Annotated in this window: 64 protein-coding genes, 2 tRNA genes and 2 pseudogenes (2 of these 68 only partly in view); 36 read left to right on the top strand and 32 right to left on the bottom strand. The window is 50.8% G+C overall.

Features of this window, described 5'->3' with window-relative positions; translation table 11 throughout:
* The 20 genes from sscB to ssaU all read left to right on the top strand — a co-directional run.
* Positions 1-295 carry the 3' portion of a SycD/LcrH family type III secretion system chaperone SscB gene (sscB, locus tag J4728_RS02825; RefSeq protein WP_000979963.1) on the top strand. It extends 140 nt beyond the left edge of the window, so the window shows 295 of its 435 coding nt (coding positions 141-435); its start codon lies off the left edge, out of view; the stop codon is at positions 293-295.
* Positions 296-310: 15 nt separating this feature from the next.
* Positions 311-1093, top strand: a complete 783-nt coding sequence (gene sseF, locus J4728_RS02830) for a type III secretion systems effector SseF (protein ID WP_000690717.1) — start codon at positions 311-313, stop codon at positions 1091-1093.
* Positions 1090-1779 carry a pathogenicity island 2 effector protein SseG gene (gene sseG / locus J4728_RS02835; RefSeq protein WP_208211098.1) on the top strand — a complete coding sequence of 230 codons (690 nt, stop codon included), beginning with the start codon at positions 1090-1092 and terminating at the stop codon, positions 1777-1779. Before sseF ends, sseG begins: the two co-directional genes overlap by 4 nt.
* Positions 1780-1872: 93 nt before the next feature.
* Positions 1873-2088: a type III secretion system needle filament protein SsaG gene (ssaG, locus tag J4728_RS02840; protein WP_000350226.1), complete on the top strand. Its 216-nt coding sequence runs from the start codon at positions 1873-1875 to the stop codon at positions 2086-2088.
* The gene (locus tag J4728_RS02845; protein ID WP_000444713.1) at positions 2066-2356 is read left to right on the top strand and encodes an EscG/YscG/SsaH family type III secretion system needle protein co-chaperone; all 291 of its coding nucleotides are present in this window, start codon (positions 2066-2068) and stop codon (positions 2354-2356) included. Before ssaG ends, J4728_RS02845 begins: the two co-directional genes overlap by 23 nt.
* An 11-nt stretch (positions 2357-2367) precedes the next feature.
* Positions 2368-2616 (top strand): SctI family type III secretion system inner rod subunit SsaI, encoded by a 249-nt coding sequence (gene ssaI / locus J4728_RS02850; RefSeq protein ID WP_001574409.1) that lies wholly within the window; start codon positions 2368-2370, stop codon positions 2614-2616.
* Positions 2613-3362, top strand: a complete 750-nt coding sequence (gene ssaJ / locus J4728_RS02855; RefSeq protein ID WP_000862878.1) for an SPI-2 type III secretion system apparatus lipoprotein SsaJ — start codon at positions 2613-2615, stop codon at positions 3360-3362. Before ssaI ends, ssaJ begins: the two co-directional genes overlap by 4 nt.
* Before the next feature lie 17 nt (positions 3363-3379).
* The gene (locus J4728_RS02860; RefSeq protein WP_208211201.1) at positions 3380-3928 is read left to right on the top strand and encodes a type III secretion system domain-containing protein; all 549 of its coding nucleotides are present in this window, start codon (positions 3380-3382) and stop codon (positions 3926-3928) included.
* Positions 3925-4599, top strand: coding sequence for an SPI-2 type III secretion system apparatus protein SsaK (gene ssaK, locus J4728_RS02865; RefSeq protein WP_208211101.1), 675 nt, complete (start codon positions 3925-3927; stop codon positions 4597-4599). Before J4728_RS02860 ends, ssaK begins: the two co-directional genes overlap by 4 nt.
* Positions 4565-5581, top strand: a complete 1017-nt coding sequence (gene ssaL / locus J4728_RS02870; protein ID WP_000238885.1) for an SPI-2 type III secretion system apparatus protein SsaL — start codon at positions 4565-4567, stop codon at positions 5579-5581. Before ssaK ends, ssaL begins: the two co-directional genes overlap by 35 nt.
* Positions 5582-5638: 57 nt before the next feature.
* Positions 5639-6007 carry an SPI-2 type III secretion system apparatus protein SsaM gene (gene ssaM / locus J4728_RS02875; protein WP_000383700.1) on the top strand — a complete coding sequence of 123 codons (369 nt, stop codon included), beginning with the start codon at positions 5639-5641 and terminating at the stop codon, positions 6005-6007.
* Positions 5992-8037 carry an SPI-2 type III secretion system apparatus protein SsaV gene (gene ssaV / locus J4728_RS02880; protein WP_001258216.1) on the top strand — a complete coding sequence of 682 codons (2046 nt, stop codon included), beginning with the start codon at positions 5992-5994 and terminating at the stop codon, positions 8035-8037. Before ssaM ends, ssaV begins: the two co-directional genes overlap by 16 nt.
* Entirely contained in the window at positions 8027-9328 is a 1302-nt protein-coding gene (ssaN, locus tag J4728_RS02885) for a SctN family type III secretion system ATPase SsaN (RefSeq protein ID WP_208211104.1), read from the top strand. The genes ssaV and ssaN overlap by 11 nt, the downstream gene beginning before the upstream one ends.
* Before the next feature lie 2 nt (positions 9329-9330).
* Positions 9331-9708 (top strand): SPI-2 type III secretion system apparatus protein SsaO, encoded by a 378-nt coding sequence (gene ssaO, locus J4728_RS02890; RefSeq protein WP_000449089.1) that lies wholly within the window; start codon positions 9331-9333, stop codon positions 9706-9708.
* Entirely contained in the window at positions 9689-10063 is a 375-nt protein-coding gene (gene ssaP, locus J4728_RS02895) for an SPI-2 type III secretion system apparatus protein SsaP (RefSeq protein ID WP_001223304.1), read from the top strand. Before ssaO ends, ssaP begins: the two co-directional genes overlap by 20 nt.
* Complete coding sequence (ssaQ, locus tag J4728_RS02900; RefSeq protein WP_000944190.1) at positions 10044-11012, top strand: SPI-2 type III secretion system cytoplasmic ring protein SsaQ; 969 nt, start codon at positions 10044-10046, stop codon at positions 11010-11012. The genes ssaP and ssaQ overlap by 20 nt, the downstream gene beginning before the upstream one ends.
* A 67-nt stretch (positions 11013-11079) precedes the next feature.
* Positions 11080-11727, top strand: a complete 648-nt coding sequence (gene ssaR / locus J4728_RS02905) for an SPI-2 type III secretion system export apparatus protein SsaR (RefSeq protein WP_000056367.1) — start codon at positions 11080-11082, stop codon at positions 11725-11727.
* Positions 11724-11990 (top strand): SPI-2 type III secretion system apparatus protein SsaS, encoded by a 267-nt coding sequence (gene ssas / locus J4728_RS02910; protein ID WP_000999982.1) that lies wholly within the window; start codon positions 11724-11726, stop codon positions 11988-11990. The genes ssaR and ssas overlap by 4 nt, the downstream gene beginning before the upstream one ends.
* Complete coding sequence (ssaT, locus tag J4728_RS02915) at positions 11991-12770, top strand: SPI-2 type III secretion system apparatus protein SsaT (protein WP_000068768.1); 780 nt, start codon at positions 11991-11993, stop codon at positions 12768-12770. It begins immediately after the preceding gene.
* Positions 12767-13825, top strand: coding sequence for an SPI-2 type III secretion system apparatus protein SsaU (gene ssaU, locus J4728_RS02920; RefSeq protein ID WP_001291721.1), 1059 nt, complete (start codon positions 12767-12769; stop codon positions 13823-13825). The genes ssaT and ssaU overlap by 4 nt, the downstream gene beginning before the upstream one ends.
* 157 nt (positions 13826-13982) lie before the next feature.
* Here the strand turns inward: ssaU and J4728_RS02925 are convergent.
* The 3 genes from J4728_RS02925 to mdtK all read right to left on the bottom strand — a co-directional run bounded on the left by J4728_RS02925 (position 13983) and on the right by mdtK (position 15671).
* A tRNA-Val gene (locus tag J4728_RS02925) sits at positions 13983-14059 on the bottom strand.
* Positions 14060-14069: 10 nt separating this feature from the next.
* Positions 14070-14146 (bottom strand) — tRNA-Val (locus tag J4728_RS02930).
* Positions 14147-14297: 151 nt separating this feature from the next.
* Entirely contained in the window at positions 14298-15671 is a 1374-nt protein-coding gene (gene mdtK / locus J4728_RS02935; protein ID WP_001175077.1) for a multidrug efflux MATE transporter MdtK, read from the bottom strand.
* Positions 15672-15887: 216 nt separating this feature from the next.
* Between mdtK and J4728_RS02940 the strand changes: the two genes are divergently transcribed.
* Positions 15888-16529, top strand: coding sequence for a riboflavin synthase (locus tag J4728_RS02940; RefSeq protein WP_000493972.1), 642 nt, complete (start codon positions 15888-15890; stop codon positions 16527-16529).
* 41 nt (positions 16530-16570) lie between these two features.
* Here J4728_RS02940 and cfa read toward each other — a convergent pair whose 3' ends face one another.
* Together cfa and punC are read right to left on the bottom strand one after the other, a co-directional pair.
* On the bottom strand, positions 16571-17719 hold the full coding sequence (gene cfa / locus J4728_RS02945; RefSeq protein ID WP_000098878.1) for a cyclopropane fatty acyl phospholipid synthase: 1149 nt from the start codon (positions 17717-17719) through the stop codon (positions 16571-16573).
* 289 nt (positions 17720-18008) lie between these two features.
* On the bottom strand, positions 18009-19214 hold the full coding sequence (punC, locus tag J4728_RS02950) for a purine nucleoside transporter PunC (RefSeq protein ID WP_001182315.1): 1206 nt from the start codon (positions 19212-19214) through the stop codon (positions 18009-18011).
* 112 nt (positions 19215-19326) lie between these two features.
* Here punC and punR point away from each other — a divergent pair, with 112 nt between their 5' ends.
* Positions 19327-20259 (top strand): DNA-binding transcriptional activator PunR, encoded by a 933-nt coding sequence (gene punR, locus J4728_RS02955; RefSeq protein ID WP_208211106.1) that lies wholly within the window; start codon positions 19327-19329, stop codon positions 20257-20259.
* On the opposite strand, the gene purR is transcribed toward punR, so the two are convergent.
* On the bottom strand, positions 20256-21281 hold the full coding sequence (purR, locus tag J4728_RS02960; protein WP_000190993.1) for an HTH-type transcriptional repressor PurR: 1026 nt from the start codon (positions 21279-21281) through the stop codon (positions 20256-20258). The two genes, punR and purR, sit on opposite strands and share 4 nt — an antisense overlap.
* Positions 21282-21576: 295 nt before the next feature.
* Between purR and J4728_RS02965 the strand changes: the two genes are divergently transcribed.
* Positions 21577-21666 (top strand): YnhF family membrane protein, encoded by a 90-nt coding sequence (locus J4728_RS02965; RefSeq protein WP_000102277.1) that lies wholly within the window; start codon positions 21577-21579, stop codon positions 21664-21666.
* An 82-nt stretch (positions 21667-21748) separates the two neighbouring features.
* Here the strand turns inward: J4728_RS02965 and sodB are convergent, their stop codons facing one another.
* On the bottom strand, positions 21749-22330 hold the full coding sequence (gene sodB / locus J4728_RS02970) for a superoxide dismutase [Fe] (RefSeq protein ID WP_000007294.1): 582 nt from the start codon (positions 22328-22330) through the stop codon (positions 21749-21751).
* Between the two features lie 126 nt (positions 22331-22456).
* Entirely contained in the window at positions 22457-23278 is an 822-nt protein-coding gene (locus J4728_RS02975; RefSeq protein WP_001520344.1) for a C40 family peptidase, read from the bottom strand.
* A 334-nt stretch (positions 23279-23612) separates the two neighbouring features.
* Here J4728_RS02975 and grxD point away from each other — a divergent pair, with 334 nt between their 5' ends.
* Positions 23613-23960, top strand: a complete 348-nt coding sequence (gene grxD / locus J4728_RS02980) for a monothiol glutaredoxin 4 (RefSeq protein WP_000108176.1) — start codon at positions 23613-23615, stop codon at positions 23958-23960.
* Positions 23961-24037: 77 nt separating this feature from the next.
* Here grxD and rnt read toward each other — a convergent pair whose 3' ends face one another.
* The 4 genes from rnt to J4728_RS03000 all read right to left on the bottom strand — a co-directional run bounded on the left by rnt (position 24038) and on the right by J4728_RS03000 (position 27017).
* Complete coding sequence (gene rnt, locus J4728_RS02985; protein WP_208211109.1) at positions 24038-24685, bottom strand: ribonuclease T; 648 nt, start codon at positions 24683-24685, stop codon at positions 24038-24040.
* Positions 24686-24785: 100 nt separating this feature from the next.
* Complete coding sequence (gene gloA / locus J4728_RS02990; RefSeq protein WP_001237787.1) at positions 24786-25193, bottom strand: lactoylglutathione lyase; 408 nt, start codon at positions 25191-25193, stop codon at positions 24786-24788.
* Positions 25194-25261: 68 nt separating this feature from the next.
* On the bottom strand, positions 25262-26359 hold the full coding sequence (locus J4728_RS02995) for an alkene reductase (protein WP_000092933.1): 1098 nt from the start codon (positions 26357-26359) through the stop codon (positions 25262-25264).
* 58 nt (positions 26360-26417) lie between these two features.
* Positions 26418-27017 carry a TetR/AcrR family transcriptional regulator gene (locus tag J4728_RS03000; protein WP_001660120.1) on the bottom strand — a complete coding sequence of 200 codons (600 nt, stop codon included), beginning with the start codon at positions 27015-27017 and terminating at the stop codon, positions 26418-26420.
* A gap of 102 nt (positions 27018-27119) precedes the next feature.
* Between J4728_RS03000 and J4728_RS03005 the strand changes: the two genes are divergently transcribed.
* The 3 genes from J4728_RS03005 (at position 27120) to sodC2 (ending at position 28907) form a co-directional block, all read left to right on the top strand.
* Positions 27120-27359, top strand: a complete 240-nt coding sequence (locus tag J4728_RS03005; RefSeq protein ID WP_001638075.1) for a DUF1289 domain-containing protein — start codon at positions 27120-27122, stop codon at positions 27357-27359.
* 50 nt (positions 27360-27409) lie between these two features.
* Positions 27410-28306: an aldo/keto reductase family oxidoreductase gene (locus J4728_RS03010; protein ID WP_000250721.1), complete on the top strand. Its 897-nt coding sequence runs from the start codon at positions 27410-27412 to the stop codon at positions 28304-28306.
* Between the two features lie 79 nt (positions 28307-28385).
* Positions 28386-28907, top strand: a complete 522-nt coding sequence (sodC2, locus tag J4728_RS03015; protein ID WP_000826818.1) for a superoxide dismutase [Cu-Zn] SodC2 — start codon at positions 28386-28388, stop codon at positions 28905-28907.
* Here sodC2 and J4728_RS03020 read toward each other — a convergent pair.
* From J4728_RS03020 to J4728_RS03030, 3 genes are read right to left on the bottom strand one after another with little or no spacing between them, the layout of a single operon-like run.
* Positions 28883-30922 (bottom strand): FUSC family protein, encoded by a 2040-nt coding sequence (locus J4728_RS03020; RefSeq protein WP_208211112.1) that lies wholly within the window; start codon positions 30920-30922, stop codon positions 28883-28885. The two genes, sodC2 and J4728_RS03020, sit on opposite strands and share 25 nt — an antisense overlap.
* Positions 30922-31782: an HlyD family secretion protein gene (locus tag J4728_RS03025; RefSeq protein ID WP_001520441.1), complete on the bottom strand. Its 861-nt coding sequence runs from the start codon at positions 31780-31782 to the stop codon at positions 30922-30924. Before J4728_RS03025 ends, J4728_RS03020 begins: the two co-directional genes overlap by 1 nt.
* A gap of 2 nt (positions 31783-31784) precedes the next feature.
* Positions 31785-32021 (bottom strand): DUF1656 domain-containing protein, encoded by a 237-nt coding sequence (locus J4728_RS03030; RefSeq protein ID WP_000649755.1) that lies wholly within the window; start codon positions 32019-32021, stop codon positions 31785-31787.
* Positions 32022-32215: 194 nt separating this feature from the next.
* On the opposite strand from J4728_RS03030, the gene slyA reads away from it, so the two are divergent.
* Complete coding sequence (slyA, locus tag J4728_RS03035) at positions 32216-32656, top strand: transcriptional regulator SlyA (protein ID WP_000764551.1); 441 nt, start codon at positions 32216-32218, stop codon at positions 32654-32656.
* A gap of 47 nt (positions 32657-32703) precedes the next feature.
* Here the strand turns inward: slyA and slyB are convergent, their stop codons facing one another.
* Positions 32704-33171: an outer membrane lipoprotein SlyB gene (gene slyB / locus J4728_RS03040; protein ID WP_000597179.1), complete on the bottom strand. Its 468-nt coding sequence runs from the start codon at positions 33169-33171 to the stop codon at positions 32704-32706.
* A 271-nt stretch (positions 33172-33442) separates the two neighbouring features.
* Here slyB and anmK point away from each other — a divergent pair, with 271 nt between their 5' ends.
* The 5 genes from anmK to pdxY all read left to right on the top strand — a co-directional run bounded on the left by anmK (position 33443) and on the right by pdxY (position 38017).
* Complete coding sequence (gene anmK / locus J4728_RS03045; protein ID WP_208211114.1) at positions 33443-34564, top strand: anhydro-N-acetylmuramic acid kinase; 1122 nt, start codon at positions 33443-33445, stop codon at positions 34562-34564.
* A gap of 87 nt (positions 34565-34651) precedes the next feature.
* The gene (mliC, locus tag J4728_RS03050; protein ID WP_001132086.1) at positions 34652-34981 is read left to right on the top strand and encodes a C-type lysozyme inhibitor; all 330 of its coding nucleotides are present in this window, start codon (positions 34652-34654) and stop codon (positions 34979-34981) included.
* A 58-nt stretch (positions 34982-35039) separates the two neighbouring features.
* Positions 35040-35696 carry a pyridoxamine 5'-phosphate oxidase gene (gene pdxH, locus J4728_RS03055; protein WP_001282334.1) on the top strand — a complete coding sequence of 219 codons (657 nt, stop codon included), beginning with the start codon at positions 35040-35042 and terminating at the stop codon, positions 35694-35696.
* 126 nt (positions 35697-35822) lie between these two features.
* The gene (tyrS, locus tag J4728_RS03060; protein WP_000168626.1) at positions 35823-37097 is read left to right on the top strand and encodes a tyrosine--tRNA ligase; all 1275 of its coding nucleotides are present in this window, start codon (positions 35823-35825) and stop codon (positions 37095-37097) included.
* A gap of 59 nt (positions 37098-37156) precedes the next feature.
* Complete coding sequence (gene pdxY / locus J4728_RS03065; protein ID WP_000789736.1) at positions 37157-38017, top strand: pyridoxal kinase PdxY; 861 nt, start codon at positions 37157-37159, stop codon at positions 38015-38017.
* Positions 38018-38075: 58 nt separating this feature from the next.
* On the opposite strand, the gene gstA is transcribed toward pdxY, so the two are convergent.
* From gstA to blr, 12 genes are all read right to left on the bottom strand, one after another.
* Positions 38076-38681, bottom strand: a complete 606-nt coding sequence (gene gstA / locus J4728_RS03070; protein WP_000765727.1) for a glutathione transferase GstA — start codon at positions 38679-38681, stop codon at positions 38076-38078.
* A gap of 104 nt (positions 38682-38785) precedes the next feature.
* On the bottom strand, positions 38786-40291 hold the full coding sequence (dtpA, locus tag J4728_RS03075) for a dipeptide/tripeptide permease DtpA (protein WP_208211117.1): 1506 nt from the start codon (positions 40289-40291) through the stop codon (positions 38786-38788).
* 600 nt (positions 40292-40891) lie between these two features.
* Entirely contained in the window at positions 40892-41527 is a 636-nt protein-coding gene (gene nth, locus J4728_RS03080) for an endonuclease III (protein ID WP_001030325.1), read from the bottom strand.
* Positions 41527-42219, bottom strand: coding sequence for an electron transport complex subunit E (locus J4728_RS03085; RefSeq protein ID WP_001289628.1), 693 nt, complete (start codon positions 42217-42219; stop codon positions 41527-41529). Before J4728_RS03085 ends, nth begins: the two co-directional genes overlap by 1 nt.
* Positions 42220-42221: 2 nt before the next feature.
* The gene (gene rsxG / locus J4728_RS03090; protein ID WP_208211120.1) at positions 42222-42842 is read right to left on the bottom strand and encodes an electron transport complex subunit RsxG; all 621 of its coding nucleotides are present in this window, start codon (positions 42840-42842) and stop codon (positions 42222-42224) included.
* 3 nt (positions 42843-42845) lie between these two features.
* A complete protein-coding gene (gene rsxD, locus J4728_RS03095) occupies positions 42846-43904 on the bottom strand; it encodes an electron transport complex subunit RsxD (RefSeq protein WP_023258494.1) in 1059 nt (352 codons plus the stop codon).
* On the bottom strand, positions 43905-46112 hold the full coding sequence (gene rsxC / locus J4728_RS03100) for an electron transport complex subunit RsxC (RefSeq protein ID WP_208211123.1): 2208 nt from the start codon (positions 46110-46112) through the stop codon (positions 43905-43907).
* Positions 46105-46683 (bottom strand): electron transport complex subunit RsxB, encoded by a 579-nt coding sequence (rsxB, locus tag J4728_RS03105; protein WP_001092600.1) that lies wholly within the window; start codon positions 46681-46683, stop codon positions 46105-46107. Before rsxB ends, rsxC begins: the two co-directional genes overlap by 8 nt.
* Positions 46683-47264: an electron transport complex subunit RsxA gene (gene rsxA / locus J4728_RS03110; protein ID WP_000133179.1), complete on the bottom strand. Its 582-nt coding sequence runs from the start codon at positions 47262-47264 to the stop codon at positions 46683-46685. Before rsxA ends, rsxB begins: the two co-directional genes overlap by 1 nt.
* A 76-nt stretch (positions 47265-47340) precedes the next feature.
* Positions 47341-47781, bottom strand: a complete 441-nt coding sequence (locus tag J4728_RS03115; protein WP_000214061.1) for a DUF2569 domain-containing protein — start codon at positions 47779-47781, stop codon at positions 47341-47343.
* Positions 47782-47869: 88 nt separating this feature from the next.
* Positions 47870-48085: a transcription modulator YdgT gene (gene ydgT, locus J4728_RS03120; protein ID WP_000217946.1), complete on the bottom strand. Its 216-nt coding sequence runs from the start codon at positions 48083-48085 to the stop codon at positions 47870-47872.
* Positions 48086-48381: 296 nt separating this feature from the next.
* Complete coding sequence (blr, locus tag J4728_RS03125) at positions 48382-48507, bottom strand: division septum protein Blr (RefSeq protein ID WP_001708800.1); 126 nt, start codon at positions 48505-48507, stop codon at positions 48382-48384.
* Positions 48508-48714: 207 nt separating this feature from the next.
* Between blr and J4728_RS03130 the strand changes: the two genes are divergently transcribed.
* Positions 48715-49755, top strand: coding sequence for an oxidoreductase (locus J4728_RS03130; RefSeq protein WP_000998242.1), 1041 nt, complete (start codon positions 48715-48717; stop codon positions 49753-49755).
* Between the two features lie 74 nt (positions 49756-49829).
* Here the strand turns inward: J4728_RS03130 and add are convergent, their stop codons facing one another.
* Together add and J4728_RS03140 are read right to left on the bottom strand one after the other, a co-directional pair.
* Positions 49830-50831: an adenosine deaminase gene (add, locus tag J4728_RS03135; protein WP_208211126.1), complete on the bottom strand. Its 1002-nt coding sequence runs from the start codon at positions 50829-50831 to the stop codon at positions 49830-49832.
* Between the two features lie 217 nt (positions 50832-51048).
* Positions 51049-51423, bottom strand: a pseudogene (locus J4728_RS03140) (aminotransferase class I/II-fold pyridoxal phosphate-dependent enzyme); the annotation flags it as partial.
* Positions 51424-51441: 18 nt separating this feature from the next.
* Between J4728_RS03140 and malI the strand changes: the two are divergent.
* Positions 51442-52043: pseudogene (malI, locus tag J4728_RS03145) on the top strand (Mal regulon transcriptional regulator MalI); the annotation flags it as partial.
* Positions 52044-52100: 57 nt separating this feature from the next.
* Here malI and J4728_RS03150 read toward each other — a convergent pair.
* Both J4728_RS03150 and manA read right to left on the bottom strand, forming a co-directional pair.
* Entirely contained in the window at positions 52101-53609 is a 1509-nt protein-coding gene (locus tag J4728_RS03150) for a YdgA family protein (protein WP_208211129.1), read from the bottom strand.
* A gap of 102 nt (positions 53610-53711) precedes the next feature.
* Positions 53712-54887, bottom strand: a complete 1176-nt coding sequence (manA, locus tag J4728_RS03155; protein ID WP_079903085.1) for a mannose-6-phosphate isomerase — start codon at positions 54885-54887, stop codon at positions 53712-53714.
* Positions 54888-55086: 199 nt separating this feature from the next.
* Between manA and fumB the strand changes: the two genes are divergently transcribed.
* On the top strand, positions 55087-55779 hold the 5' end (the start) of the coding sequence (fumB, locus tag J4728_RS03160) for a class I fumarate hydratase (protein WP_208211132.1). 954 nt of this gene lie beyond the right edge of the window; the window shows 693 of its 1647 coding nt (coding positions 1-693); its start codon is at positions 55087-55089; its stop codon lies off the right edge, out of view.

The raw sequence follows: 55779 nt of genomic DNA on the forward strand, positions 1-55779 counted from the left end.
TAGTTGGCTGGTGATGGCCCAGCCATGGAGTTGGCGTGCCCATATTGCATTGGCTGGCACCTGGATGATGCTTAAAGAATACACGACGGCCATTAATTTCTATGGACATGCCTTGATGCTGGATGCCAGCCATCCAGAACCGGTTTACCAAACGGGCGTCTGTCTCAAAATGATGGGGGAACCCGGGTTGGCGAGAGAGGCTTTTCAAACCGCAATCAAGATGAGTTATGCGGATGCCTCATGGAGTGAGATTCGCCAGAATGCGCAAATAATGGTTGATACTCTTATTGCTTAAATAACAGAACGAAATATGAAAATTCATATTCCGTCAGCGGCAAGTAATATAGTCGATGGTAATAGTCCTCCTTCCGATATACAAGCGAAGGAGGTATCGTTTCCTCCCCCTGAAATTCCAGCGCCTGGCACCCCCGCAGCCCCTGTGCTGCTTACGCCTGAACAAATAAGGCAGCAGAGGGATTATGCTATACATTTTATGCAATACACTATTCGTGCGCTGGGTGCGACAGTCGTGTTTGGGTTATCGGTTGCTGCAGCGGTAATTTCTGGCGGGGCAGGATTACCCATTGCTATTCTTGCGGGGGCGGCGCTCGTGATTGCTATTGGGGATGCTTGCTGTGCGTATCATAATTATCAATCGATATGTCAGCAAAAGGAGCCATTACAAACCGCCAGTGATAGCGTTGCTCTTGTGGTCAGTGCGCTGGCCTTAAAATGTGGGGCAAGTCTTAACTGCGCTAACACCCTTGCTAATTGTCTTTCTTTATTAATACGTTCAGGAATCGCTATTTCTATGTTGGTTTTACCCCTACAGTTTCCACTGCCCGCGGCTGAAAATATTGCGGCCTCTTTGGACATGGGGAGTGTAATTACCTCCGTTAGCCTGACGGCGATAGGTGCGGTACTGGATTATTGCCTTGCCCGCCCCTCTGGCGATGATCAGGAAAATTCTGTTGATGAACTTCATGCCGATCCCAGTGCGTTATTGGCGGAACAAATGGCAGCGCTCTGTCAATCTGCTACTGCACCTGCATTAATGGACAGTTCTGGTCATACATCTCGGGGAGAACCATGAAACCTGTTAGCCCAAATGCTCAGGTAGCAGGGCAACGTCCTGTTAACGCGCCTGAGGAATCACCTCCATGTCCCTCATTGCCACATCCGGAAACCAATATGGAGAGTGGTAGAATAGGTCCTCAACAAGGAAAAGAGCGGTTATTGGCCGGACTTGCGAAACGAGTGATAGAGTGTTTTCCAAAAGAAATTTTTAGTTGGCAAACGGTTATTTTGGGCGGACAGATTTTATGCTGTTCCGCTGGAATAGCATTAACAGTGCTAAGTGGTGGAGGCGCGCCGCTCGTAGCCCTGGCAGGGATTGGCCTTGCTATTGCCATCGCGGATGTCGCCTGTCTTATCTACCATCATAAACATCATTTGCCTATGGCTCACGACAGTATAGGCAATGCCGTTTTTTATATTGCTAATTGTTTCGCCAATCAACGCAAAAGTATGGCGATTGCTAAAGCCGTCTCCATGGGCGGTAGATTAGCCTTAACCGCGACGGTAATGACTCATTCATACTGGAGTGGTAGTTTGGGACTACAGCCTCATTTATTAGAGCGTCTTAATGATATTACCTATGGACTAATGAGTTTTACTCGCTTCGGTATGGATGGGATGGCAATGACCGGTATGCAGGTCAGCAGCCCATTATATCGTTTGCTGGCTCAGGTAACGCCAGAACAACGTGCGCCGGAGTAATCGTTTTCAGGTATATACCGGATGTTCATTGCTTTCTAAATTTTGCTATGTTGCCAGTATCCTTACGATGTATTTATTTTAAGGAAAAGCATTATGGATATTGCACAATTAGTGGATATGCTCTCCCACATGGCGCACCAGGCAGGCCAGGCCATTAATGACAAAATGAATGGTAATGATTTGCTCAACCCAGAATCGATGATTAAAGCGCAATTTGCCTTACAGCAGTATTCTACATTTATTAATTACGAAAGTTCACTGATCAAAATGATCAAGGATATGCTTAGTGGAATCATTGCTAAAATCTGAAGTTATTAGCGACGATGTTCGACGGTTGCTGCTGGAAATCATGTTTGCGGGCGTTAACCATAGCCTGATTTCCCAGGTACATGCGATGTTACCAGCGCTAACGGTTATTGTTCCGGATAAAAAATTACAGTTGGTATGTCTGGCATTATTGTTGGCGGGTTTAAATGAGCCGCTAAAAGCCGCGAAAATTTTATCGGATATAGATTTGCCAGAGGCTATGGCGCTGCGTCTGTTATTTCCTGCACCAAATGAGGGGTTTGAAAATTGAATATTTCTGATATGAGCGTAGTGCCTGTAAGCACTCAATCTTATGTAAAGTCCTCTGCAGAACCGAGCCAGGAGCAAATTAATTTTTTTGAACAATTGCTGAAAGATGAAGCATCCACCAGTAACGCCAGTGCTTTATTACCGCAGGTTATGTTGACCAGACAAATGGATTATATGCAGTTAACGGTAGGCGTCGATTATCTTGCCAGAATATCAGGCGCAGCATCGCAAGCGCTTAATAAGCTGGATAACATGGCATGAAGGTTCATCGTATAGTATTTCTTACTGTCCTTACGTTCTTTCTTACGGCATGTGATGTGGATCTTTATCGCTCATTGCCAGAAGATGAGGCGAATCAAATGCTGGCATTACTTATGCAGCATCATATTGATGCGGAAAAAAAACAGGAAGAGGATGGTGTAACCTTACGTGTCGAGCAGTCGCAGTTTATTAATGCGGTTGAGCTACTTAGACTTAACGGTTATCCGCATAGGCAGTTTACAACGGCGGATAAGATGTTTCCGGCTAATCAGTTAGTGGTATCACCCCAGGAAGAACAGCAGAAGATTAATTTTTTAAAAGAACAAAGAATTGAAGGAATGCTGAGTCAGATGGAGGGCGTGATTAATGCAAAAGTGACCATTGCGCTACCGACTTATGATGAGGGAAGTAACGCTTCTCCGAGCTCAGTTGCCGTATTTATAAAATATTCACCTCAGGTCAATATGGAGGCCTTTCGGGTAAAAATTAAAGATTTAATAGAGATGTCAATCCCTGGGTTGCAATACAGTAAGATTAGTATCTTGATGCAGCCTGCTGAATTCAGAATGGTACCTGATGTACCCGCGAGACAAACATTCTGGATTATGGACGTGATCAACGCCAATAAAGGGAAGGTGGAGAAGTGGTTGATGAAATACCCTTATCAGTTGATGTTATCGTTGACAGGACTGTTATTAGGAGTGGGCATCCTGATCGGCTATTTTTGCCTGAGACGCCGTTTTTGAGCCGACCTGATCCCGAGGTGTTGCAACTTTATCGTTATTTCTGGCAACCTGCTCGTTACGCTGTACCGGAATGGCTGGATAAGCTGGGTTTTCATCCTTCAAACTGCTGGCGTTATGGCGATCGGCCCGAGTTGGATCGTCTTCTTGACAGAGCGTTAAATAGACTAAGAGGAAGCTCTGTTATTCCAGCCTGTTTAAATGACAGGCAAAAACGGCAGGTTCGTCTTGCGCCGCGTATATCGGCATTTGCCTTTGGGCTGGGATTATTCAAACTCAGGTGTAGTGACTATTTTATGCTACCAGAGTATCGGCAATTGCTTCTACAGTGGTTTAGCGAGGATGAGATCTGGCAGCTATATGGTTGGTTGGGGCAAAGAGATGGCAAATTACTTCCTCCGCAAGTGATGCAACAAACTGCATTGCAGATCGGTACCGCCATTCTTAATCGGGAAGCGCATGACGATGCGGTTTTACATTCGCTATTAGTATTATTACCCCCTCCGCAGCGTATACTTTGGCCGAAGACTTCTCTTACCGAGATTATCTTCATGGAGCATTTGCTATGAGTTTTACTTCACTTCCTCTGACGGAAATTAACCATAAGCTACCCGCTCGAAATATTATTGAGTCACCGTGGATAACATTACAATTAACTTTATTTGCACAAGAACAACAAGCTAAGAGAGTTTCACATGCTATTGTGAGCTCCGCTTACCGTAAGGCTGAAAAAATCATCCGAGACGCCTATCGTTATCAGCGTGAACAGAAAGTTGAGCAGCAACAAGAACTAGCGTGCTTGCGTAAAAATACGCTGGAAAAAATGGAAGTGGAATGGCTGGAACAGCATGTAAAACATTTACAAGAAGATGAAAATCAATTTCGTTCATTGGTCGATCACGCAGCGCATCATATTAAAAATAGTATAGAACAGGTTCTGTTGGCCTGGTTCGACCAACAGTCGGTAGACAGTGTTATGTGCCATCGTCTGGCACGCCAGGCCACGGCTATGGCGGAAGAGGGAGCGCTTTATTTGCGTATTCATCCTGAAAAAGAGGCATTGATGCGAGAAACTTTTGGCAAGCGGTTTACGTTGATTATCGAGCCTGGTTTCTCTCCCGATCAGGCTGAACTTTCTTCAACACGATATGCCGTTGAATTTTCACTTTCTCGTCATTTCAACGCGTTACTGAAATGGTTACGTAATGGTGAAGATAAAAGAGGTAGCGATGAATATTAAAATTAATGAGATAAAAATGACGCCCCCTACAGCATTTACCCCTGGTCAGGTTATAGAGGAACAAGAGGTTATTTCGCCTTCAATGTTAGCTCTCCAGGAGTTACAGGAAACGACGGGGGCAGCGCTCTATGAGACGATGGAAGAAATAGGAATGGCGCTGAGTGGTAAACTGCGCGAAAGTTATAAATTCACGGATGCTGAGAAACTGGAGCGCAGACAGCAGGCTTTGCTGCGTTTGATAAAACAAATACAGGAGGATAATGGGGCAACGTTGCGTCCGCTTACCGAAGAGAATAGTGATCCTGATTTACAGAATGCGTATCAAATTATCGCTCTTGCAATGGCGCTTACTGCCGGCGGGTTGTCAAAAAAGAAAAAACGCGATTTGCAATCGCAACTGGATACGCTTACAGCGGAGGAGGGATGGGAACTTGCCGTTTTTAGTTTACTGGAACTTGGCGAAGTGGATACCGCTACGCTGTCCTCGCTGAAGCGTTTTATGCAACAGGCGATAGACAACGATGAAATGCCCTTATCGCAGTGGTTCAGACGCGTGGCAGACTGGCCGGATCGCTGTGAACGGGTCCGTATTTTGCTAAGAGCAATAGCCTTTGAACTTAGCATATGCATCGAACCTTCGGAGCAAAGTCGTTTGGCCGCAGCATTAGTACGTTTGCGTCGTTTGTTGTTATTCCTTGGCCTTGAAAAAGAGTGCCAGCATGAGGAGTGGATTTGCCAGTTGCCGCCTAATACATTACTGCCGCTACTACTCGATATCATTTGTGAGCGTTGGCTTTTCAGTGATTGGTTGCTTGATAGACTTACCGCTATAGTTTCTTCATCGAAGATGTTCAATCGGTTACTCCAACAACTTGATGCGCAGTTTATGCTGATACCCGATAACTGTTTTAACGACGAAGATCAACGTGAACAAATTCTCGAAACGCTTCGTGAAGTAAAGGTAAATCAGGTTTTATTCTGATACCTGGCTTTCAATATTTAGGTAAATTGGCGTTCTGGCTCATCATGAGGCGGCAGGATGGATTGGGATCTCATTACTGAACGTAATATTCAGCTTTTTATTCAATTAGCAGGATTAGCTGAACGGCCTTTAGCAACCAATATGTTCTGGCGGCAAGGACAATATGAAACCTATCTAAACTATCATAACGGTCGTATTCACTTATGTCAGATACTCAAGCAAACCTTCTTAGACGAAGATCTGCTTTTTAAAGCCTTAACTCACTGGAAACCTGCAGCGTTCCAGGGTATTCCTCAGCGATTATTTTTGTTGCGCGATGGGCTTGCAATGAGCTGTTCTCCTCCTCTTTCCAGCTCCGCCGAGCTCTGGTTACGATTACATCATCGACAAATAAAATTTCTGGAGTCGCAATGCGTTCATGGTTAGGTGAGGGAATCAGGGCGCAACAGTGGCTCAGTGTATGCGCGGGTCGGCAGGATATGGTTCTGGCGACGGTGTTATTAATCGCTATTGTGATGATGCTGTTACCTTTACCGACCTGGATGGTTGATATCCTGATTACTATCAACCTTATGTTTTCAGTGATCCTGCTCTTAATTGCTATTTATCTTAGTGACCCTCTCGATTTATCGGTATTTCCGTCTTTATTACTTATTACTACATTATATCGTTTGTCACTCACAATCAGCACATCACGGCTGGTACTGTTACAACATAATGCCGGTAATATTGTGGATGCTTTCGGTAAGTTTGTCGTAGGAGGAAATCTCACCGTTGGGTTGGTCGTATTTACCATCATTACTATCGTGCAGTTTATTGTCATTACAAAAGGTATCGAGAGGGTGGCGGAAGTTAGCGCACGTTTCTCGCTTGATGGGATGCCAGGCAAACAAATGAGTATCGATGGCGATTTGCGTGCCGGAGTTATCGATGCAGACCATGCCCGTACATTAAGACAGCACGTCCAGCAGGAAAGCCGCTTTCTCGGTGCGATGGACGGTGCGATGAAATTTGTTAAAGGCGATACGATTGCCGGTATTATTGTTGTTCTGGTGAACATTATCGGCGGTATCATTATCGCTATCGTGCAATATGATATGTCGATGAGTGAGGCTGTTCACACTTATAGCGTACTGTCAATCGGAGATGGTTTATGTGGGCAAATTCCATCGCTGCTGATTTCCCTTAGCGCGGGAATTATTGTCACCCGTGTCCCGGGTGAGAAACGCCAGAACCTGGCGACAGAGTTGAGTTCTCAAATTGCCAGACAACCTCAGTCGCTCATATTAACCGCTGTGGTTTTAATGCTCCTCGCTTTAATTCCTGGCTTTCCTTTTATCACTCTCGCTTTCTTTTCAGCGTTGTTAGCATTGCCAATTATCCTCATTCGCCGCAAAAAGTCTGTGGTTTCCGCAAATGGCGTCGAAGCACCGGAAAAAGATAGTATGGTTCCCGGCGCATGTCCTCTAATCTTACGTCTTAGCCCGACGTTACATTCTGCCGACCTGATTCGTGATATTGACGCCATGAGATGGTTTTTATTTGAGGATACCGGCGTCCCTCTCCCTGAGGTGAATATTGAGGTTTTGCCTGAACCCACCGAAAAATTGACGGTACTGCTATATCAGGAACCCGTATTTAGTTTATCTATTCCCGCTCAGGCGGATTATTTATTGATAGGCGCGGACGCTAGTGTGGTAGGTGACAGCCAGACGTTACCGAACGGGATGGGGCAGATCTGTTGGCTTACAAAAGACATGGCCCATAAGGCGCAAGGTTTTGGACTGGACGTTTTCGCGGGCAGCCAACGTATCTCTGCCTTATTAAAATGTGTCCTGCTTCGGCATATGGGAGAGTTTATTGGTGTTCAGGAAACGCGTTATCTAATGAATGCGATGGAAAAAAACTACTCTGAGCTGGTGAAAGAGCTTCAACGCCAGTTACCCATTAATAAAATCGCTGAAACTTTGCAACGGCTTGTATCAGAACGGGTTTCTATTAGAGATTTACGTCTTATTTTCGGCACCTTAATTGACTGGGCGCCACGTGAAAAAGATGTCCTGATGTTGACAGAATATGTCCGTATCGCGCTTCGCCGTCATATTCTGCGTCGTCTTAATCCGGAAGGAAAACCGCTGCCGATTTTGCGGATCGGCGAAGGTATTGAGAACCTCGTGCGTGAATCCATTCGCCAGACGGCAATGGGGACCTATACTGCGCTGTCGTCTCGTCATAAGACGCAGATCCTGCAACTTATCGAGCAGGCGCTGAAGCAGTCAGCCAAATTATTCATTGTCACTTCTGTCGACACCCGACGTTTCTTGCGAAAAATTACAGAAGCCACCTTGTTCGACGTACCGATTTTGTCATGGCAGGAATTAGGAGAGGAGAGCCTTATACAAGTGGTAGAAAGTATTGACCTTAGCGAAGAGGAGTTGGCGGACAATGAAGAATGAATTGATGCAACGTCTGAGGCTGAAATATCCGCCCCCCGATGGTTATTGTCGATGGGGCCGAATTCAGGATGTCAGCGCAACGTTGTTAAATGCGTGGTTGCCTGGGGTATTTATGGGTGAGTTGTGCTGTATAAAGCCTGGAGAAGAACTTGCTGAAGTCGTGGGGATTAATGGCAGCAAAGCTTTGCTATCTCCTTTTACGAGTACAATCGGACTTCACTGCGGGCAGCAAGTGATGGCCTTAAGGCGACGCCATCAGGTTCCCGTGGGCGAAGCGTTATTAGGGCGAGTCATTGATGGTTTTGGTCGTCCCCTTGATGGCCGCGAACTGCCAGAAGTCTGCTGGAAAGACTATGATGCAATGCCTCCTCCCGCAATGGTTCGACAGCCTATCACTCAACCATTAATGACGGGGATTCGCGCTATTGATAGCGTTGCAACCTGTGGCGAAGGGCAACGAGTGGGTATTTTTTCTGCTCCTGGCGTGGGGAAAAGCACGCTTCTGGCGATGCTGTGTAATGCGCCAGACGCAGACAGCAATGTTCTGGTGTTAATTGGTGAACGTGGACGAGAAGTCCGCGAATTCATCGATTTTACACTGTCTGAAGAGACCCGAAAACGTTGTGTCATTGTTGTCGCAACCTCTGACAGACCCGCCTTAGAGCGCGTGAGGGCGCTGTTTGTGGCTACCACGATAGCAGAATTTTTTCGCGATAATGGAAAGCGAGTCGTCTTGCTTGCCGACTCACTGACGCGTTATGCCAGGGCCGCACGAGAAATCGCTCTGGCCGCCGGAGAGACCGCAGTTTCTGGAGAATATCCGCCAGGCGTATTTAGTGCATTGCCACGACTTTTAGAACGTACAGGAATGGGGGAAAAAGGCAGTATTACCGCATTTTATACGGTACTGGTGGAAGGCGATGATATGAATGAGCCGTTGGCGGATGAAGTCCGTTCACTACTTGATGGACATATTGTGCTATCCCGGCGGCTTGCAGAGAGGGGGCATTATCCTGCCATTGACGTGCTGGCAACGCTCAGCCGCGTTTTTCCAGTCGTTACCAGCCATGAGCATCGTCAACTGGCGGCGATATTGCGGCGGCGCCTGGCGCTTTACCAGGAGGTTGAACTGTTAATACGCATTGGGGAATACCAGCGAGGAGTTGATACTGATACTGACAAAGCCATTGATACCTATCCGGCTATTTGCACATTTTTGCGACAAAGTAAGGATGAAGTATGCGGACCCGAGCTACTTATAGAAAAATTACACCAAATACTCACCGAGTGATCATGGAAACTTTGCTGGAGATAATCGCGCGGCGTGAAAAGCAATTACGCGGCAAGCTTACCGTACTTGATCAGCAGCAACAGGCGATTATTACGGAACAGCAGATTTGCCAGACGCGCGCTTTAGCAGTGTCTACCAGACTGAAAGAATTAATGGGCTGGCAAGGTACGTTATCTTGTCATTTATTGTTGGATAAGAAACAACAAATGGCCGGGTTATTCACTCAGGCGCAGAGCTTTTTGACGCAACGGCAGCAGTTAGAGAATCAGTATCAGCAGCTTGTCTCCCGGCGAAGCGAATTACAGAAGAATTTTAATGCGCTTATGAAAAAGAAAGAAAAAATTACTATGGTATTAAGCGATGCGTATTACCAAAGTTGAGGGAAGTCTTGGGTTGCCATGCCAGTCTTATCAGGATGATAACGAGGCGGAGGCGGAACGTATGGACTTTGAACAACTCATGCACCAGGCATTACCCATTGGTGAGAATAATCCTCCTGCAGCATTGAATAAGAACGTGGTTTTCACGCAACGTTATCGTGTTAGTGGCGGTTATCTTGACGGTGTAGAGTGTGAAGTATGTGAATCAGGGGGGCTAATCCAGTTAAGAATCAATGTCCCTCATCATGAAATTTACCGTTCGATGAAAGCGCTAAAGCAGTGGCTGGAGTCTCAGTTGCTGCATATGGGGTATATAATTTCCCTGGAGATATTCTATGTTAAGAATAGCGAATGAAGAGCGTCCGTGGGTGGAGATACTTCCAACGCAAGGCGCTACCATTGGTGAGCTGACATTGAGTATGCAACAATATCCAGTACAGCAAGGGACATTATTTACCATAAATTATCATAATGAGCTGGGTAGGGTGTGGATTGCAGAACAATGCTGGCAGCGCTGGTGTGAAGGGCTAATTGGCACCGCTAATCGATCGGCTATCGATCCTGAATTGCTATATGGAATAGCTGAATGGGGGCTGGCGCCGTTATTGCAAGCCAGTGATGCAACCCTCTGTCAGAACGAACCGCCAACATCCTGCAGTAATCTACCACATCAGCTAGCGTTGCATATTAAATGGACAGTTGAAGAACATGAGTTCCATAGCATTATTTTTACATGGCCAACGGGTTTTTTGCGCAATATAGTCGGAGAGCTTTCTGCTGAGCGACAACAGATTTATCCTGCCCCTCCTGTAGTAGTCCCTGTATATTTAGGCTGGTGCCAGCTTACGTTAATTGAACTTGAGTCTATCGAAATCGGCATGGGCGTTCGGATTCATTGCTTTGGCGACATCAGACTCGGTTTTTTTGCTATTCAACTACCTGGGGGGATCTACGCGAGGGTGTTGCTGACAGAGGATAACACGATGAAATTTGATGAATTAGTCCAGGATATCGAAACGCTACTTGCGTCAGGGAGTCCAATGTCAAAGAGTGACGGAACATCTTCAGTAGAACTTGAGCAGATACCACAACAGGTGCTCTTTGAGATCGGACGTGCGAGTCTGGAAATTGGACAATTACGACAGCTTAAAACGGGGGACGTTTTGCCTGTAGGTGGATGTTTTGCGCCAGAGGTGACGATAAGAGTAAATGACCGTATTATTGGGCAAGGTGAGTTGATTGCCTGTGGCAATGAATTTATGGTGCGTATTACACGTTGGTATCTTTGCAAAAATACAGCGTAAACCTGATAAGAAAAATAATATGCGAACAATATAATAGCGTTCCAGGTCGTGTCATGAGAGATACAGTATGTCTTTACCCGATTCGCCTTTGCAACTGATTGGTATATTGTTTCTGCTTTCAATACTGCCTCTCATTATCGTCATGGGAACCTCTTTCCTTAAACTGGCGGTGGTATTTTCGATTTTACGAAATGCTCTGGGTATTCAACAAGTTCCCCCCAATATCGCACTGTATGGCCTCGCGCTTGTACTTTCCTTATTCATTATGGGGCCGACGCTATTAGCTGTAAAAGAGCGCTGGCATCCGGTTCAGGTCGCTGGCGCTCCTTTCTGGACGTCTGAGTGGGACAGTAAAGCATTAGCGCCTTATCGACAGTTTTTGCAAAAAAACTCTGAAGAGAAGGAAGCCAATTATTTTCGGAATTTGATAAAACGAACCTGGCCTGAAGACATAAAAAGAAAGATAAAACCTGATTCTTTGCTCATATTAATTCCGGCATTTACGGTGAGTCAGTTAACGCAGGCATTTCGGATTGGATTACTTATTTATCTTCCCTTTCTGGCTATTGACCTGCTTATTTCAAATATACTGCTGGCTATGGGAATGATGATGGTGTCGCCAATGACCATTTCATTACCGTTTAAGCTGCTAATATTTTTACTGGCAGGCGGTTGGGATCTGACACTGGCGCAATTGGTACAGAGCTTTTCATGAATGATTCTGAATTGACGCAATTTGTAACGCAACTTTTATGGATCGTCCTTTTTACGTCTATGCCGGTGGTGTTGGTGGCATCGGTAGTTGGTGTCATCGTAAGCCTTGTTCAGGCCTTGACTCAAATACAGGACCAAACGCTACAGTTCATGATTAAATTATTGGCAATTGCAATAACCTTAATGGTCAGCTACCCATGGCTTAGCGGTATCCTGTTGAATTATACCCGGCAGATAATGTTACGAATTGGAGAGCATGGTTGAATGGCACAACAGGTAAATGAGTGGCTTATTGCATTGGCTGTGGCTTTTATTCGACCATTGAGCCTCTCTTTATTACTTCCCCTATTAAAAAGTGGCAGTTTAGGGTCCGCGATTTTACGTAATGGCGTGCTTATGTCACTTACCTTTCCCATATTACCAATCATTTACCAGCAGAAGATTATGATGCATATTGGTAAAGATTACAGCTGGTTAGGGTTAGTCACCGGAGAGGTGATTATTGGTTTTTTAATTGGGTTTTGTGCGGCGGTTCCCTTTTGGGCCGTTGATATGGCGGGGTTTCTGCTTGATACTTTACGTGGCGCGACAATGGGTACGATATTCAATTCTACAATAGAAGCTGAAACCTCACTTTTTGGCTTGCTTTTCAGCCAGTTCTTGTGTGTTATTTTCTTTATAAGCGGCGGCATGGAGTTTATATTAAACATTCTGTATGAGTCATATCAATATTTACCACCAGGGCGTACTTTATTATTTGACCGGCAATTTTTAAAATATATCCAGGCAGAGTGGAGAACGCTTTATCAATTATGCATCAGCTTCTCTCTTCCTGCCATAATATGTATGGTATTAGCCGATCTGGCTTTAGGTCTTTTAAATCGGTCGGCACAACAATTGAATGTGTTTTTCTTCTCAATGCCGCTCAAAAGTATATTGGTTCTACTGACGCTCCTGATCTCATTCCCTTATGCTCTTCATCACTATTTGGTTGAAAGCGATAAATTTTATATTTATCTAAAAGACTGGTTTCCATCTGTATGAGCGAGAAAACAGAACAGCCTACAGAAAAGAAATTACGTGATGGCCGTAAGGAAGGGCAGGTTGTCAAAAGTATTGAAATAACATCATTATTTCAGCTGATTGCGCTATATTTGTATTTTCATTTCTTTACTGAAAAGATGATTTTGATACTGATTGAGTCAATAACTTTCACATTACAATTAGTAAATAAACCATTTTCTTATGCATTAACGCAATTGAGTCATGTTTTAATAGAGTCATTGGCTTCTGTACTGCTGTTTCTGGGCGCTGGGGTAATAGTTGCTACTGTGGGTAGCGTGTTTCTTCAGGTGGGGGTGGTTATTGCCAGCAAGGCCATTGGTTTTAAAAGCGAGCATATAAATCCGGTAAGTAATTTTAAGCAGATATTCTCTTTACATAGCGTAGTAGAATTATGTAAATCCAGCCTAAAAGTTATCATGTTATCTCTTATCTTTGCCTTTTTCTTTTATTATTATGCCAGTACTTTTCGGGCGCTACCGTACTGTGGGTTAGCCTGTGGCGTGCTTGTGGTTTCTTCTTTAATAAAATGGTTATGGGTAGGGGTGATGGCTTTTTATATCGTCGTTGGCATACTGGACTATTCTTTTCAATATTATAAGATTAGAAAAGATCTAAAAATGAGTAAAGATGACGTAAAACAAGAGCATAAAGATCTGGAGGGCGACCCTCAAATGAAGACACGGCGTCGGGAAATGCAGAGTGAAATACAAAGTGGGAGTTTAGCTCAATCTGTTAAACAATCTGTTGCGGTAGTGCGTAATCCAACGCATATTGCGGTTTGTCTTGGCTATCATCCCACCGATATGCCAATACCACGTGTCCTGGAAAAAGGCAGTGATGCTCAAGCTAACTATATTGTTAACATCGCTGAACGCAACTGCATCCCCGTTGTTGAAAATGTTGAGCTGGCCCGCTCATTATTTTTTGAAGTGGAACGCGGAGATAAAATTCCTGAAACGTTATTTGAACCCGTTGCAGCCTTGTTACGTATGGTGATGAAGATAGATTATGCGCATTCTACCGAAACACCATAAATGCTTTTGGTATGCTTCTTCAGGCCACTGCGAAGGTTAAGAGGGTAATAGCGTATAGAGCAGTGCTTGACGATAAAGGTGAGAGACTGAAAATAATCGCTTTTAGCCTGGCACAAGCACCAGATAGCGTATTTTAAAATTAAACAAGATAATGGATTGGTGCGTCTGAATGGACTCGAACCATCGACCCCCACCATGTCAAGGTGGTGCTCTAACCAACTGAGCTACAGACGCATTAAAATGATGGTGCGTTCAATTGGACTCGAACCAACGACCCCCACCATGTCAAGGTGGTGCTCTAACCAACTGAGCTATGAACGCAACGTTGTAGGTGACAACGGGGACGAATATTAGCGTCACAACTGCAATGAGGCAAGAGGGAAATCGCAATTTTCTTCCTGAAATCACCTGATTGCGGTGGAAATATGCAACATGTCGAGAAAATAGCCGCCATGCGACGGCTATCGTCGTATTATCGCGCAGCGCGCTGCAAAATGATGGCGGACGGCTGACGTTGTAGATAGCGCATCCGTAGCATCATTAACACCGCCGCCGAGGTCAGGCCGATGATGAACCCCATCCAGAAGCCCGCCGGTCCCATACGATCCACCACCAGATCCGTTAACGCCAGGATATAACCGCTGGGTAAACCTAACACCCAGTAGGCGGTAAAGGTGATAAAAAAGATGGAACGCGTATCTTTATAACCGCGCAGAATACCGCTGCCGATAACCTGTATAGAGTCGGAAATCTGGTAAACCGCAGCGAGCAGCATTAATTGCGCGGCAAGCGCCACGACCTCAGGGTTGTCATTGTAGAGCAAAGCAATATGCTTACGCAGAGTAACGGTAAAAATAGCGGTAACCACAGCCATACAAATGCCGACGCCTAAACCGGTACGTGCTGCGGTTTGCGCATCCAGCGTTGAGCCCTGGCCCAGACGATAACCCACTCGAATCGTTACCGCCGCAGCCAGCGACATCGGCAGTACGAACATCAGCGAGCTAAAGTTAAGCGCAATCTGATGACCGGCGACATCCACAATACCTAATGGCGAAACCAGCAGCGCAACGACCGCAAATAACGTCACTTCAAAGAACAGCGCCAGCGCAATCGGCAACCCCAGTTGAATCAGGCGCTTCATGACGACGCTATCAGGTTTGCCAAAGCCTTTTTCATTACGAATATCACGCATTGAACGCGCGTGTTTAATGTAAGAAAGCATGGCGATAAACATCACCCAATAGACCGCCGCAGTCGCAACGCCGCAGCCGATACCGCCGAGTTCCGGCATACCAAAATGGCCATAGATAAAAATATAGTTCACCGGAATATTCACCAGCAGGCCCAAAAATCCCATCACCATACCCGGTTTGGTTTTGGCCAGACCTTCGCACTGGTTTCGCGCTACCTGAAAGAAAAGGTATCCTGGCGCGCCCCACAGCAGCGCGCGAAGGTAACCCACGGCTTTATCGGCCAGCGCCGGATCAATATTATGCATGGAGCGGATAATGTATCCGGCATTCCACAGGACGATCATCACCAGCACGGAGACAAAGCCCGCCAGCCAGAATCCTTGTCGAACCTGATGCGCGATACGCTCGCGACGGCCGGAGCCATTGAGTTGCGCAATCACCGGCGTCAAGGCCAGCAGTAAGCCGTGACCAAACAAAATGGCGGGAAGCCAGATAGAGGTGCCGATAGCGACGGCAGCCATGTCCGTAGCGCTATAGCCTCCTGCCATGACGGTATCGACGAATCCCATTGCGGTCTGTGCCACTTGCGCAAGGATCACCGGTATCGCTAACGCTAATAACTGACGCGCTTCACTGGTATACTTCTGCACGTATTCACCTTTTATTTTGTTGTTATATGAAAGACTAAAAAGCCGCCGTAGTGGCAGCCAAAAGAAATAGCAGGGGAAATTTCAGTCTATTGTAGCGGGGTATTACTATTTCTCCAGCGAAAAAACAGTTGTTAACGGCGCATTGCTGGCAAGCTGTTTTTCCACCTGCTATTGTGCTGAACAGTTCTGCTTTTATTTATTTCAGGAGTTGAAGATATGTTTACGGGGATCGTACAGGGTACCGCGAAACTGGTATCGATTGATGAAAAACCCAACTTTCGCACCCATGTGGTGACGTTACCGGACTACATGCTGGAGGGGCTGGAGACGGGGGCGTCGGTAGCGCATAACGGATGCTGTTTGACGGTGACTGAAATAAACGGCAATCAGATAAGTTTTGATCTGATGAAAGAAACGTTGCGCATCACCAATCTGGGCGCGTTGAGGGTAGGTGATGAGGTCAACGTAGAGCGCGCCGCCAAATTCAGCGATGAAATCGGTGGACATCTGATGTCGGGGCATATTATTACGACGGCGGAGATCGCGAAAATCCTGACCTCCGAAAATAACCATCAGGTGTGGTTTAAAGTGCAGGATGCGTCCCTGATGAAGTATATCCTGTACAAAGGCTTTATCGGCGTTGACGGTATCAGTTTGACCGTCGGCGAGGTAACGCCAACGCGCTTCTGCGTGCATCTCATTCCGGAAACGCTGGAACGTACTACGCTTGGCAGAAAAAAACTGGGTGAGCGTGTGAATATCGAGATCGATCCGCAAACGCAGGCGGTTGTCGATACCGTAGAACGCGTACTGGCTACACGAGAAAATGCGGTCAGAAATCAGGCCGACATTGGCTAACGGAAAATAAGATTCCCCCGCATGAAATGCGGGGGAGATGATTAGCGAGGAACGCGCAGACCGTTTTCAACGCCGCGCGTAAATACCACCTGCCAAAGCTGAATATCACGCGCGCGAAACGCACCCGCGCAGGCGTTGAGATAATAGCTGAACATACGTTTAAAGCGCTCGTTATAATTGCCCGCAATCTCTGGCCAGGCATTGATAAAGCGCTCGTGCCACGCCATCAGAGTCGTGTCATAGTCGGCGCCAAAGTTATGCCAGTCTTCCATTACAAAGTGTGATTCGCTGGCCTCGGCGATTTGACGAACAGACGGCAAGCAACCGTTGGGGAAAATATACTTATTGATCCACGGATCGACATTATGATCGGTTTTTTTAGATCCAATAGTATGGAGCAGGAAAAGACCATCCGGTTTTAAATTCCTGTCAACAACGTCAAAATAGGTGTTGTAGTTTTTTGGCCCGACATGTTCGAACATGCCGACAGAGACGATTCGGTCAAACTGATCGTTAAGGTCGCGATAATCTTCCAGGAGAATGGAGACATCCAGACCTTCGCAACGCGTCTGCGCCATTTTTTGTTGTTCAGCGGAGATCGTTACGCCCACCACGCTAACGCCATAATGGGTCGCCATATATTGCGATAGACCGCCCCAGCCGCAGCCGATATCCAGCACACGCATCCCCGGTTGTAGCTGTAGCTTTTCGCAAATTAATTTCAGCTTGGCTTGCTGTGCCGCTTCCAGCGTATCGGCATCTTTCCAGTAGGCGCAAGAATATTGCATATAGGGATCGAGCATACGGGAAAAAAGGTCATTACCAAGATCGTAATGTTCCTTGCCGACAATCCAGGCGCGTTTTTTACTTTGTAGATTAATCAGACGCGCGCCGAGGATACGGAGCGTATCTTTAACATGGTGGGGGAGTTGATTTTCAAGACCGGCACGTAAGACTTTGCTGAAGAAAATATCCAGACGCTCGCATTCCCACCAGCCATCCATGTAACTCTCACCTAACCCCAACGATCCTTCCTGAAGGACGCGTTTAAAAAAATCGGGATTCTTAACACGAATGTCAGACGGGGCGGAACCATTAATTGTAATATCCGCGCGACTTAACAATTCGTTGGCGATTCGGTACCAGTTATCATCCGGTACGCTGACTTCTTCTATACACGATGAACTCATAGTTTCTCCATCACTGGACGGTGATCAGAACCTTAAAACAGCGTAGACGCTTTTTTGGCTTTGTGAGAAATCCCACGGACAATTCCGTGAGCCAGTTATCCGACGTAGAACAGAGGAAGGGAGGAGCCCTTGCCGAAAAGGCCATCCATGGTGAATCGGGAACGCTCCGGTTCCCGTTAATGCCTAATAATTATCGTAATATAAACAACCGGGAATCAGTATAGGCCGCAATTTTTGATGATTCAACCGAAAATTGTTAGCGTGCTAATTACCAGCGGTTAACAAGTCTTTAGTGAGACTTGTCGTGGGCGACATTGGCATGGGGAAATTCGGCCTCAGCGCAATCTGCATGAGACTGCATTTTGTAACCTAACGCCGCCAGAACAACGGTAGAAAGCATTACGCTGGTGGTGGTCAACAGCGGCGTGCTGATGAGCCATGAAACCACCAGGCTTGCCAGGAAACATAACCCCAGTTGCAGCGTATTTTGTAGCGCCGCAGCGCGTCCCGTGGCTTGAGGGAAAGGGCGTAACGCTTGCGCGACGACGATAGGGTAGATTGCGCCATTAGCAATCGCCATTACGCAGAAAGGAATCAGGATCTCCACCAGTGAGGCATTATTCAGAAGGCCCGCTCCCCAGGTGGCGATAACGCTCAGCGCATACAGCCCTAACAGCCACGGAAGCAATTGGTAGCCCTGCCATTTTTGTAGCGCCGCGCGGCAACCATATCCGCCAATCAGAAAAGCGATGGTTTGCGGAACATAGCTCAGGCCAATCACTGCCGGGCTGTAACCCATCGCGCTGAGAATAAACGGCGACCCTGTTAGCCACGCAAAAAAGCTGGCGGAACAGGCGGCATAAATCAGCACATTACCGCGATAGGTTTTAGAGCGTAACAGTGTCGCGAAAGTGAGTTTATCCTGTCCTTCGGTACGCGCTTTTACCGATGGTTTTAAGCGCAGCGCCGGCAACATCAGCAACAACGTAATCACGAACAGGGTGGCGAAAATCGCCTGCCATGAGAAATGCGTCAGTATCCAGCTTCCCAGTAAGGGCGCAAGCGCCGGGGATAAGCCCACCAGTGGCATGATAGTGGCGAAGATACGGTTAATTTTTTGCGAAGGATAATAATCGGTCACCAGCGCTTGCCAGATTACCGTTGCCGCGCAAACGCCGACGGCCTGCACGAAGCGCAGCGTCAGCAGTGCTGCCGCGCTTTCTACCCACAGCATCCCCAGACTTCCGAGCGCAAAGATAGATAACCCCAGCAGTAAAATCGGTTTACGGCCATAACGATCCGATAGCGGTCCCCAAAGTAGTTGCGCGACGGCAAAGCCAGCTAAAAACAGGCTGAGGCTGGCGCTGACCGCGGCGGCAGGCGTTTGTAAATCCGCCTGTATGGCGGCAAACGCGGGCAGGTACATGTCCGTAGCCAGAAATCCCAGCACGCTAAGGCCGGCTAACCAGACTAAAAAACCTTTTCCAGGTTGCATATTTGTTTCTCTTTCTTATCAGACAGACATTGTCGCAGAGTGTAGGGAGTGAAATTACGGTTGTGAAACGTTAATATTTGTCCAGTGAATTCAAAATTTTTGTAGGCAAATTATGTGGTCGGAATACTCGCTTGAAGTGGTTGACGCCGTGGCGCGCAATGGCAGTTTTAGCGCGGCGGCGCAGGAACTGCACCGTGTGCCTTCAGCAGTCAGTTACACCGTTCGTCAGTTAGAGGAGTGGCTGGCCGTACCGCTTTTTGTACGACGTCACCGTGATGTTGAACTGACGCCTGCTGGCGTCTGGTTTTTAAAAGAAGGGCGTTCTGTTATCAAAAAAATGCAGATCACTCGCCAGCAGTGTCAGCAAATTGCTAATGGCTGGCGCGGGCAGTTAGCTATTGCGGTGGACAATATCGTCAGACCAGAACGTACCCGGCAGATGATCGTCGATTTCTATCGCCATTTTGACGATGTGGAACTGCTGGTTTTTCAGGAGGTGTTTAACGGCGTCTGGGACGCGCTCTCCGACGGGCGTGTCGAACTGGCGATTGGGGCGACGCAGGCGATTCCGGTAGGGGGGCGTTACGCTTTTCGGGATATGGGGACCCTGAGCTGGAGCTGCGTAGTGGCAAGCGATCACCCGCTGGCGTCGATGCCTGGGCCGTTAAGCGATGATACCCTGCGCAACTGGCCGTCGCTGGTCAGGGAAGACACTTCGCGAACCTTACCGAAACGGATTACCTGGCTGCTGGATAACCAAAAAAGGGTCGTCGTACCGGACTGGGAGTCATCGGCAACCTGCCTGTCGGCAGGACTATGCGTGGGAATGGTGCCGACGCATTTTGCCCGACAGTGGATAGACAGCGGAAAATGGGTGGCGCTGACGTTAGAGAATCCGTTTCCCGATGCGGCCTGTTGCGTGACGTGGCAGCAAAACGAAGCCTCGCCCGCGCTGGCATGGCTGCTGGACTATTTGGGCGATAGCGAAACGTTGAATCGGGAGTGGCTGCGGGAGCCAGAAGAGGTTCCCGACAGCGGGGATTAACGCCGATAGTCGCGGAACGGGCCGTCAGCGACCGAGCGACGCTCAACCAGGCGTGGATGAACTTCAATAGACTGTGACTCTTCGCGCTTATTGACGATGCGATCCAATAGCATATTAAATGCGGTTTCGCCTAAAGAGTCTTTGGGCTGGTGAATCGTCGTCAGTGCCGGGGTAAAGTAACGGGCGTTACGCACATTGTCATAACCGATCACCGAAACGTCCTGCGGTACGCGAAGCCCCATTTCGTCAGCCGCGCAAAGCGCGCCCATCGCCATAATATCGCCGCCGCAGAAAACGGCGGTAGGGCGATGTGACTGCGATAAGATTTGCTGCATCGCGTGGTAACCGGACTCCGGCTCGAAGTCGCCCTGAACAATCCAGTTGTCCGGCACGTTGATCAGCGCCTCCTCCATGGCTTTCATAAAGCCTGCCAGCCGCCCCGCGCCGGTGTTGCGCTCCAGCGGGCCGGGAATAACGCCGATATCCCGGTGGCCGCGCTCAACCAGATAACGACCCGCCATATAGCCGCCTGCAAAGGCGTTATCAATCACTGTGTCGGTAAAATCGGCCTTCGCTTCACCCCAGTCCATCACCACCATCGGAATATGGCGATACTCTTCCAGCATGGAAAGCAGAGGTTCTGGATACTCAGAACACATCACCAGCAGGCCATCCACGCGCTTTTGCGCCATCATGGACAGGTAGGCGCGCTGTTTTTCCAGGTTATTCCAGGCGTTGCCTAAAATCAGCGTATAGCCTTTCTGGAAACAGTTTTTTTCAACCGCCTCGATAATTTCGGCAAAATAGGCCGCTTCGCTGCTGGTCGCCAGCAAGCCTATCGACTTGGTATGGTTAACCTTCAGGCTACGCGCGACGGCGCTGGGAGAGTAGTGCAGCTCTTTAATTGCCGCCCAGACCGCGTTACGCGTTTCTTCAGCGACAAAACGCGTTTTGTTGATTACGTGTGATACAGTTGTAGTGGAAACGTTTGCTCGTTTCGCTACATCTTTAATTGTTGCCATTACATTTCACTCCAGACCCTCGCTAAGCTCCTGAGAAACGCCAGGTAAACGTTTGCCTACACACACCCTAATCGCAACGTCAGGGTTGCGGCACGCCGGAAAAACGACACGGAACGTCAGGAAGGGGTCAATGGCCGTTACGCTAATTCAGTAAGCCTGGAATTTTGTCTGATCTTGAGGAAAAGGGGAAGCGTTAAAAACAGTTATCAATATAAAACATGAGAGATTTTTGTGCGGGAATGTGCAAAAATGCGCTATATCACTTTTTGTGTGGGAATAAAAAGGAGAAAACTTGATGAGTACCGACCTGAAATTTTCGTTGATTACTACGCTGATTGTTCTGGGCGTGATTGTCGCAGGTGGATTAACGGCCGCTCTGCACTGATTTCCTCTCTTCTGAGGGTGGGCGTCTCCTCTATTCTATCCCTCTCTAAAACGCAGAAGGCGTACCTTCTGCGTACTCAGACTTATGCGGCGAGATTTTTCGCGACAAATTCCCAGTTAACCAGCGCCCAGAAATGCTCCAGATAGTTTGGACGGGCGTTGCGGTAGTCGATGTAATACGCGTGTTCCCACACATCAACCGTCAGCAACGGCGTTGCATCCGTGGTCAGCGGCGTACCGGCATTTGAGGTAGAAACGATAGCCAGTTTGCCATCAGCGCTTTTTACCAGCCATGTCCATCCGGAACCAAAGTTTTTGATAGCGGCATCGGTGAACTGCGCTTTAAATTCCGCGAAGCTGCCAAAAGATGCCGCGATAGCATCAGCCAGTTTCCCGGTCGGTTCGCCGCCAGCATTTGGCGCCAGGCAGTTCCAGTAGAAGGTGTGGTTCCACACCTGAGCGGCGTTATTAAAGATGCCGCCTTCGGAGGCGCGCACGATCTCTTCCAGCGATTTGCCTTCAAACGCCGTGCCTTTGATCAAATTGTTAAGATTGGTCACGTAAGTCTGATGATGTTTGCCATAGTGATATTCCAGCGTCTCAGCAGAAATATGCGGCGCCAGAGCATCTTTGGCATACGGTAATGCAGGTAATTCGAACGACATTGCTTCTCTCCTTATTATTAATATTGCGCACGCACAATAACCCTGGTGCGCGTAAGGATAGGGTAGCAAATTGAGAGGTGGCGCAAAAGAAGAAGTTATCCTGTCGTTAAACGACAGGATAAAATATTAGCGAATTGTTTTAGGCGTCATCACCCGGCGGGCGCCGACATAATGACGCTGCCAGTATTCTTCGTTCAGTGAGGTGATCTTAATTTCCTGACCGCTGCGCGGAGACTGGATAAACTTACCGTTGCCGACATAGACGCCAACGTGATCGGCGGTGCCGCGCCCCTGCGTACGAAAGAACACCAGATCGCCGTTTTTCAACTCGCTACGCTCAATGGGCGCCGCGTCACGCAGGTGATACATCTCATTCGCCGTTCGGGGGATACGGATCTTCACTAAATCTTTATAGGCATAATAAACCAGACCGCTGCAATCAAAACCGGTGCGCGGCGACGCGCCTCCCCAGTGATACGGTTTACCAATCTGATTCATGAGTTTGGACATCGCGGTCTTCGTCGCTTTTTGTACTTTTGCACGATGCGCATCGGCAATAGAGACCGGCAATGTTCCTTTCCCCTTCACGCAGTGCGGCTTACGGCCTTTACGCGTCGTGCATTTTTCCGTTACGTCGAGGGCGGCGATTGACGTGGGCGCGGTTCTGTTACGACGATGCGTCGTATGACGAGATTTCGTGGAGGCGGTGGTACGTTTTGGCGTAGAAGCGGAAGAAGAACGGCTGGTTTTTGAGGTTTTTTTTACGTTTTTTTTGCTGGTTTTACTGATCTTTTTCGTTGTGCTTTTCTTTTTATCTGCCGTTTTCGTGACATGAGAAACAGCAGGCGTCGCTTTGGCTTGCCTGGAAGCATGGGCCATTGGCGTAAAGGGGAGAGTAGTAAAAAGTAAAGCACAGAGCGTGATCGAGATTTTGTTTATCCGCGCCACTGAGCAATCCTCTGTTAAAGGCAGGCGATTCATGCCTGCGTATGATTTACAAAACCTGATAATTCTAATCTACAAAAGCACAGATTGGTAATTGCTTTTGGTTTCTGAAGCTGTGTTTCGTTAACAGATGTAAAAAAATAGCAATTAATGCTAAACACGAACGCGTTATCTACAAATCACTGCGCGGCAACCCGCTTAAAAGATATTTTGTATACAACTTATTCCCGCAGACGGTAAAATAATAAGGCATGATGAAAATGTTATTTTCCGTTGCCAGCCTGACCCGTTACAATGACAGGCTTCAGTCGTAAAAGTAGTTTAAGGAAGCGAGACAATGAGCACCACTATCGAAAAAATTCAGCGCCAGATCGCTGAAAACCCGATTCTCCTGTATATGAAAGGTTCACCGAAACTGCCAAGCTGTGGTTTCTCTGCGCAGGCCGTTCAGGCGCTTTCAGCCTGCGGGGAACGTTTTGCCTATGTTGATATCCTGCAAAACCCGGATATTCGCGCTGAATTACCGAAATACGCCAACTGGCCGACATTCCCACAACTGTGGGTGGACGGCGAGCTGGTCGGCGGGTGTGATATTGTGATTGAAATGTATCAGCGTGGTGAGTTGCAGCAGCTTATTAAAGAAACTGCGGCAAAATATAAAACTCAGGAGCCGGACGCAGAGTAATCTGTGCAAGGAGAAAGCGACCTGTAAAGGTCGCTTTTTTACCGCCATCGTGAGCAAGAGCGGCGTTGTTAGCCTCGTTATTTGTCCGTCGGCAAAGGTAACGGCCAGCCGCCCAGGCGCTTCCAGCGATTGACAATTTCACAAAACAGCACCGCTGTCCGCTCGGTATCATACAAAGCGGAGTGGGCCTTTTCAGCGTCAAACTCCATACCTGCCGCCAGGCACGCTTTTGATAACACCGTTTGTCCCAGCGCCAGTCCGCTCAATGCCGCAGTATCAAAGGTGACGAACGGATGAAACGGGTTACGTTTCAGCGAGGCGCGCTCTGCGGCGGCCATCATAAAACTGTGATCAAAAGTGGCGTTATGCGCGACCATAATGGCGCGGCTACAACCGCTGTCTTTGATACCTTTACGCACCATTTTGAAAATAGCGTGTAGCGCCTCATATTCACTCACCGCGCCGCGTAGCGGGTTAGAGGGATCGATACCGTTAAACGCAAGCGCTTCCGGCTGTAAGTTGGCTCCAGCGAACGGCTCCACATGGAAATGCAGCGTCATGTCCGGCATCAGCCAGCCTTGTTCATCCATTTTCAGCGTGATGGCGGCGATTTCGAGCAGCGCATCGGTTTTAGCGTTAAATCCTGCAGTTTCAACGTCGATGACGACAGGATAAAAACCACGAAAACGGTCGCACAGACCGGAAAGTTGAGCGTTATCGGACATCTGAGTCTCTTAATACGAAAAAATGCAGCGCGTATTATGGCAAATTTTACGCCGGGATGCAGTAAAACAACGGGCGCAGTGACCTGCGCCCGGCGGGGGATCAGTTACCCAGACCGCGGCCTGCGTCTTTAGCTTCAATCAATTCGATTTTATAGCCATCCGGATCTTCAACGAAGGCGATGATGGTCGAACCGCCTTTTACCGGCCCCGCTTCACGGGTCACGTTGCCGCCGTTCTGACGAATACGTTCACAGGCTTCAGCGGCATTATCAACGCTCAGCGCGATGTGCCCATACGCATTGCCCATGTCGTAGCTCTCAACGCCCCAGTTATAGGTTAGTTCGATGACCGCTTCTTCCGTTTCCGGACCATATCCCACAAAGGCCAGCGAGTATTTGTATTCCGGATTCTCACTGGTACGCAGCAATTTCATGCCCAGAACGTTGGTGTAAAAAGCGATGGAACGCTGCAAATCGCCGACGCGCAGCATAGTATGCAATAAACGCATTTTCGTTGTCCTTAAAATAGTCAAGATATTCAAAGTATAGCGGCGATGTGAGGCCGCTATCAATGAAATTACAGAGTAGGGTAGTCAGTGTAGCCTTCCGCGCCGCCGCCATAAAAACTTTCGGGACGCTGTGGATTAAGTTCCGCTTTACGTTGCAGACGCGCCACCAGATCCGGGTTAGCGATGTAATCGCGACCAAACGCCACGGCGTCAATCAGCCCTTTTTCGATCAGATCTTCCGCTTTTTCTGGCGTATAGGCGCCAGCGCCGATGATGGGGCCGTGGAAACACGCGCGCACTTTTTCACGGAATGCGTCGCTGTACGGTTCTCCGCCCGCCCAGTCTGGTTCAGACATATGCAGATAAGCAATGCCGCGTTTGCCTAACGCTTCAATCAGATAAAGGGCGTCAGCTTCTTCATTCGGGCCGTTATCGACATTCTGGAAAGTGCCGACAGGAGAAAGGCGGATGCCGATACGGTCCGCGCCCCATTCCTTAATGCCGGCATCAACCACTTCCAGCACCAGACGGGCGCGATTCTCTACGCTGCCGCCGTACCGATCGGTACGGTGATTAGAAGACGGTGAGAGGAACTGATGCAGCAGATAACCGTGCGCGGAGTGCAGCTCCACCAGATCGAAGCCCGCCTCTCGGGCATTGGCGATAGCCTGGCGGAAATCGTTGACGATCCCGGGGATCTCGTGAGTATCCAGCGCGCGCGGCGTGGAAGTCTCTACGCGGATGGCCTGGCCGTTTTCGTCACGCAAAGAGGTGCGGGTTCCCGCATTGATAGCGGATGGCGCGACGGGCGCTTGTCCGCCTGGTTGCAGGCTGGCGTGTGAAATACGGCCCGTATGCCACAGTTGCACCGCCATATGGCCGCCCTGGGCATGGACTCCCTGAGTGATTTTTTTCCAGGCGGCGATCTGCTCATCGCTGTGTAATCCCGGTGCGCCGGCATAGCCTTTCGCCTGTGCGGAGATTTGTGTGGCTTCGCTGATGATCAATCCAGCGCTGGCGCGTTGACGGTAATATTCCGCCATTAACGGCGTAGGAATGTCGCCCGGTTCAATACTCCGCAAACGCGTCAAAGGCGCCATAAATACGCGATTTGTCGCCGTGATGGCACCCACCTTGAGGGGGGTAAACAGTTTTGCTGATGACATAGTGGCTCCTGATATAAGTAGACCGGTCGTCTTGTAATAAAGGAAATAAAAACGCCTGTTACTGCTCAGGCGTTGCAATGATGGTCTTAACATGCGCCAACGCATTTTCCAGCGGCGCGGCGCTACGGGATATTTTGGCCTGCAAATTGGCGCCCAGCCACAGGGCATAAAGTACCTGCGCCTGTGGCAACGGCTGGCCGGTGAAATGTAAACAGTGGCTATTACGGCCATCTTCCAGCGCGCGTGCAAGCAGTGCCATGATCTCCTGCGCTCCTTTATCCATCGTAGAGCGCATATCCTCCGACAGATCGCAGACCTCCGCTGACAGTTTCACCGTCAGGCAACCGCTAATGGCGCCTTGCTGGCAAAACTGCTTTAACGTTTCCTGATACCAGGCGAGAAGACGATCGCGATGATTACCGGGACCGGAGGTGAAGTGCGCCATAAGACGCTGATGATAGCAGGCGTAATGTCGCTCAAGCATGGCGACGCCGAAGGCTTCTTTCGAGCGAAAGTAGTGATAAAACGACCCTTTAGGCACCTGGGCGGTTTTGAGCAATTCGCTAAGCCCCATGCCGGTAAAACCCCGTTGCATACAAAGCTGCTCGCCGGTGGCCAGCAGATGTTCGCGGGTATCATGTTCGGTTTGCTTATTCATAGCAGGCAGTATAGTAGACCAGTCGGTCTACTGCAAGCAGAGTTGCCATAATGTCAGTTAGCGTCTTCAATAGTCATAAGCGTCAAACGTTGAGGAGGGGATGTGGCCGAGCAGTTGGAGTTTTTTCCTGTAGCAAGCCCATGTCGCGGTATCTGCCAGTCTGATGAGCGTGGCTTTTGTCGGGGCTGTATGCGCAGCCGCGACGAACGGTTTAACTGGCAAAAAATGAGCGATGCCGAGAAACAAAATGTACTGCGGCTTTGTCGCCAGCGTTACTTGCGTAAAATACGCGCAAACAAGCCTCTCCCATCGGAAGATCCTCAACAACCTTCACTCTTTTAAACGCGGAATTGCGTATACTCAACCTCATTATTCTCTATGAGGAATCTGTTATGGTTCAGCGTGTCACCATCGCTCCACAAGGCCCGGAGTTTTCGCGTTTTGTCATGGGTTACTGGCGTTTGATGGACTGGAATATGTCCGCGCGTCAGTTAGTGAGTTTTATCGAAGAACATCTGGATTTGGGCGTCACTACCGTTGACCATGCGGACATTTATGGCGGTTATCAGTGCGAAGCGGCGTTTGGCGAGGCGCTAACGCTGGCGCCGCATTTGCGGGAAAAACTGCAAATCGTTACCAAATGCGGTATTGCGACCACCGCCAGAGCGGAAAATAGGCTCGGTCATTATATTACCGATCGCCGCCATATTATTCTGAGCGCCGAACAGTCATTAAAAAATCTGGCGACAGATTATCTGGATATGTTGTTAATTCACCGTCCCGATCCGTTAATGGATGCGGATGACGTCGCCGAGGCGTTTCAACATCTGCACCAAAGCGGCAAAGTGCGCCATTTTGGCGTTTCTAATTTTACGCCAGCGCAATTTACGTTGCTGCAATCGCGCCTGCCTTTCACCCTGGCGACCAACCAGGTGGAGATCTCGCCGGTTCACCAGCCTTTGTTGCTGGACGGCACATTAGATCAATTACAGCAACTGCGTATTCGTCCGATGGCCTGGTCATGTCTTGGCGGCGGTCGGCTGTTTAATGATGAGGCTTATCAGCCGTTGCGCCAGGAACTTTCCGTTATCGCGCAAGAACTCAACGCCAGTTCTATTGAACAGGTGGTCTATGCCTGGATTTTACGTTTGCCGTCGCAGCCGCTGCCGATTATTGGCTCGGGTAAAATCGAACGCGTACGTGCCGCACTAGAAGCGGAAACGCTGTCATTGTCGCGTCAACAGTGGTTCCGAATCCGCAAGGCGGCACTGGGTTATGACGTGCCGTAATCGCCAACTCGTTGACTTTCCGTACATGTTTTCGCCAGTGGTTTACACTTAACAGGCGACCACATGTAACGGAGGTTTTATGAAGCGATTAAGTTTAGCGATGGTGACGCTGCTGGCCTGTGCGGGTGCGCAGGCTGCCAGCGAGAAAGTAGAGATGAATCTGGTGACGGCGCAAGGCGTAGGACAGTCTATCGGCACCGTCGTCATCGATGAAACCGAAGGCGGCTTAAAATTTACCCCACACCTTAAAGCGTTGCCGCCGGGCGAGCATGGTTTTCACATTCATGCCAAAGGTAGCTGCCAGCCCGCGATTAAAGACGGCAAAGCGGTTGCCGCAGAAGCCGCTGGTGGTCATCTGGACCCACAAAATACCGGTAAGCATGAAGGACCGGAAGGTCAGGGGCATCTGGGCGACCTCCCGGTGTTAGTCGTTAATAATGATGGTATCGCCACCGAACCGGTTACTGCGCCGCGTCTGAAGTCTCTTGATGAAGTGAAAGATAAAGCGCTCATGATCCATGTGGGCGGCGATAACATGTCCGATCAGCCGAAACCGCTCGGCGGCGGCGGAACGCGTTACGCCTGCGGCGTCATTAAATAACCCGGAGACAGTGTTCCCTGCGCTGGAGCCTGTTCCAGCTGCGACAGCGAACAGTGTAAACGCCAGATAATCGCCGCCAGCTCATGCGCGGCGGGTTGATGATGATGTGCGAGCGTGTCGCAGATACGCTGTAATTCCTGTAGCGTGACGGCAAGCGGGCGTTGCTGCACGCCGCGCTCGCTCATCACATCGCGCAGCAGGGATATACAAATATCCCGCACCCGGGAAAGCGGATCGGAACGCGACTCCCAGGCGCGCAGCTGCCACACCACATGCGAGCAGTTCAGCAGCACCACTCCCCAACGTAATAACCACCGGCGCGCCAGCGCATCCTGACTATTGCTGAGCTGACTGACGTGATGATAGGTCAGCGATTCAAACTCGCTTTCGTTATGGGAAGGGTGACGGCTAAGCTGATCGACGAAATCCCGGCGTAGCGCGCGGATATGGCGGCGGCTTTTTACGGCATCGGAACCGGGGCGCAAAATCGCAAACGCCAGCCAGGAAATCGCGACGCCGACGATCTTGGCGGTATTATCGTTAAGGAAGTCGGCGAAGTCGTACACCGGTGGATTGGTCACGGCGATGAATGAGCCCATAAAAACGATAAGCTGCCCCCACAGTCCCGCCAGCTTAGGCATCTGCAGTTTAAGCAGTTGCATCGTGACGAACAGCGGAAAAAGGAAAAGCAAGAATTGCCACAGATCGGTGATTTGCACCATCAGGCCAAATTTCACCACGAAGCTGAATAAGGACAGCAGCACTAAAGTACGCATCAATAAGGAAAGCGACTTAAACGGCGTGGCGACGATGGAGTAGAGGACGCAACTGATCGCCGCCAGGGTTAATGCGCCGGGCCCGGATTCCCATTGCGCGCCAATACTCCAGGCGCTAATCACCGTGAGCGTGCAAAAGGTACGCACGCCGCTCCAGATGGCCTCTGCGTTATCCGTATGCCGCGCAAGGCCGGGAGTGCGGCGGATATGGATTTGATCCACCGGCGCGCCGCTTTCGATCAGATATAACTGACGGCTGCTGCGCAGATATAGCTGGCAAAAATAGCGTAATCGCTGCCAGAACGCGAGGTGACGATAATCCTGTTCATCCTGCGGGCGTAGCGGCGCAATAATCCGCGCCACGGTGTAGCTGTCCGCGCGCGATTTTGCCAACTCAGCTAAGAGTTGTTCAATGACTTCGCGGCTGTTTTCCGGCGGCGTCGGCCAATTTAAAAGCATTCTACGCAGACTGGAGATCACGCTGGTTAGCCGTAATTGCTGGTGTAACAATGCATTTAGCAATGCATTCTGGCGGCGAAAACGGTAGTGACTCCAGAAGGCCTGAATACGCAGCAGGTTCATGGTCAGGATTTGCCCAATGACCCCCTCATGCGCGGAGCGGATAGCGTCGGTAGTCTCCGGCTGCCACAGTAGACTGGCATGTTCCAGCAAGCGCGCATGCATGTTTTTCAACGCGGTGAGCAGGGCGGTACCATCCGATGTGCTGGGTAGGATCATCATCATCATGCCGCCACAGAGGATGCCGACGATAACTTCACATACACGTGCCTGGGCGATATCCCACAACTGCGTGATTTCTACAATATTAACCATCGGGAACGCGATGATCGCCGCCGTGTAGCCGGACAACTGGAAAGCATAAGCGGCATTATTGGTAAAATGCGCGCAGGCCCAGGTACAAAAACCGATCCAGGCGGCCATGCTAAATAAGAACAACCAGGGTTCATTCAGCGTATGGCCAGCAATAATTAACGCGGCGGTCGCGCCGAGTAAACTCCCGGCAATACGCCCCAGACTTTTACTGATTACGCCGCCTACGGTCGGAAAGCTCACCACTGCGGCCGAAGTCATCGCCCAGTAGGGCTCATCCAGATTGAGATAATAAGCGAATGTCAGCGCGAGACACATGGCAATGGTATTGCGCAACGCGTAACGCCACTGGCCGGAGGTCGCTTTAAACCAGGGCGTATTTCGCAGGGCCGGCAGGGAGAGTTTCATTACCGCTGTCCAATGGCTACGCTGCAGGTAGTGCCGGAGACGAGCGTGATATCCTGCGGTAAAGCGTCAAATTCGATACGTACCGGTACGCGTTGCGCCAGACGTACCCACGGTACGTTGGGTTTGATATCGGGCACTAAACCGGAGTCACTTTCCACGCTTTGGTCGTAAATAGCGCGCCCGATACTGCCAACGTGACCCTGTAACTTAACATTGCCACTATACAGTGTTATTAATGCAGGCTCACCTTCGCGGATGTGGCGTAGTTTGGTTTCTTCGAAATATCCCATTACATAAAATGAGTGGCTATCTACCAGGGCGAAAAGTGGCTTACCGGTGCTGGCATAATCACCGGTACGCGTGGAAAGGTTGGTCACCCAGCCGGATACCGGCGCTTTTACTTCCGTCTGGCTAAGCTGCCACTGCGCCTGTTTTAACGTTGCCAGTGCGACATCTACGTTGGCCTGCATCGCTTTAACATTCAGATTGGCGCTATCCAGATCTTCAGCAGAGATGTAGTTACGCGATAAATGTCGACGTCGATCGGCTTCATTATTCGCTTTTGCCAGATCGGACTGCGCTTTGGCCAACTGCGCCTGCGCGTTAAGTTCTGCAATATGGAAGGGCGTTTTATCAATGACAAAGAGAACGTCCCCGGCGTTGACGAACTGATTATCTTTGATATTGAGTTGGGTAATGCTGCCAGAAACCTGTGGCGTTACGCTGACCTGTTCCGCGCGGATTTTACCATCGCGCGTCCACGGTGACTGCATATAGTAATTCCATAACCACCACGCGGCCAGAACGGCGACGACGGCGACAATGAGAGTAGAAAAATATTTTATTGTTTTTAACGACATATTTACCACGCGATCAGTAAAACGAGGCCCAGACATACGCACAGCGTAAAGAGGGAGAGATCCATTAACAGGGGATGCCAGATTTCATCAGAGTATATCCGGTCACGCAGGAGTCGGTGAATAAACAACCAGATAACGAACCCAAGCGCAAAGGCTTTAAAGAATGGCGGAAAGTAAACAGATGCTCCCAACATGAGATCTTGTAAGGGCAATCCTGTGGCGTTGAGTATACACTTCACAAGCAATGTTCCTTTGCGTCAGACATCGATGCTTTAGTTTTAGCCAAAACTGAAGCTACAGGTGCCAGGTGCGCACTATGTCTGAAAAAATGTCTATTGGTAAGCAAATTTAGCAATACATTTGTTTTGAGAATACAAATACTGCACACTATTCTAAAATCAGCATAATAACTTAGCAAGCTAATTATAAGGAGATGAAATTGGAATCGCCACTAGGTTCTGATCTGGCACGGTTGGTGCGCATTTGGCGTGCTCTGATTGACCATCGCCTCAAGCCTCTGGAATTGACGCAGACACATTGGGTCACGTTGCACAATATTCATCAATTGCCGCCTGACCAGTCGCAGATTCAATTGGCTAAAGCGATAGGCATTGAGCAGCCATCGCTGGTACGCACGTTGGATCAACTTGAAGATAAGGGGCTAATTTCGCGGCAAACCTGCGCCAGCGATCGTCGCGCTAAGCGCATTAAACTGACCGAGAAAGCGGAGCCGCTGATCGCTGAGATGGAAGCGGTCATTCATAAAACGCGCGGTGAAATTTTGGCTGGGATTTCTTCAGAGGAGATTGAGCTTCTGATTAAACTTATCGCCAAACTTGAACACAATATTATGGAATTGCACTCTCACGATTGAGGTGCAGGGGCATACGTGTGGCCATGTGACCACACGTAAAGCCTGGTTTAGCGTGGAGAGACGGTAACCTGGCTGCCGTTGCTGGCCAGCACGACACGCTGACCTGCCGAGAAACGCGTATTTCCTTGTTTCTGCACAACCATAATGGTGTTGCCATCGTCTTTACGAATTTCCAGTTCCACACCCTGGGTTTTATTCATTGCGCTCTGGACGCCCTGGCCCGCTACGCCGCCAGCCACCGCGCCTGCCGCGGTCGCCAGTGAACGACCCGTACCGCCGCCGATAGTGTTGCCGAGGAATCCGCCCAACACCGCGCCGCCGATAGCGCCAATCACGTTAGAATCATCACCGCCCTGAATTTGAACCGGACGAACGTTAACGATAGTACCGTACGTTACATTCTGAACTTGTTTAGCCTCGGATGCGGTATAAACATCACCCGAAAGGCTATCATTGTTAACACACCCAGCTAAGGATAACCCCATCAGTGAAACGGCCAGTACACGTTTAATCATTTACCCATCTCCTGTTCTTCACGAAACGCTATGTCAGTATCCCTATAGCTAAATTATATGGCATTTATGCAGTTAAGGTCATATCTTCTGCTGAAAGAATGTAAAAATCATAATCAGAAGTTAATTAACCAATCTTAAACGAAGTCGGAAGCAAGAAAAGATAGGTCATTGATATCCGTGGACGACACGGCAAAAAACGTGACGTGGGCATAGCATTACAAAATACGTTATGCCGAGTGTTAAGGCTTAACCCAGCTTAAAAGGAAGAGGTATGAAATCGGGCCGTTTTATTGGCGTTATGTCCGGAACCAGCCTTGATGGCGTGGATGTTGTACTGGCGGCAATTGATGAAACCATGGTTGCGCAACAGGCAAGTCTCACCTGGCCTATTCCCGTTCATCTGAAAAAAGGCATTCTCGATATTTGCCAGGGACAGCCGCTTACGCTCTCGCAACTCGGCCAGCTGGATACCCAGTTAGGCCGGCTTTTTGCGCAGGCGGTTAATGCGCTGTTAGCGCAACAACGCTTGCAGCCTCGGGATATCGTCGCCATTGGTTGTCATGGGCAAACGGTCTGGCATGAACCGACCGGCGAGGCCCCGCATACGCTGCAAATTGGCGATAATAATCACATCGTCGCCCATACGGGGATTACAGTGGTCGGCGATTTTCGGCGGCGGGATATTGCGCTGGGCGGACAAGGCGCGCCGCTGGTGCCAGCTTTCCATCACGCGCTGTTGGGACATCCGACGGAAAAACGTATGGTCCTGAATATCGGCGGCATCGCCAATTTATCTCTGCTTTTCCCCGGACAGGCGGTGCGCGGGTACGACACGGGGCCGGGCAATATGTTGATGGATGCGTGGATTTGGCGACAATGCGCGCAGCCCTACGACAAAGACGCGGCATGGGCGAAAGAAGGTCAGGTTATTCTTCCATTGCTGCAAAAGATGTTGCGCGATCCGTACTTTGCTGCGTCGGCGCCCAAAAGTACAGGACGCGAATATTTCAACTATGGCTGGTTAGAGCGCCATCTTGCGGCTTTCCCTGGCGCAGACGCGCGCGATGTACAGGCCACGCTGGCGGAGCTGACGGCGGTCTCCATCGCCCAACAGGTGCTGCTCAACGGCGGCTGCGAGCGGCTGATGGTCTGTGGCGGCGGAAGCTGGAATCCGTTAGTGATGGCCCGTCTGGCGGCGCTGTTGCCCGGTATCGAGGTTTCGACCACCGATAAGGCGGGGATCAGCGGCGATGATATGGAAGCGCTGGCCTTTGCCTGGCTTGCCTGGCGAACGCTCGCGGGCCTGCCGGGAAATTTACCTTCCGTGACGGGGGCTACAGAAGCCAGTGTTTTAGGCGCTATTTACCCGGCTAACCCAATAACTCAGAGTTAACTGAATTTTTCCCGGACCCTATATCGGTAAACTGGCAAGGTCAGGAAGGGGCGTTTGCCCTTCCAGAAGCAGGAGAGCTTTCGGGATATGCCTATGAAAAAGATCGCAATAATGTGTTTACCTGTGCTGCTGACCGGCTGTAGCGTTTATCAACAATTTGTTGAACGTATGCAAACGGATACGCTGGAATACCAGTGTGATGAGAAGCCGCTTACCGTTAAAGTCAATAACCCGCGTGAAGAGGTCAGTTTTGTTTATGACAATAAGCTGCTGACCCTGAAGCAAGGAATCTCGGCCTCGGGCGCGCGTTATACCGACGGGATTTATGTTTTCTGGTCGCAAGGCGAGAGCGCCACGGTCTATAAACGAGACAGAATTGTGCTTAATAACTGTCAGTTACAAAATCCGAAGCGTTGAGATTTTCAGTATGGGGGCGCACAATAGCGCCACCCACTGATTATTTCTGATCAACGCCATGTCTGATAACGACCAATTGCAGCAGATCGCGCATCTGCGCCGTGAATACACGAAAGGCGGCTTGCGTCGCCGCGATTTACCCGCTGAACCGTTAACCTTATTTGAGCGCTGGCTTGGGCAAGCGTGCGACGCCAGACTGGCCGATCCGACGGCAATGGTCGTGGCGACCGTAGATGACAAGGGGCAGCCGTACCAGCGTATTGTATTGCTCAAGCATTATGATGAAAAAGGCTTGGTCTTTTATACCAACCTGGGAAGCCGCAAGGCGCATCAAATTGAGCACAATCCGCGTATCAGCCTGTTATTTCCCTGGCATATGCTTGAACGCCAGGTGATGGTGACAGGCAAAGCCGAGCGTCTCTCCACACTTGAGGTGGTGAGGTATTTCCACAGCCGTCCGCGCGACAGCCAGATCGGCGCATGGGTCTCTAAACAATCCAGCCGGATTTCCGCGCGCGGTATCCTCGAAAGCAAATTCCTGGAGCTCAAGCAGAAGTTTCAACAGGGCGAAGTGCCGCTACCCAGCTTCTGGGGCGGTTTTCGCGTGAGTATCGAACAGATGGAGTTCTGGCAGGGCGGCGAACATCGTCTGCACGATCGCTTTTTATACCAACGCGACGACGGCGCGTGGAAAATCGACCGTCTTGCGCCCTAAAGATGCAAAAATCTTGTTTTAAGCACTGGTGCGGATGAATCCGCCGTTTTATGCTATGTCTCTTTCGCGTCTGGCGAAAAGTCGTGTACCGGCAAAGGTGCAGTCGTTTTATACATGGAGATTTTGATGGCAAGCAGTAACTTGATTAAACAATTGCAAGAGCGGGGGCTGGTAGCCCAGGTGACGGACGAAGACGCGTTGGCAGAGCGACTGGCGCAAGGCCCGATCGCGCTCTATTGCGGCTTCGATCCTACCGCTGACAGCTTGCATTTGGGGCATCTGGTTCCATTGTTATGCCTGAAACGCTTCCAGCAGGCAGGGCACAAACCTGTTGCGCTGGTAGGCGGCGCGACCGGTCTGATTGGCGACCCGAGCTTCAAAGCCGCCGAGCGTAAACTGAACACTGAAGAGACCGTTCAGGAGTGGGTGGCGAAAATTCGTAAACAGGTTGCCCCATTCCTGGACTTTGATTGCGGCGAAAACTCCGCCATCGCGGCCAATAACTATGACTGGTTCGGCAGCATGAATGTGCTGACTTTCCTGCGCGATATCGGTAAACATTTTTCCGTTAATCAGATGATCAACAAAGAAGCGGTGAAGCAGCGTCTGAACCGTGACGATCAGGGTATCTCTTTCACGGAGTTCTCTTATAACCTGCTACAGGGGTACGACTTCGCTTGTCTGAATAAACTGCACGGCGTTGCCTTACAGATTGGCGGTTCTGACCAGTGGGGGAACATCACTTCCGGTATCGACCTGACCCGTCGCCTGCACCAGAATCAGGTATTTGGTTTGACCGTTCCACTGATCACCAAAGCTGACGGCACGAAATTCGGTAAAACCGAAGGCGGCGCTGTCTGGCTGGATCCGAAGAAAACCAGTCCGTACAAATTCTACCAGTTCTGGATTAACACCGCAGATGCCGATGTTTATCGCTTCCTGAAATTCTTCACTTTTATGGACATTGAAGAGATCAATGCCCTGGAAGAAGAAGATAAAAACAGCGGTAAAGCGCCGCGCGCGCAGTATGTGCTGGCCGAGCAGGTGACGCGCCTGGTTCATGGTGAAGAGGGGCTGGTCGCGGCGAAACGGATCACCGAATGCCTGTTCAGCGGTTCACTGAGCGCGCTGAGCGAAGCTGACTTTGAGCAGTTGGCGCAGGACGGCGTACCGATGGTTGAAATGGAAAAAGGCGCCGACCTGATGCAGGCGCTGGTAGACGCCGAACTCCAGCCGTCGCGTGGTCAGGCGCGTAAGACTATCGCCTCCAACGCTGTCACTATCAATGGTGAAAAACAATCCGATCCTGAATACATCTTTAACGATGAGGACCGTCTGTTTGGCCGCTATACCTTATTACGTCGCGGCAAAAAGAACTATTGTCTGATTTGCTGGAAATAAGGCATTAAGTAACAGGGAGTGAGAAATCACTCCCTTATTTTTGATGTTCAGGTAAAAAAATGAAGAATATCCTCGCTATCCAGTCCCATGTTGTTTTCGGACATGCGGGCAACAGCGCCGCCGAATTTCCCATGCGCCGTCTTGGCGCGAATGTTTGGCCGCTGAATACCGTTCAGTTTTCTAACCACACGCAATATGGTAAATGGACCGGCTGTGTCATGCCGCCCAGCCATCTGACTGAGATTGTCCAGGGGATTGCGGACATTGGCCAGTTAGCGCACTGCGACGCCGTACTTAGCGGTTACCTGGGATCTGCCGAGCAGGGAGAACACATTCTCGGTATTGTGCGCCAGGTTAAAGCGGCAAATCCGCAGGCAAAATATTTCTGCGACCCCGTGATGGGGCATCCGGAAAAGGGCTGTATCGTGGCGCCTGGCGTCGCAGAGTTCCATGTGCGTTATGCGTTACCCGCCAGCGATATTATCGCGCCTAACCTGATTGAACTGGAAATTCTCAGCAAACATAGCGTGAATAATGTGAATGACGCCGTGCAGGCGGCGCGTGAACTGATTGCTCAGGGGCCAGAAATTGTACTGGTAAAACATCTCGCCCGCGCCGGTTACAGTTCAGAACGCTTTGAAATGCTGCTGGTGACGGCACAGGAAGCCTGGCATATTAGCCGTCCGCTGGTGGATTTCGGCTCACGTCAGCCGGTTGGCGTTGGCGATGTCACCAGTGGTTTATTGCTGGTCAAACTTTTGCAGGGCGCGACGTTGCAGCAGGCGCTGGAGCACGTTACGGCGGCAGTCTATGAGATTATGATCGCCACCAAAACGATGCAGGAGTACGAACTGCAGGTCGTGGCGGCCCAGGACAGGATCGCTAACCCTGAACATTACTTCAGCGCAACGCGGCTGTAATTATTGCTGCTAAAAAGAGGCCGGATGGCGGTACAGCGAGCTATCCGGCAACATGACATTAATTCAGTCCTTCCGCTTTAAGCGCTGCCGCAACGGTCGGTCTTTTTGCGACACGCTGCATATAACTTTCAATATGCGTTAACCCGTCCATATTCAGTTTTACGCCATAGGCCCAACGCAATACGGTAAACAGATAAGCGTCTGCAATGGTAAAACGCTGGCCGCAAATCCACTGGTCGTCTGAAAGCGACTCATCCACATACTGCAATTTCTTTTCCAGACCGGCGCGAACGGCGGGTTTGAGTGTTTCCGGCGTGTCAGGGCGGAACAGCGGGGTAAAGCCTTTATGCAGTTCCGTTGCAATATAGTTGAGCCATTCCAGCGTATGATAGCGAGCAAGACTACTTACCGGCGCCAGAAGCTGGCGGTCGGGAACGCTGTCGGCGAGGTACTGCATAATGGCGACGCCTTCAGTCAACAGTGTGCCGTCATCCAGCAGCAGAGCCGGAACCTGTCCTTTAGGGTTGACTGCCAGGTAATCATCACCGTTTTCCAGGCGTTTTTTTGCGAGATCGACGCCATCAAGCGTAAAGTCTTTGCCAATTTCGCGCAGGGTAATATGGGAAGCAAGAGAGCAGGCACCCGGTTTGTAGAACAGTTTCATCGGTAACTCCTTTTTGCTGAGGTTTAAAGTATGGTAGTGCGGGGACGAGCAAAAAAAAAGCCGCTAACGCACAGTTAGCGGCCTGAATGTTGTTTCCCGGAAAATTAAACTGTAGCGGCTTTAGAGCCTTTTTCAGCGGTATCATCGTCCTGGGTCATACGGTTCAGCTTAGGCGCTGTCAGCAGCATCAGGACGGCGATAACGGCGGTTGCTATGCCAATCTGCATAAATACGCGACCATAGACTTCCAGGGACATCAGTGGGTCAGTCACGTCGCTCGGCACAGCCATCAGGTTGGCGACATAACCGCCGATGATGTTAGCGCCTGCCGTTGTCAGGAACCAGCTACCCATGATGAAACCCATCAGACGCTGCGGAACCAACTGTGCGACCATTGCCAGGCCCAGACCGGAGATCATCAGCTCACCGATACTTTGCAGGCCGTAGCTTGCGATCAGCCAGTTTACGGATACGATGCCGGCATCGTTCGCAAATTTGGCGCCCAGCGGCAGAATCAGGAACGCGCCGGAACACAGCACCATACCAATGGCGAATTTCATCGGCATCGGCAGCGTATCGCCCATCCTGTTATAGATAGCGGCCAGAATCGGGCTGCCGATAATGATCCAGAATGGGTTCAGCGCCTGATACTGTTCCGGTTCGAACGCGATACCGAGAATAGAGTGCTCGACGTTACGAATGGCAAAGAAGTTCAGCGACGTCGGCATCTGGCTGTACAGTACGAAGAAGATAATCGCCTGCAGCATCAAAATAAAGGCGACGATCATTTTACGGCGCGCCGCGCCGTGCATGGAAAACGCTTCTTTACCGAAGATAATGACGATGCCAAGAGCGATTACGCCCAGCACCATACGCGCGATATCCTGGTTGTGCAGCAGCCAGGTGGCGACCGCAATCAGAACGACAATACCCACGATGGTCAGCAGCAGATTACGGAAGTTGATCGGTTCAAAGTCGGGTTTGGAACCGTAGCTTTTCACCCAGCGCTGGCAGAAAGCAAAGTTAACGACCGTTATCAGCATACCGACGACGCTAAGCGCAAACGCGGTGCTCCAGCCATAACGCGCCGCCAGCCACGGCGTCGCCAGCATAGAGAAGAAGGAGCCGATGTTGACGGACATATAATACATCGTAAATGCGCCGTCGAGACGCGGATCATCCTTCGCGTAGCAGGTAGACAGCAGGGAAGACGGGTTAGCTTTAAACAGACCGTTACCCACAGCGATAGCCGCCATGCCCATATAGACGATGCCAGCGTCATGACCAGACCATGCGACCAACGCATAACCGATAGCCAGCACCACGGCACCCAACATAATAACGCGTTTGGTGCCCAGAATTTTATCACCTAACCAACCGCCAATGGCGACCAGGCCGTACACCAGCGCACTGAAGGAAGAGAAAAGGGTGATGGAATCCGATTCTGACATACCCAGTTGTTTTACCAGGTAGACGGCCATAATGCCTTGCAGGCCGTAATAACCAAAACGCTCCCATAACTCTATCGAGAAGATGAGATAGAACGCCTTCGGTTGTTTGAAAGCGTTCAAACTGACGCTTTCAGTTGGTTTTTTGTTTGCAGTAGACACTTTTACCTCTTTTTTACGCCCCGTATTAACAGGGATTGTCTGGCGCGTGATGAGTCAGACTCATCCGTCCGATTGTTATATTGGAGGGGAAACGGCAGGTAATGTTCACTATCTTTCCTCTCCAGACAAGAGCTTTGTAATAATCTGTTACATATAACTCTTCTGGTTGAATCGTCCGATGTCAGAAATGTTATCCAGCGTTAAATTTCTTCATTTGAAGAATGGCAGATTTTTACACTGCAAAAAGGCCATTAGTTTGGGTGAAAGGCGATATCTTCTGCTATTTAAGGTAAAAAGCAGTGATATAGGCCATTATCTGAAAAAATGGCAGAGTAATGTTTTGTAGTGAAAACGGGGCGTCAGTCTATCCGGTTGTAAATGTAACCTTAGATGTCATTAAATTTCACATGAAGTTATCAAAGTGATCCTGATCACGGATAGATAGAAATTTTTGCGATTAAAAAATGATTAACCTGACGTGGAGGGAAAACGAAAGCACATTACATCAGAAAAAGGACAGAGACTGGAATGATTGATGGCTAAAATAGATCCAGGCCGAAGGTGGGAGCGCGCTGGTGTGACGGACGCACTCCGACCATATCAAATATCGACTTTTTCTTTGTATTCGCAAAGGTCTTCAATGAGGCAGGAGCCGCAGCGGGGTTTTCGGGCGATACAGGTATAGCGGCCATGCAAAATTAACCAGTGATGGCAGTCCACTTTGAACTCATTCGGCACCACTTTCAGCAACTTCTCTTCTACCTGTTCGACATTTTTACCCGGCGCGAACTGTGTTCGGTTGCATACACGAAATATATGCGTATCAACGGCGATGGTCGGCCAGCCGAAGGCGGTATTTAGCACCACGTTAGCGGTTTTACGCCCCACGCCGGGAAGCGCTTCCAGCGCCGCCCGATCCTCCGGCACTTCGCCATTATGCTTGTCCAGTAAAATACGGCAGGTCTTAATCACGTTTTCCGCTTTACTGTTAAATAAGCCGATGGTTTTGATATAGGATTTCACGCCTTCAACGCCCAGTTCCAGCATCGCGGCTGGCGTATTGGCGACCGGGTAAAGTTTGGCGGTCGCCTTGTTCACGCTGACGTCGGTTGCCTGCGCGGAAAGCAACACGGCAATCAGCAACTCAAACGGCGACGTGAAATTGAGTTCCGTTGTGGGGTGCGGATTGCTGTCGCGCAGGCGCGTCAGAATTTCCAGCCTTTTTGCTTTGTTCATCAGACTTTCCCTGTTTCACCTGCCGGAACAGCGGAAGGCGCGGTTTCGGCGCGGCGTTTCTTCATTTTTTCATCAATAAGATATTTTACCGCCAGCATGAGCCCCAGGCCGATAAACGCGCCTGGCGGCAGCATCGCCAGCAGGAAAGGCGAGTCGGTGTGAAATATCTCGACCCGTAATACTTTTGCCCAGCCTCCCAGCAGGCTATCCGCGCCATCGAAAAGCGTACCATTCCCGAGGATCTCGCGCAGTGAGCCCAGCACGAACATCGCGCCTGTCGCGCCCATGCCGATGGAAAAACCGTCCAACGCGGAAAGCCACGGTCCTTTTTTCGCGGCAAACGCTTCGGCGCGACCAACAACAATGCAGTTCGTTACAATCAGAGGAATAAAAATCCCTAAAGACTGATACAAACCGAACGCATACGCATTGATCAGCATCTGTACTGCGCTTACCACCGAGGCAATGATCATGACGTAAATCGGGATACGGATTTCTGCCGGCGTCCAGCGACGTAGTGCGGACACCGTAAGGTTGGTCAGCGTTAATACCAGCGTTGTGGCCAGACCCAGCCCCAGAGCGTTGGTTGCCGTAGACGTCACCGCCAGTAGAGGGCACAGGCCAAGTAGCTGCACCAGAGCAGAGTTATTTTTCCATAACCCCTGAACAACAATGTCTTTTATTTCGCTCATGGCTATTCTCCACAGGCGGTTAAATGGGGGAGCTGAGCGGGCAGTGATTCGGCGTACAGCCCGGCGCGTTTAACCGCATTCACTACGGCGCGCGGCGTTATTGTCGCCCCGGTAAATTGATCAAAATCACCGCCATCTTTTTTCACCGCCCAGTGCGTATCATTTTCACCACTGATGGTTTTACCGCTAAAGTGGGTAATCCAGTCAGACAAACGGCGCTCAATTTTATCACCTAACCCTGGCGTCTCATGATGTTCCGTCACACGCGTCCCCAGGACGGTACCGTTGAAATCTGCGCTAACAATAAGCTGGATAGCGCCGGAATAGCCATCTGGCGCGGTAGCCTCAATGATGGCCGCTACGGGTTTATCATCCTTGCGAGCGATAAAAACACGGTGTGTGCCTTTGCCGAGGGCGGGCGCATCGACCAGATAACAACTCTCTTGCAGATTATTATTGTAACGATCTGGCGGCAATACCTGATCGAACAGGGCATGTTGTTGTTGCAGCGCTTGTTCGTGGATGGTTGATTTTGTCATCTGATTAATCACCGCGGTCAATCCCGTAGAGCCTGCGGCAAAAAGCGCCAGCGTAATACCGTGTTTACGAATCGTTTTCAGCATGGTTTATCCTTTGCGATGTCCATAGACGCGGGGGCGCGTGTAGTAGTCGATCAGAGGAACCGTGATATTCGCCAACAGGACAGCAAAAGCAACGCCGTCCGGATAGCCGCCGAAGCTACGAATCAGCCACACTAATACCCCAGCCAGCGCGCCGAAAATTAAACGTCCACGGTTGGTCGTGGAGGCGGTAACCGGATCCGTTAAGATAAAAAATGCACCCAGCATGGTGGCGCCTGACAGCAGATGAAGCTGCGGCGAGGCCAGCGTAGCGGGCGAGAAAAGCCAACCTAACGCGGCGCATAGCGCCAGCGTCAGCAGAAAACTGACCGGGATATGCCAGCGGATAGCTTTTTGCCACAGCAGGAATACGCCGCCGACAAGCCAGGCGAGGTTAACCCACTGCCAGCCCACGCCGGCCAGCGCGCCGCTGTATATCGGGTACTGCATAATTTGCTCAACGGAATGTCCGGCGCGCAAGGACGTTTTAAACGTATCCAGCGGCGTAGCCTGGCTGATACCGTCAATACCGATACGTAGCAGCGTCATATCGCCGCCGCTGGCGGTATGCCCGCTAAAAATCATCCGTAACGTGTCCAGCATATCGGGCGTTGTTGCGGCTATTTCATAAGGCGGCAACCAGCTTGTCATTTGTACCGGAAAGGAAATTAATAGCACCACGTAACCGATCATGGCCGGATTAAAGGGGTTTTGTCCCAGCCCGCCATATAACTGTTTAGCGATAATAATGGCGAATCCGGTTCCCAGCACGACCATCCACCAAGGCGCAAGCGGAGGGATGCTGACCGCCAGCAAAAGCCCCGTCAATAACGCGGAATAATCCTGCAGGTGACTGGCGACCGATTGTTTGCGCAGCCTGAGGACAATGGCTTCTGCGACGAGCGCCGTGATAGCAGCCAGAACGATCTGGAAAAGCGTTCCCCAACCAAAAAACCACGTCTGCGCGGCAATCCCCGGCAGAGCGGCGATTACTACCAGCAACATGATTCGCGATGTCTGGCGCTGGTTATGGGTATAAGGCGAGCTTGCGATTCTGAATACCATTTAATCCTCGTTAACAACCTGCTGCTGTGCTGCTTTTTTTGCCTGAACGCGGGCGATAGCCGCAGCAACCGCGGCTTTACGCGGGTCGGCCGGTTCGGCAGGTTCGCTTCCGGCCTGCTGCTCCTGTTTACGAGCTTTGGCGCGGGCGATGGCCGCTTCCACCGCGGCTTTACGCGGATCGACCGGTTCGGCAGGTTCGCTTCCGGCCTGCTGCTCCTGCTTACGGGCTTTGGCGCGGGCGATAGCCGCTTCCACCGCGGCTTTGCGCGGATCGACCGCTTCGGCAGGTTCGCCTCCGGCCTGCTGCTCCTGCTTGCGGGCTTTGGCGCGGGCGATAGCCGCTTCCACCGCGGCTTTGCGCGGGTCGACCGGTTTGGCAGGTTCGCTTCCGGCCTGCTGCTCCTGTTTGCGGGCTTTGGCGCGGGCGATGGCCGCCTCCACCGCGGCTTTGCGCGGATCGACCGGTTCGGCAGGTTCGCTTCCGGCCTGCTGCTCCTGTTTGCGGGCTTTGGCGCGAGCGATAGCCGCCTCCACTGCGGCTTTACGCGGGTCGCCGCCGGATATCGCGCTGTCAGCCACCGGATGAGCGGCTTGTTTAGCGCGCGCTTGCGCTTTACGCGCTTCACGGGCCGCGATGACGGCGCTATTGTCTGGCAGACTACCCGCCTGAATAACCACCGGTTGCGTGGCCTGCGCCTGTTTCTCTTTTACCCGCGCCAGCGCAGCGGCAATGGCATCCTGATCTTTTGCCGCTGGTTGTACCGCTGCGCTCTTATGACGTGCAAGGCGGGCGGCTTTTTCGCGCTCCAGTCTTGCCTGACGAGCCTCAAAACGTGCTTTGGCTTCGGCGGCGCGTTTTTCTTCAAGCCTGATCGCATTAATCTCCGCTTTTTCCTGACGGAAATATTGGACGAGCGGAATATTACTCGGGCAGACCCAGGCGCAGGCGCCGCATTCTATACAATCAGCAATATGGTGAGCGGTAGCCTTGTCATGCTGCTGCCCTTTGCTGAACCAATAAAGCTGCTGCGGTAAAAGGTCGGCAGGGCAAGCGTCAGCGCAAGCGCTGCAACGAATACAGCTTTTCTCTTCCTGAGGCGCTCCCATTTCAGTCACGGATGGCGCCAGCAGGCAGTTGGTGATTTTTACGACCGGTACGTCAAGCCAGGGAAGGGTGAATCCCATCAACGGGCCGCCCATGATGACCATCTGGTCAGCGGAAGGGCAGAACCCGGCATCGTTAAGCAAATGACGAACGGGAGTGCCGAGCCGCGCCCAGACGTTACCCGGACGGCTTACCGCTTCACCCGTTAAGGTGACAACGCGTTCTGTGATCGGTTCGCCGTCAATCACGGCGCGTTTAACGGCATAAGCCGTACCGACGTTTTGCATCAGCACGCCAATATCAGAGGAGCGCCCGCCGTGGGGAACCTGTTTTCCCGTCAGTATTTGGGTGAGCTGTTTTGCGCCGCCGGAAGGGTATTTGGTTGGGATCACACGTAACGAAATATCGTGGGCGTCAGCCAGTACGGCGCGCAGCATGGAAATAGCCTGCGGTTTGTTATCTTCAATGCCGATTAATACCTCACGCGGTTGCAGAATATGCGCCAGGATGCGAATACCTTCCACAATCTGCGCGGCGCAGTCCTGCATCAAACGATCGTCCGCCGTAATGTAAGGTTCGCACTCTGCGGCATTGATAATAAGCGTGGTGATTTTATCGCCGCCGCCCTGCAATTTAACGCCGGTGGGAAACCCTGCGCCGCCAAGCCCGGCAACGCCATACTGATGAATGCGTTCAATGAGCGCTTCACGGCTGTGGGCGCGGTAATCAGACCAGCCCTCGCGTTCAATCCAGCGGTCTTCGCCGTCGGCATCAATGATGACGCTTAACTCCGCCAGCGCCGAAGGATGTGCCGTCGAGTGGGGGGCAATAGCGATAACCGTCCCGGAGGTGGGCGCGTGTACCGGCAGCATTCTCCCACGTCCACGGGTAAGCGCCTGGCCGCGTAGCACGCGATCGCCGACGCTAACGCACAGCTCGCCCTCAGCGCCAATGTGCTGTTTTAAGGGGATAACGAAGCGCGGCGCTAAAGGCACCTGGCGCAGCGGCGTGCCGTTTGACTGGGTCTTCATTTCGGGCGGATGAATACCACCGTCGAAATCCCAGATTTTATCTTTTCTGAAAGCGGAAAATAGTTTAAGCATGTTGTTCCACGGGAATGATGCGAACGGGAATGGTGTTCAAATCCCATTTCCAACTGTCGGGCGTCTCATTCACCGGACGTAATTCGATGCAGTGCGTCGGACACGGATCGACGCACAGATTACAGCCAGTACAGAGATCGCTCATGACCGTGTGCATGGCGCGCGTTGCGCCAACGATGGCGTCAACCGGGCAGGCCTGAATGCATTTTGTGCAGCCAATGCAGTTATTTTCATCAATAACTGCCAGCATACGTACTGGCGCGGCCTGCTGTTCTTCACCATCGCATGGTTGCGGCTCTACGTTTAGCAACTCTGCCATTTTCAGCATGACGGCTTCGCCGCCGGGCGCGCAACGATTGATTTTCTCGCCCTGGAGACCCACGGCTTCGGCGTAGGGGCGACAGCCGGGATAGCCGCACTGACCACACTGACTCTGCGGCAAAATCGCATCGATTTTTTCAACAACCGGATCATCTTCAACCGCGAATCGGCGGGAGGCATAACCCAGAATGGCGCCGAACACCAGACCCAGAAGGGTCAGGGCGCCAACGGCAATCCAGATAGTATTCATTACAACTTCACCAAACCACTAAAGCCCATAAAGGCCAAAGACATTAATCCTGCGGTAATCAATGCTATCGCGTTACCACGAAAAGGGGCGGGCACATCCGCCACGGCAAGGCGTTCGCGGATGGCGGCAAACAGAACCATCACTAATGAAAAGCCGACGGCGGCGGAAAATCCGTACAGCGCCGACTGAAGAAAGTGATGACCGAGATTAATATTCAGTAACGCTACGCCCAGAACCGCACAGTTAGTGGTAATCAGTGGTAAGAAGATGCCTAACAAGCGGTATAACGCCGGGCTGGTTTTCCGTACAACCATTTCGGTAAATTGCACGACCACAGCAATGACGAGGATAAAGGCCAGCGTCCGCAGATAAATCAGATCCAGCGGAATAAGTATCCAGGTGTCGATAAGCCAGGCGCATATCGACGCCAGCGTCATGACAAAGGTCGTCGCGAGGCCCATCCCCATGGCGGTTTCCAGTTTTTTGGATACGCCCATAAAGGGACAAAGGCCCAGGAATTTGACCAGTACAAAGTTATTGACCAGTACAGTTCCGACAAAGAGCAGCAGGTAATCAGTCATGTTTCGGCCTGAAATAAAAAAGCCGCCTATTATCTGTCAAACTACTACAGGCGACAACAGGTTAACTGTAGGGTTATTACGGATTAACAAACGTTGTTTTAACGCGCGCTGAACGTTTGAGATAAGGCACAATGAGCGCCGTTGCCAACAGTGGGAAGAGTAACTGACGCACGGCAAAGGCATCTGAGACGGGCGAAAAGGCAAATGCTTTAACCGCCAGTAACACCGACACCAGCAGCCAGATAATGTAATGCTTCGGCACGCAGCGTCTGCGTTTGAAGAATGCGATTGTCAACCACAGGGTATAGTACCACATGGCGATAGCGGTAATAAATGAAATGCCCCATAGCAGTAAATTACCGGTTTCCTGTCCGCTAAGCGTCTTGAACGTTTGCGGTGTGGCAAGCGCCATAACGTAGAGTAATAACGCCAGCGAGGCGCTCAACAACGCGACTAACAGCCAGGCTAACGGGCCAAGAAGCCAGCCTCCAATTCGTTGTGGCGGTGTTGTAGTCATATCTTCTCCGGGGTTACGCGCGTTAACGGTCATGCCGCTCATTTTGGGGCAAATATTATAAGGTTTTTGATGTTAAACGCTACTTTCTTTATTGCACATAGCGCCAGACGGATTGCGGGACCTGACCTACATCAAACAGGCGTCCTCCGGAAACCAGTTCGGCACGGCGGTGATCTGCAGCGCGATACATATTAACAATGTCCATGTCATCAGTAAGGGTATAGTTAAGGTGGTCGAACAGTTTTTCCAGACTTTCGAGCGAGCTAATTTTGCGGAATTTTAATAGATAATCCTGAACAGTCATATAAAGTTGATCCATATTAAATATAATGCCAACGGAGTAGTCACTGATAAAAAATAAACAAAACCGCACCAGTGAGAGGTCAGGGGTGCAGGTAAAAAGGGAATATTCTTACCGGTAAAGAGTCAGGCGCCACATGGCGCCTGGGGCGAAAGGTTAACGCGCTTTCCTACAACAGGCAATAAACGTCAGACCAGATAGGACATATTTCGTTTTTTTTGCCGGTTTTTGACTTTTCTTTGCACCCCCGGGGCGCCGCTTACCGTACCACGCGAAAATGCCTTTACATTATCTGACGCTTACTTTTTCTGAACGGAAGCCGTGGGCTCTGGTGGTTGGTAATTGTCAATATGGTTGGCAATACCTAAAAGAATGACTGAGATAACGAGAACTATCCACCCAGTTAATTCAATAAGACGATTCATTATTGACGACATTTGCTTTGATTTATCCATAAACACAGGGGGTAAATGTTACTTTCCTGGCGAACGGTCGGCAAGAGGGAGGGAAACGTTTTCAGCCTCTGTTCTGTAACAAGTTAATCATTTGATGCTACGTTGATGGTCAGGACGCTATTGCGGCTAATCGCACGATGGTGTGGAATAGCGATATCTAAAACCGGAGGCAGTGAGATGAATGATAAAATCCGCGTTGGGTTAATCGGTTATGGCTACGCCAGTAAAACCTTTCATGCGCCCTTAATTATGGGAACGCCAGGGCTAGAGCTTGCGGCGGTATCCAGCAGCGATGAAACAAAAGTGAAAGCAGATTGGCCGGCGGTTTCCGTGGTCTCTGAGCCCCGACATTTATTTAACGATCCGCATATCGACCTGATCGTGATCCCGACGCCCAACGATACCCATTTCCCGCTGGCGAAAGCTGCGCTGGAAGCCGGTAAGCATGTGGTGGTTGATAAACCCTTTACCGTGACACTGTCACAGGCGCGAGAATTGGATGCGCTTGCGCGGAGCACTGGTCGGGTACTTTCCGTCTTCCACAACCGACGCTGGGACAGCGATTTTTTGACGCTGAAGGCCTTGCTGGCGGATGGCGTGCTCGGCGAGGTGTCCTTGTTTGAATCCCACTTTGATCGCTTCCGTCCCCAGGTGCGCGACCGCTGGCGCGAGCAAGGCGGGCCGGGAAGTGGTATCTGGTACGATCTGGCGCCGCACTTGTTGGATCAGGCCATTCAACTTTTTGGCCTGCCGGTCAGCATGACGGTGGATTTAGCGCAACTGCGTCCGGGCGCGCAATCTACAGATTATTTCCACGCGATTTTATCCTACCCCCAGCGCCGCGTGATTTTGCACGGTACGATGCTGGCCGCGGCGGAATCCGCGCGATACATCGTTCATGGTTCGCGCGGTAGCTATGTAAAATATGGCCTCGATCCCCAGGAAGAACGGTTAAAAAACGGCGAGCGTTTACCGCAGGAAGACTGGGGATACGACATGCGTGACGGCGTATTGACCCTGGTTGAGGGAGAGACGCGCAAAGAAGAAAACTGGCTTACGTTGCCGGGTAACTATCCGGCATATTATGCCGCCATCCGCGATGCGTTAAACGGTAACGGTGAAAATCCCGTGCCAGCAAGCCAGGCGATTCAAATTATGGAGTTGATTGAACTGGGCATGGAATCGGCAAAACATCGCGCGACGCTGTGTCTTGCCTGAGATGTCGCATTTCTCCGCCTGGGATAGCATTAAATCGCAGGCGGAGAGAGGGCGTTAGCATCAATAAAGCAATCTTACGCCGCGGCCACTTTTTCGCGCAGCGCACGTTTTTCGCCATCGCTCAAAAAGGCGATTTCCAGACCGTTAATCTGCGCCTGGCGAATCTGTTCGCGGCTCAATCCTGCCGCTGGCGCGGCAACGTGATATTCATGGATAATATCTACGCCCTGAACAGCCGGATCGTCCGTATTAAGACTGGCGAGAACGCCATGTTCAAGGAAGGTTTTGAGCGGATGATCTGCCAGCGATGCGACGGTACTGGTCTGAATATTCGAGGTCAGACAGGATTCAATACCGATACGCTGTTGTACAAGAAAATCCATTAACGCGCGATCTTCGACAGCTTTTACGCCATGTCCGATACGCTCGGCCCCCAGTTCGCGAATCGCCTGCCAGATACTTTCCGGCCCTGCGGCTTCGCCAGCGTGAACGGTAATATGCCAGCCCGCATCGCGCGCCCGATTAAAGTGCGACAAAAACAGACTGCCGGGAAAGCCCAGCTCATCACCGGCTAAATCCAGCGCGGTGATTTTCTCTCTGTGTGCCAGCAGCGCATCAAGCTCCTGTAAACATGCCGCCTCGCCGAAGGTACGGCTCATAATGCCAATGAGTCGCGCCTCGACGCCAAACGTGTTACAGCCGTCGCGTATGCCGTCGATAACGGCTTCAACCACGCCTGCGATTGGTAACTGATGCGCCATCGCCATATAGCCGGGCGAAAAGCGAAGCTCGACGTAATGCAGGCCGTTACGTGCCGCATCTTCAATATTTTCAAAGGCCACACGGCGGCAGGCGTCAAGCGATGCCAGGACTTTTACCCCCCAATCGAGTTTAGTGAGAAAGCTTACTAAATCGGGTTCGGTTGAGGTGACCTGGACATGCGGAATCAGCGTTTCCAGCGTTTGGGCGGGAAGGGCGATGTTGAACTGCCGACCAAGATCCAGAATTGTTTGGGCGCGAATGTTGCCATCAAGGTGGCGGTGGATGTCAGTCAAAGGAAGCGTAATATCAATCATGGGCGCACTCAATTTTTAATAAAAGTGCGCACCATTATACTACAGATTGATAATGCTCTGGAAATTTTGCAAAAACGGAGTCATTACGTTGCAACTTCGCGAGAGCGCGGGAGAAATTTTGTATCATTCTCTTTAACGCGCCCCCGGTCAGCTCACGGGGGCCGTCTCTGTTATCGCCTCTCAGGATAAAGGGTCAACCCCCCGCTTGTAGACAGTATCAGCGAACGGTGCGGATAGCGTTAATCAATCCGTTGACGCCTTTTTCAAGTTTCAGGCGAGGGCATCCGGCATTCAGACGCACAAATCCCCGGCCTTCTGCGCCATAGGTATCGCCGGGCATAATGGCGACTTTCTCCTGATGAATGAGCGTGTGCTGTAATTTTTGATCGTCAATGCCGAGTGGACGGAGATCAATCCAGGCCAGATAGGTCGATGGCGGCGCTTGCCAGTTCAACGTCGGAAAGGCGCCATTCAGCGCCTGCTCAATATAGCGCATATTAGCCGCCAGCGAGGCGCGTAACGCATCCAGCCACGGCGCGCCGTGCTGATACGCGGCAATATGCGCCGTGAGCGAGAGCACCGCTGGCGAAGAAGAGCGCAGGCCGACGCACAAGGTATTCCGGTGGTGTTTGCGTCACGCGCCAGCTATCTTGATGATGCGGATACCGTTCGGCCTGACAACATGCAGGCGGCGCAGCTCCTGACGGAGTACCTTATTCGTCAGGGCCATCAGCGCATCGCCTGGCTGGGAGGACAAAGCGCATCTTTAACCCGCGCGGAGCGCGTGGGCGGCTATTGCGCGACGTTGTTAAAATACGGTCTACCGTTTCACAGCGAGTGGGTCGTGGAATGCGCTTCCAGTCAGAAACAGGCAGCAGAAAGCATTACCGCGCTGTTGCGATACAATCCGACCATTAGCGCTGTCGTTTGTTACAACGAAACCATTGCGATGGGGGCGTGGTTTGGCCTACTGAGAGCCGGACGACAGAGTGGCGAGAGCGGTGTCGATCGTTATTTCGAGCAGCAGGTGTCGCTGGCGGCGTTTGCTGATGTGGCGGAGAACGCCCCCGACGACCTGCCGATTATCTGGGCCAGTACGCCGGCGCGAGAAATAGGCTATACCCTGGCGAACGAATATTGCAGCGTATTGCTCACGACGAGCACCATGTGCGGAGTCAAACGATAGCCGCTCGCCTGGTAACGCAAAAGTAGAGGCTGCGCGTCGTTCGGCGCAGACCGGGTGCAGCGTCGCGACACCCGGCAAGGCGATTATTGTTGAGGCAGCGCCGGAACGTCCGGTACGGAAAGCGCTGGCATTCCAAACAGGCCGACAAAGTCTTCCAACGGCATTTTTTGTCCGTTGAGCGTGATCTGGCCATTGGCGTACTGCAAACTGGAGGCGATAGTATTATCCTTCAGCGTTGTCAGTCGGAACATCTGACCCATTGCGGACAGCCCCTGCACCTGCTGTTTTGCCAGTTTTTCCGCATCATCCTGCTGATAGCCTTCCAGTTTTGCTATCTGCGTCATAAACTCGACCGCCATGTCCATTGGAATTGCCAGTTTCGCATCCAGCGATTTCACGGAGCGGTCGACTTCCTGCGCCAGCGTTTGCGGTTGTGCCGTTGTGGTTGCCGGATCTTTGAGGAACAGCGACAGATTCAGCGTGGTTTCCCCTTTGGCGTTTTTCCAGCTAAGCGGCGCCAGGGTCAGAACCGGATCGCCTTTTAACAGCACGGGGAGAGCGCTAAAGAACGCTTCAGTGACTTTTTGCTGATAAAGCTCAGGATTCTGCGCCACGTCCGGCTGATTCAGCAGCGCCTGCGTTTGCGCATGATATTGCTGACTAAACTGGTGCCAGGCTTCGCCGTCGATTTGACCGACTTTCAGCGTTAATTTACCGCTGCCCAAATCCTGATTCTGCACTTTCAGGCTGTTAAGCGAGTAATCCAACTGGCTGTTAATGGTTTTTCCGTCGTTGACGAGATCGGACTTGCCGGCAATTTCCATCCCTTCCAGCACCGCCATCTCTTTACCCTCAATGGCGATGGACAGTTTATCCAGCGTTAACTTTTGGTCGCCCACACGTTCGCCAAAGCTTGCCAGTTTACTGGTACCGTCGGTTTTCAAATTATTAAAGGTGAGTTGGACCTTCTGATTATATTCGTTAACGGCATCGACCAGGCCGCTCTGCGCTTCGCCCGACAGCGAAACCACATTACCGTCTTTATCGGCGTTAAGCTGGAACTCGCCGCCGCTAAAGGCGACCTTTTCACCGGCATTCTCGTAGTTTAACGGCTTGAGAGAGATATCGGAGCGGGTATCGCCGCCATAACCAATGCGGGTATTGATGACAAAGGGCGTGTCGCCTTTCGCGATATCAAAGAGGGGTTTTGCCGCATCGTTATTCACCAGCGTGGTTTTTACCGACGCCATAGAAGGGATCAGATTGAGCGTTTTGAGCTGGGCGAGCGGGAAGGGACCATGTGAAACGGACTCGTCCAGCACAATGCTTTGCTCGGGCTTCAACCAGGTAGTGTCTGCGCCGGCAACCGGTTTGACAACCAGTTGCAGATGGCTACTGAACACGCCGCGCTGGTAGTTTTGATAACTTAATTCGACACCGGCCTCCGGCGCAGTACGCTTGAGCTGTTCATTGGCCTGAGTCACCATTTCTGCAAGATGGTTCTCCAGCTTTTTCCCCGTATACCAGGCGCCGCCTGTCCAGACGATGCCAAGTGCAATCACTACACCTGCAGCTACCAGTGTTTTTTTCATACCAATTGTCCATAAAAATGAAACCAGGCGGATTAAACCGCCTGGAGGAGTTTTACGTCTGTTATAAGCTTAGCAAGAGTTGTTAAAAAATTCAGTACGTTGCTACAGCTTGTTATAAACACGCGCTAAACGGCCCGTGCCGCTGGCGTAAACCGGAGACTCATCCGCGCCGATAAAGGCCGATTCACCCGGCTTCAGTACCAGACGCTGTTCATCTTTACGTAACACCGCCTCACCCTCAACGCAGAACAGAATCGCGGCGCTGTGTTGGCCGATGCTCGTCTCCTGAAGCGCCAGGTCGTGCAGTGAAAAAGCAAAATCGTCAACCGGAATGGGGAAGTCCAGCTCCGAGCCGCTTTTCACCGGGGCAGTCAGCAACTCGCCGGCAGGTTTAGGTTCGAACTTCACGTTCGCGACCAGCTCAGGGATGTCGATATATTTGGGCGTAAGGCCAGCGCGCAGAACGTTATCGGAGTTCGCCATGACTTCCAGCGCAACGCCCTGCAGATAAGCATGAGGCGTTTCGGCAAACAGGAACATCGCCTCGCCGGGATTCAGTTTGACCACATTCAGCAACAAAGGAGAGAAAAGCCCGCTGTCGTCAGGATAATACTCTGAAATCACGCGGATCGTTTGCCACGGTTCGCCTTGTTGGCTGTTAAGCGCCGCTTTGAGTACGGCTAACGCGCGGGATTTTTCTTCGCCTTGCATATTCAACAGGCTGGCGAAAAGCTGGCTCAGACGTTCAGCGTTCGGCGCCTGCAAAAAGTGGGCGATAGCGGAATGCGCGCCGGCGACAGGTTGCAGTAAAGAGACAATGTCAGAAAATTCGCGGAACGCGTTCATCGCCAGGAAAGGCGTCAGGGCAAAAACCAGCTCTGGTTTATGGTTAGGATCTTTATAGTTCCGCTCTGCGGCATCCATGGGGATACCCGCCGCATTTTCTTTCGCGAAACCGATTTCGGAATTGCGCTTATTCGGGTGCACCTGAATAGAGAGCGGCTGCGCGGCGCACAGTACTTTAAACAGAAACGGCAGTTCGCCGAAACGGTTGGCTACCGCTTCGCCCAGCATGGCGGTTTTATTCTTTTCGATGGCGTCACGCAGGGAGACGGTTTCGCCGTTGGCGGTGGTGATTCGCGAGCTGCTTTTGGGATGCGCGCCCATCCAGAGTTCAGCCATTGGCTGCTGCTGCGGATTGGCGATGCCATAAAGTTCCGTTAACGCAGTTTTACTTCCCCAGGCATAGTTTTGCACTGAGTTAATGAGTTTTTGCATTATCAAGCCCTGTTTCAATGTGGAGATCAATGGGAGGTATTAAACCAAGAAACCCGCATGAAGTAACCTCCGGGCGTAAAAAGTCGTACTTGTCTCAGTTTTTGTTAAAAAATTGTGTAGGATAGTGTTACTCGCTTTGAGTCGGGCAATGGAACACCTGCCCAGAGAATAACCATACCGAGCGGTAAGTGAGAGCACAATGTCAAACAAACCCTTCTTTTATCAAGACCCTTTTCCCCTCAAAAAGGACGATACCGAGTACTACTTGTTGACCAGCAAACATGTTTCCGTCGCCGAATTCGAAGGACAAGAGATCCTGAAAGTCGCGCCGGAAGCGCTAACGTTGTTGGCGCGTCAGGCCTTCCACGATGCGTCTTTTATGCTACGTCCCGCGCATCAGCAACAGGTGGCGGATATTCTGCGCGATCCGCAGGCCAGTGAAAACGACAAATATGTCGCGCTGCAATTCCTGCGAAACTCCGATATCGCGGCCAAGGGCGTGTTGCCCACCTGCCAGGATACCGGTACGGCCATTATTGTCGGCAAAAAAGGCCAACGCGTCTGGACTGGTGGAGGTGATGAAGCGGCGCTGGCTCGCGGCGTATATAACACCTATATCGAAGATAACCTGCGCTATTCACAGAACGCGGCGCTGGATATGTACAAAGAGGTCAATACCGGTACTAACCTGCCGGCGCAGATCGATCTCTACAGCGTCGATGGCGATGAATATAAATTCCTCTGTATCGCTAAAGGCGGCGGATCGGCGAATAAAACCTACCTCTATCAGGAGACAAAAGCGCTTCTGACGCCGGGTAAGCTTAAAAATTATCTCGTCGATAAGATGCGTACGCTGGGCACCGCCGCCTGTCCGCCGTATCACATTGCGTTT

It is taken from the genome of Salmonella sp. 32070601201500089SM (genome assembly GCF_017573605.1).
GTDB lineage: Bacteria > Pseudomonadota > Gammaproteobacteria > Enterobacterales > Enterobacteriaceae > Salmonella > Salmonella enterica.

Coding starts and splice junctions, on each gene's coding strand:
- sseF (WP_000690717.1), top strand. CDS start 311: ATGAAAATTCATATTCCGTCAGCGGCAAGTAATATAGTCGATGGTAAT.
- sseG (WP_208211098.1), top strand. CDS start 1,090: ATGAAACCTGTTAGCCCAAATGCTCAGGTAGCAGGGCAACGTCCTGTT.
- ssaG (WP_000350226.1), top strand. CDS start 1,873: ATGGATATTGCACAATTAGTGGATATGCTCTCCCACATGGCGCACCAG.
- ssaI (WP_001574409.1), top strand. CDS start 2,368: ATGAGCGTAGTGCCTGTAAGCACTCAATCTTATGTAAAGTCCTCTGCA.
- ssaJ (WP_000862878.1), top strand. CDS start 2,613: ATGAAGGTTCATCGTATAGTATTTCTTACTGTCCTTACGTTCTTTCTT.
- ssaK (WP_208211101.1), top strand. CDS start 3,925: ATGAGTTTTACTTCACTTCCTCTGACGGAAATTAACCATAAGCTACCC.
- ssaL (WP_000238885.1), top strand. CDS start 4,565: ATGGTGAAGATAAAAGAGGTAGCGATGAATATTAAAATTAATGAGATA.
- ssaM (WP_000383700.1), top strand. CDS start 5,639: ATGGATTGGGATCTCATTACTGAACGTAATATTCAGCTTTTTATTCAA.
- ssaV (WP_001258216.1), top strand. CDS start 5,992: ATGCGTTCATGGTTAGGTGAGGGAATCAGGGCGCAACAGTGGCTCAGT.
- ssaN (WP_208211104.1), top strand. CDS start 8,027: ATGAAGAATGAATTGATGCAACGTCTGAGGCTGAAATATCCGCCCCCC.
- ssaO (WP_000449089.1), top strand. CDS start 9,331: ATGGAAACTTTGCTGGAGATAATCGCGCGGCGTGAAAAGCAATTACGC.
- ssaP (WP_001223304.1), top strand. CDS start 9,689: ATGCGTATTACCAAAGTTGAGGGAAGTCTTGGGTTGCCATGCCAGTCT.
- ssaQ (WP_000944190.1), top strand. CDS start 10,044: ATGTTAAGAATAGCGAATGAAGAGCGTCCGTGGGTGGAGATACTTCCA.
- ssaR (WP_000056367.1), top strand. CDS start 11,080: ATGTCTTTACCCGATTCGCCTTTGCAACTGATTGGTATATTGTTTCTG.
- ssas (WP_000999982.1), top strand. CDS start 11,724: ATGAATGATTCTGAATTGACGCAATTTGTAACGCAACTTTTATGGATC.
- ssaT (WP_000068768.1), top strand. CDS start 11,991: ATGGCACAACAGGTAAATGAGTGGCTTATTGCATTGGCTGTGGCTTTT.
- ssaU (WP_001291721.1), top strand. CDS start 12,767: ATGAGCGAGAAAACAGAACAGCCTACAGAAAAGAAATTACGTGATGGC.
- J4728_RS02940 (WP_000493972.1), top strand. CDS start 15,888: ATGTTTACGGGGATCGTACAGGGTACCGCGAAACTGGTATCGATTGAT.
- cfa (WP_000098878.1), bottom strand. CDS start 17,719: ATGAGTTCATCGTGTATAGAAGAAGTCAGCGTACCGGATGATAACTGG.
- punC (WP_001182315.1), bottom strand. CDS start 19,214: ATGCAACCTGGAAAAGGTTTTTTAGTCTGGTTAGCCGGCCTTAGCGTG.
- punR (WP_208211106.1), top strand. CDS start 19,327: ATGTGGTCGGAATACTCGCTTGAAGTGGTTGACGCCGTGGCGCGCAAT.
- purR (WP_000190993.1), bottom strand. CDS start 21,281: ATGGCAACAATTAAAGATGTAGCGAAACGAGCAAACGTTTCCACTACA.
- J4728_RS02965 (WP_000102277.1), top strand. CDS start 21,577: ATGAGTACCGACCTGAAATTTTCGTTGATTACTACGCTGATTGTTCTG.
- sodB (WP_000007294.1), bottom strand. CDS start 22,330: ATGTCGTTCGAATTACCTGCATTACCGTATGCCAAAGATGCTCTGGCG.
- grxD (WP_000108176.1), top strand. CDS start 23,613: ATGAGCACCACTATCGAAAAAATTCAGCGCCAGATCGCTGAAAACCCG.
- rnt (WP_208211109.1), bottom strand. CDS start 24,685: ATGTCCGATAACGCTCAACTTTCCGGTCTGTGCGACCGTTTTCGTGGT.
- gloA (WP_001237787.1), bottom strand. CDS start 25,193: ATGCGTTTATTGCATACTATGCTGCGCGTCGGCGATTTGCAGCGTTCC.
- J4728_RS02995 (WP_000092933.1), bottom strand. CDS start 26,359: ATGTCATCAGCAAAACTGTTTACCCCCCTCAAGGTGGGTGCCATCACG.
- J4728_RS03000 (WP_001660120.1), bottom strand. CDS start 27,017: ATGAATAAGCAAACCGAACATGATACCCGCGAACATCTGCTGGCCACC.
- J4728_RS03010 (WP_000250721.1), top strand. CDS start 27,410: ATGGTTCAGCGTGTCACCATCGCTCCACAAGGCCCGGAGTTTTCGCGT.
- sodC2 (WP_000826818.1), top strand. CDS start 28,386: ATGAAGCGATTAAGTTTAGCGATGGTGACGCTGCTGGCCTGTGCGGGT.
- J4728_RS03020 (WP_208211112.1), bottom strand. CDS start 30,922: ATGAAACTCTCCCTGCCGGCCCTGCGAAATACGCCCTGGTTTAAAGCG.
- J4728_RS03025 (WP_001520441.1), bottom strand. CDS start 31,782: ATGTCGTTAAAAACAATAAAATATTTTTCTACTCTCATTGTCGCCGTC.
- slyA (WP_000764551.1), top strand. CDS start 32,216: ATGAAATTGGAATCGCCACTAGGTTCTGATCTGGCACGGTTGGTGCGC.
- slyB (WP_000597179.1), bottom strand. CDS start 33,171: ATGATTAAACGTGTACTGGCCGTTTCACTGATGGGGTTATCCTTAGCT.
- anmK (WP_208211114.1), top strand. CDS start 33,443: ATGAAATCGGGCCGTTTTATTGGCGTTATGTCCGGAACCAGCCTTGAT.
- mliC (WP_001132086.1), top strand. CDS start 34,652: ATGCCTATGAAAAAGATCGCAATAATGTGTTTACCTGTGCTGCTGACC.
- pdxH (WP_001282334.1), top strand. CDS start 35,040: ATGTCTGATAACGACCAATTGCAGCAGATCGCGCATCTGCGCCGTGAA.
- tyrS (WP_000168626.1), top strand. CDS start 35,823: ATGGCAAGCAGTAACTTGATTAAACAATTGCAAGAGCGGGGGCTGGTA.
- pdxY (WP_000789736.1), top strand. CDS start 37,157: ATGAAGAATATCCTCGCTATCCAGTCCCATGTTGTTTTCGGACATGCG.
- gstA (WP_000765727.1), bottom strand. CDS start 38,681: ATGAAACTGTTCTACAAACCGGGTGCCTGCTCTCTTGCTTCCCATATT.
- nth (WP_001030325.1), bottom strand. CDS start 41,527: ATGAACAAAGCAAAAAGGCTGGAAATTCTGACGCGCCTGCGCGACAGC.
- J4728_RS03085 (WP_001289628.1), bottom strand. CDS start 42,219: ATGAGCGAAATAAAAGACATTGTTGTTCAGGGGTTATGGAAAAATAAC.
- rsxG (WP_208211120.1), bottom strand. CDS start 42,842: ATGCTGAAAACGATTCGTAAACACGGTATTACGCTGGCGCTTTTTGCC.
- rsxD (WP_023258494.1), bottom strand. CDS start 43,904: ATGGTATTCAGAATCGCAAGCTCGCCTTATACCCATAACCAGCGCCAG.
- rsxC (WP_208211123.1), bottom strand. CDS start 46,112: ATGCTTAAACTATTTTCCGCTTTCAGAAAAGATAAAATCTGGGATTTC.
- rsxB (WP_001092600.1), bottom strand. CDS start 46,683: ATGAATACTATCTGGATTGCCGTTGGCGCCCTGACCCTTCTGGGTCTG.
- rsxA (WP_000133179.1), bottom strand. CDS start 47,264: ATGACTGATTACCTGCTGCTCTTTGTCGGAACTGTACTGGTCAATAAC.
- J4728_RS03115 (WP_000214061.1), bottom strand. CDS start 47,781: ATGACTACAACACCGCCACAACGAATTGGAGGCTGGCTTCTTGGCCCG.
- ydgT (WP_000217946.1), bottom strand. CDS start 48,085: ATGACTGTTCAGGATTATCTATTAAAATTCCGCAAAATTAGCTCGCTC.
- blr (WP_001708800.1), bottom strand. CDS start 48,507: ATGAATCGTCTTATTGAATTAACTGGGTGGATAGTTCTCGTTATCTCA.
- J4728_RS03130 (WP_000998242.1), top strand. CDS start 48,715: ATGAATGATAAAATCCGCGTTGGGTTAATCGGTTATGGCTACGCCAGT.
- add (WP_208211126.1), bottom strand. CDS start 50,831: ATGATTGATATTACGCTTCCTTTGACTGACATCCACCGCCACCTTGAT.
- J4728_RS03150 (WP_208211129.1), bottom strand. CDS start 53,609: ATGAAAAAAACACTGGTAGCTGCAGGTGTAGTGATTGCACTTGGCATC.
- manA (WP_079903085.1), bottom strand. CDS start 54,887: ATGCAAAAACTCATTAACTCAGTGCAAAACTATGCCTGGGGAAGTAAA.